This window comes from Micromonospora sp. CMU55-4 (assembly GCF_011602315.1).
In the GTDB taxonomy this organism is placed as follows: Bacteria; Actinomycetota; Actinomycetes; order Mycobacteriales; family Micromonosporaceae; genus Micromonospora; species Micromonospora chalcea.
Genome location: NZ_JAAOLH010000007.1, coordinates 226,575 through 281,875, shown reverse-complemented (window position 1 = coordinate 281,875; position 55,301 = coordinate 226,575). Strand labels below are relative to the sequence as shown.

General features: G+C 72.0%; 56 protein-coding genes, 2 tRNA genes and 1 pseudogene (2 of these 59 cut by a window edge). 34 read left to right on the top strand and 25 right to left on the bottom strand.

All coding sequences use genetic code 11. From position 1 onward, the window contains the following. From HA073_RS15365 to HA073_RS15335, 7 genes are all read left to right on the top strand, one after another. Positions 1-370, top strand: partial view of a TatD family hydrolase gene (locus tag HA073_RS15365; protein WP_166456713.1) — the final stretch only. It extends 482 nt beyond the left edge of the window; 370 of the gene's 852 nt are visible here — the last part of the coding sequence; its start codon lies off the left edge, out of view; it ends in the stop codon at positions 368-370. Then, a complete protein-coding gene (gene eboE / locus HA073_RS15360; RefSeq protein ID WP_166456712.1) occupies positions 370-1,557 on the top strand; it encodes a metabolite traffic protein EboE in 1,188 nt (395 codons plus the stop codon). The genes HA073_RS15365 and eboE overlap by 1 nt, the downstream gene beginning before the upstream one ends. A 58-nt stretch (positions 1,558-1,615) precedes the next feature. Beyond that, positions 1,616-3,010 carry an alkaline phosphatase family protein gene (locus HA073_RS15355; protein WP_166456711.1) on the top strand — a complete coding sequence of 465 codons (1,395 nt, stop codon included), beginning with the start codon at positions 1,616-1,618 and terminating at the stop codon, positions 3,008-3,010. Beyond that, entirely contained in the window at positions 3,007-4,074 is a 1,068-nt protein-coding gene (locus HA073_RS15350; RefSeq protein ID WP_166456710.1) for a polyprenyl synthetase family protein, read from the top strand. Before HA073_RS15355 ends, HA073_RS15350 begins: the two co-directional genes overlap by 4 nt. 222 nt (positions 4,075-4,296) lie before the next feature. Next, complete coding sequence (locus HA073_RS15345; RefSeq protein ID WP_043329107.1) at positions 4,297-7,131, top strand: RICIN domain-containing protein; 2,835 nt, start codon at positions 4,297-4,299, stop codon at positions 7,129-7,131. Between the two features lie 20 nt (positions 7,132-7,151). Next, positions 7,152-9,248, top strand: a complete 2,097-nt coding sequence (locus HA073_RS15340; protein WP_166456709.1) for a ThuA domain-containing protein — start codon at positions 7,152-7,154, stop codon at positions 9,246-9,248. 174 nt (positions 9,249-9,422) lie between these two features. Then, a complete protein-coding gene (locus HA073_RS15335; RefSeq protein WP_166456708.1) occupies positions 9,423-10,430 on the top strand; it encodes a sugar phosphate isomerase/epimerase in 1,008 nt (335 codons plus the stop codon). Between the two features lie 120 nt (positions 10,431-10,550). Here HA073_RS15335 and HA073_RS15330 read toward each other — a convergent pair whose 3' ends face one another. Both HA073_RS15330 and HA073_RS15325 read right to left on the bottom strand, forming a co-directional pair. Then, on the bottom strand, positions 10,551-11,735 hold the full coding sequence (locus tag HA073_RS15330) for an ROK family transcriptional regulator (RefSeq protein ID WP_166456707.1): 1,185 nt from the start codon (positions 11,733-11,735) through the stop codon (positions 10,551-10,553). Positions 11,736-11,831: 96 nt separating this feature from the next. Next, the gene (locus HA073_RS15325; RefSeq protein ID WP_030503967.1) at positions 11,832-12,227 is read right to left on the bottom strand and encodes a hypothetical protein; all 396 of its coding nucleotides are present in this window, start codon (positions 12,225-12,227) and stop codon (positions 11,832-11,834) included. Positions 12,228-12,495: 268 nt separating this feature from the next. Between HA073_RS15325 and HA073_RS15320 the strand changes: the two genes are divergently transcribed. The 4 genes from HA073_RS15320 (at position 12,496) to HA073_RS15305 (ending at position 16,308) form a co-directional block, all read left to right on the top strand. Next, a tRNA-Asn gene (locus HA073_RS15320) sits at positions 12,496-12,568 on the top strand. Between the two features lie 174 nt (positions 12,569-12,742). Continuing rightward, complete coding sequence (locus HA073_RS15315) at positions 12,743-14,878, top strand: MMPL family transporter (RefSeq protein ID WP_064448175.1); 2,136 nt, start codon at positions 12,743-12,745, stop codon at positions 14,876-14,878. Beyond that, entirely contained in the window at positions 14,871-16,106 is a 1,236-nt protein-coding gene (locus HA073_RS15310; RefSeq protein WP_166456706.1) for an FAD-dependent oxidoreductase, read from the top strand. Before HA073_RS15315 ends, HA073_RS15310 begins: the two co-directional genes overlap by 8 nt. 125 nt (positions 16,107-16,231) lie before the next feature. Continuing rightward, positions 16,232-16,308, top strand: a tRNA-Ile gene (locus tag HA073_RS15305). A 302-nt stretch (positions 16,309-16,610) separates the two neighbouring features. Here HA073_RS15305 and HA073_RS15300 read toward each other — a convergent pair. Continuing rightward, the gene (locus tag HA073_RS15300) at positions 16,611-17,150 is read right to left on the bottom strand and encodes an ATP-binding protein (RefSeq protein WP_069088881.1); all 540 of its coding nucleotides are present in this window, start codon (positions 17,148-17,150) and stop codon (positions 16,611-16,613) included. Between the two features lie 593 nt (positions 17,151-17,743). Between HA073_RS15300 and HA073_RS15295 the strand changes: the two genes are divergently transcribed. Then, on the top strand, positions 17,744-18,085 hold the full coding sequence (locus HA073_RS15295) for a hypothetical protein (protein ID WP_309228030.1): 342 nt from the start codon (positions 17,744-17,746) through the stop codon (positions 18,083-18,085). A gap of 225 nt (positions 18,086-18,310) precedes the next feature. On the opposite strand, the gene HA073_RS15290 is transcribed toward HA073_RS15295, so the two are convergent. Further along, complete coding sequence (locus tag HA073_RS15290) at positions 18,311-19,018, bottom strand: DUF899 family protein (protein WP_166456705.1); 708 nt, start codon at positions 19,016-19,018, stop codon at positions 18,311-18,313. Between the two features lie 137 nt (positions 19,019-19,155). Between HA073_RS15290 and HA073_RS15285 the strand changes: the two genes are divergently transcribed. The 4 genes from HA073_RS15285 (at position 19,156) to HA073_RS15270 (ending at position 23,594) form a co-directional block, all read left to right on the top strand. Continuing rightward, positions 19,156-20,076: an RNA polymerase subunit sigma-70 gene (locus tag HA073_RS15285; RefSeq protein ID WP_166456704.1), complete on the top strand. Its 921-nt coding sequence runs from the start codon at positions 19,156-19,158 to the stop codon at positions 20,074-20,076. A 1,081-nt stretch (positions 20,077-21,157) separates the two neighbouring features. Then, a complete protein-coding gene (locus HA073_RS15280; RefSeq protein WP_069088884.1) occupies positions 21,158-21,499 on the top strand; it encodes a CU044_2847 family protein in 342 nt (113 codons plus the stop codon). Further along, on the top strand, positions 21,496-22,560 hold the full coding sequence (locus tag HA073_RS15275; RefSeq protein ID WP_166456703.1) for a serine protease: 1,065 nt from the start codon (positions 21,496-21,498) through the stop codon (positions 22,558-22,560). The genes HA073_RS15280 and HA073_RS15275 overlap by 4 nt, the downstream gene beginning before the upstream one ends. Beyond that, complete coding sequence (locus tag HA073_RS15270; protein WP_147265137.1) at positions 22,560-23,594, top strand: hypothetical protein; 1,035 nt, start codon at positions 22,560-22,562, stop codon at positions 23,592-23,594. Before HA073_RS15275 ends, HA073_RS15270 begins: the two co-directional genes overlap by 1 nt. A 51-nt stretch (positions 23,595-23,645) precedes the next feature. Here HA073_RS15270 and HA073_RS15265 read toward each other — a convergent pair whose 3' ends face one another. Together HA073_RS15265 and HA073_RS15255 are read right to left on the bottom strand one after the other, a co-directional pair. Then, positions 23,646-23,966 carry an AAC(3) family N-acetyltransferase gene (locus tag HA073_RS15265; RefSeq protein ID WP_309228027.1) on the bottom strand — a complete coding sequence of 107 codons (321 nt, stop codon included), beginning with the start codon at positions 23,964-23,966 and terminating at the stop codon, positions 23,646-23,648. Between the two features lie 178 nt (positions 23,967-24,144). Continuing rightward, on the bottom strand, positions 24,145-24,582 hold the full coding sequence (locus tag HA073_RS15255) for a hypothetical protein (protein ID WP_113972643.1): 438 nt from the start codon (positions 24,580-24,582) through the stop codon (positions 24,145-24,147). A 100-nt stretch (positions 24,583-24,682) separates the two neighbouring features. On the opposite strand from HA073_RS15255, the gene HA073_RS15250 reads away from it, so the two are divergent. After that, complete coding sequence (locus tag HA073_RS15250; RefSeq protein ID WP_043329118.1) at positions 24,683-25,267, top strand: GNAT family N-acetyltransferase; 585 nt, start codon at positions 24,683-24,685, stop codon at positions 25,265-25,267. Positions 25,268-25,272: 5 nt separating this feature from the next. Here HA073_RS15250 and HA073_RS15245 read toward each other — a convergent pair whose 3' ends face one another. Further along, positions 25,273-26,460, bottom strand: a complete 1,188-nt coding sequence (locus HA073_RS15245; protein WP_166456702.1) for an aromatic acid exporter family protein — start codon at positions 26,458-26,460, stop codon at positions 25,273-25,275. 50 nt (positions 26,461-26,510) lie between these two features. Then, a complete protein-coding gene (locus tag HA073_RS15240; RefSeq protein ID WP_069088888.1) occupies positions 26,511-26,978 on the bottom strand; it encodes an SRPBCC family protein in 468 nt (155 codons plus the stop codon). A gap of 159 nt (positions 26,979-27,137) precedes the next feature. On the opposite strand from HA073_RS15240, the gene HA073_RS15235 reads away from it, so the two are divergent. Next, positions 27,138-27,908, top strand: coding sequence for a GNAT family N-acetyltransferase (locus HA073_RS15235; RefSeq protein WP_166456701.1), 771 nt, complete (start codon positions 27,138-27,140; stop codon positions 27,906-27,908). Positions 27,909-27,923: 15 nt separating this feature from the next. Here the strand turns inward: HA073_RS15235 and HA073_RS15230 are convergent, their stop codons facing one another. After that, complete coding sequence (locus HA073_RS15230) at positions 27,924-28,616, bottom strand: hypothetical protein (protein WP_373888015.1); 693 nt, start codon at positions 28,614-28,616, stop codon at positions 27,924-27,926. A 47-nt stretch (positions 28,617-28,663) separates the two neighbouring features. Here HA073_RS15230 and HA073_RS15225 point away from each other — a divergent pair, with 47 nt between their 5' ends. Further along, positions 28,664-31,804, top strand: a complete 3,141-nt coding sequence (locus tag HA073_RS15225) for a BTAD domain-containing putative transcriptional regulator (RefSeq protein WP_166456700.1) — start codon at positions 28,664-28,666, stop codon at positions 31,802-31,804. 7 nt (positions 31,805-31,811) lie between these two features. Here HA073_RS15225 and HA073_RS15220 read toward each other — a convergent pair whose 3' ends face one another. Together HA073_RS15220 and HA073_RS15215 are read right to left on the bottom strand one after the other, a co-directional pair. Then, on the bottom strand, positions 31,812-32,636 hold the full coding sequence (locus HA073_RS15220) for an ABC transporter permease (protein ID WP_064448199.1): 825 nt from the start codon (positions 32,634-32,636) through the stop codon (positions 31,812-31,814). Next, positions 32,633-33,589 carry a daunorubicin resistance protein DrrA family ABC transporter ATP-binding protein gene (locus HA073_RS15215; RefSeq protein WP_043331034.1) on the bottom strand — a complete coding sequence of 319 codons (957 nt, stop codon included), beginning with the start codon at positions 33,587-33,589 and terminating at the stop codon, positions 32,633-32,635. The genes HA073_RS15220 and HA073_RS15215 overlap by 4 nt, the downstream gene beginning before the upstream one ends. Positions 33,590-33,715: 126 nt before the next feature. Between HA073_RS15215 and HA073_RS15210 the strand changes: the two genes are divergently transcribed. Then, a complete protein-coding gene (locus HA073_RS15210) occupies positions 33,716-34,099 on the top strand; it encodes a hypothetical protein (protein ID WP_043329122.1) in 384 nt (127 codons plus the stop codon). Positions 34,100-34,108: 9 nt separating this feature from the next. Here the strand turns inward: HA073_RS15210 and HA073_RS15205 are convergent, their stop codons facing one another. Further along, positions 34,109-34,630 carry an SRPBCC family protein gene (locus HA073_RS15205; protein WP_166456699.1) on the bottom strand — a complete coding sequence of 174 codons (522 nt, stop codon included), beginning with the start codon at positions 34,628-34,630 and terminating at the stop codon, positions 34,109-34,111. 3 nt (positions 34,631-34,633) lie between these two features. Continuing rightward, the gene (locus HA073_RS15200; RefSeq protein ID WP_104115004.1) at positions 34,634-34,942 is read right to left on the bottom strand and encodes a helix-turn-helix transcriptional regulator; all 309 of its coding nucleotides are present in this window, start codon (positions 34,940-34,942) and stop codon (positions 34,634-34,636) included. Between the two features lie 87 nt (positions 34,943-35,029). Between HA073_RS15200 and HA073_RS15195 the strand changes: the two genes are divergently transcribed. Further along, positions 35,030-35,959, top strand: coding sequence for an LLM class F420-dependent oxidoreductase (locus HA073_RS15195; RefSeq protein WP_166456698.1), 930 nt, complete (start codon positions 35,030-35,032; stop codon positions 35,957-35,959). Positions 35,960-36,262: 303 nt separating this feature from the next. On the opposite strand, the gene HA073_RS15190 is transcribed toward HA073_RS15195, so the two are convergent. Then, a complete protein-coding gene (locus tag HA073_RS15190; RefSeq protein ID WP_166456697.1) occupies positions 36,263-36,685 on the bottom strand; it encodes a hypothetical protein in 423 nt (140 codons plus the stop codon). A 67-nt stretch (positions 36,686-36,752) separates the two neighbouring features. Here HA073_RS15190 and HA073_RS15185 point away from each other — a divergent pair, with 67 nt between their 5' ends. Continuing rightward, positions 36,753-37,979, top strand: a complete 1,227-nt coding sequence (locus HA073_RS15185; protein WP_166456696.1) for an FAD-binding protein — start codon at positions 36,753-36,755, stop codon at positions 37,977-37,979. Position 37,980: 1 nt separating this feature from the next. Here the strand turns inward: HA073_RS15185 and HA073_RS15180 are convergent, their stop codons facing one another. Next, positions 37,981-39,120 carry a site-2 protease family protein gene (locus HA073_RS15180; RefSeq protein WP_064448204.1) on the bottom strand — a complete coding sequence of 380 codons (1,140 nt, stop codon included), beginning with the start codon at positions 39,118-39,120 and terminating at the stop codon, positions 37,981-37,983. Between the two features lie 94 nt (positions 39,121-39,214). Here HA073_RS15180 and HA073_RS15175 point away from each other — a divergent pair, with 94 nt between their 5' ends. Both HA073_RS15175 and HA073_RS15170 read left to right on the top strand, forming a co-directional pair. Further along, a complete protein-coding gene (locus HA073_RS15175; RefSeq protein ID WP_187694394.1) occupies positions 39,215-39,484 on the top strand; it encodes a type II toxin-antitoxin system prevent-host-death family antitoxin in 270 nt (89 codons plus the stop codon). A gap of 123 nt (positions 39,485-39,607) precedes the next feature. After that, complete coding sequence (locus tag HA073_RS15170; protein WP_309228026.1) at positions 39,608-41,713, top strand: prolyl oligopeptidase family serine peptidase; 2,106 nt, start codon at positions 39,608-39,610, stop codon at positions 41,711-41,713. Between the two features lie 121 nt (positions 41,714-41,834). On the opposite strand, the gene HA073_RS15165 is transcribed toward HA073_RS15170, so the two are convergent. From HA073_RS15165 to HA073_RS15150, 5 genes and pseudogenes are all read right to left on the bottom strand, one after another. After that, complete coding sequence (locus HA073_RS15165) at positions 41,835-42,257, bottom strand: hypothetical protein (RefSeq protein WP_166456693.1); 423 nt, start codon at positions 42,255-42,257, stop codon at positions 41,835-41,837. Positions 42,258-42,345: 88 nt separating this feature from the next. Continuing rightward, positions 42,346-42,528 carry a DUF397 domain-containing protein gene (locus tag HA073_RS15160; RefSeq protein ID WP_166456738.1) on the bottom strand — a complete coding sequence of 61 codons (183 nt, stop codon included), beginning with the start codon at positions 42,526-42,528 and terminating at the stop codon, positions 42,346-42,348. A gap of 37 nt (positions 42,529-42,565) precedes the next feature. After that, positions 42,566-42,838 (bottom strand): annotated as a pseudogene (locus HA073_RS31255) (Scr1 family TA system antitoxin-like transcriptional regulator); the annotation flags it as partial. Positions 42,839-42,877: 39 nt separating this feature from the next. Beyond that, positions 42,878-43,078, bottom strand: coding sequence for a DUF397 domain-containing protein (locus HA073_RS15155; protein ID WP_166456692.1), 201 nt, complete (start codon positions 43,076-43,078; stop codon positions 42,878-42,880). Then, the gene (locus tag HA073_RS15150; RefSeq protein ID WP_187694396.1) at positions 43,071-43,949 is read right to left on the bottom strand and encodes a helix-turn-helix transcriptional regulator; all 879 of its coding nucleotides are present in this window, start codon (positions 43,947-43,949) and stop codon (positions 43,071-43,073) included. Before HA073_RS15150 ends, HA073_RS15155 begins: the two co-directional genes overlap by 8 nt. Before the next feature lie 365 nt (positions 43,950-44,314). On the opposite strand from HA073_RS15150, the gene HA073_RS15145 reads away from it, so the two are divergent. From HA073_RS15145 to HA073_RS15130, 4 genes are all read left to right on the top strand, one after another. Next, the gene (locus HA073_RS15145; RefSeq protein WP_043329134.1) at positions 44,315-44,629 is read left to right on the top strand and encodes a DivIVA domain-containing protein; all 315 of its coding nucleotides are present in this window, start codon (positions 44,315-44,317) and stop codon (positions 44,627-44,629) included. After that, positions 44,626-44,880, top strand: coding sequence for a hypothetical protein (locus tag HA073_RS15140; RefSeq protein WP_069088895.1), 255 nt, complete (start codon positions 44,626-44,628; stop codon positions 44,878-44,880). The genes HA073_RS15145 and HA073_RS15140 overlap by 4 nt, the downstream gene beginning before the upstream one ends. 65 nt (positions 44,881-44,945) lie before the next feature. Further along, positions 44,946-45,230 (top strand): hypothetical protein, encoded by a 285-nt coding sequence (locus HA073_RS15135; protein ID WP_121685563.1) that lies wholly within the window; start codon positions 44,946-44,948, stop codon positions 45,228-45,230. After that, the gene (locus HA073_RS15130; RefSeq protein WP_043329139.1) at positions 45,227-45,637 is read left to right on the top strand and encodes a type II toxin-antitoxin system VapC family toxin; all 411 of its coding nucleotides are present in this window, start codon (positions 45,227-45,229) and stop codon (positions 45,635-45,637) included. The genes HA073_RS15135 and HA073_RS15130 overlap by 4 nt, the downstream gene beginning before the upstream one ends. A gap of 13 nt (positions 45,638-45,650) precedes the next feature. Here HA073_RS15130 and HA073_RS15125 read toward each other — a convergent pair whose 3' ends face one another. From HA073_RS15125 to HA073_RS15115, 3 genes are all read right to left on the bottom strand, one after another. Next, complete coding sequence (locus tag HA073_RS15125; protein ID WP_064448209.1) at positions 45,651-46,070, bottom strand: PIN domain nuclease; 420 nt, start codon at positions 46,068-46,070, stop codon at positions 45,651-45,653. Continuing rightward, on the bottom strand, positions 46,067-46,276 hold the full coding sequence (locus HA073_RS15120) for a type II toxin-antitoxin system VapB family antitoxin (protein ID WP_043329142.1): 210 nt from the start codon (positions 46,274-46,276) through the stop codon (positions 46,067-46,069). Before HA073_RS15120 ends, HA073_RS15125 begins: the two co-directional genes overlap by 4 nt. 72 nt (positions 46,277-46,348) lie before the next feature. Beyond that, complete coding sequence (locus HA073_RS15115) at positions 46,349-47,200, bottom strand: alpha/beta hydrolase (RefSeq protein WP_166456690.1); 852 nt, start codon at positions 47,198-47,200, stop codon at positions 46,349-46,351. A 137-nt stretch (positions 47,201-47,337) separates the two neighbouring features. Between HA073_RS15115 and HA073_RS15110 the strand changes: the two genes are divergently transcribed. The 5 genes from HA073_RS15110 to HA073_RS15090 all read left to right on the top strand — a co-directional run bounded on the left by HA073_RS15110 (position 47,338) and on the right by HA073_RS15090 (position 51,685). Next, entirely contained in the window at positions 47,338-48,081 is a 744-nt protein-coding gene (locus tag HA073_RS15110) for an SDR family NAD(P)-dependent oxidoreductase (protein WP_166456689.1), read from the top strand. A 109-nt stretch (positions 48,082-48,190) separates the two neighbouring features. Next, entirely contained in the window at positions 48,191-49,075 is an 885-nt protein-coding gene (locus tag HA073_RS15105; protein WP_069088901.1) for an ABC transporter ATP-binding protein, read from the top strand. Positions 49,076-49,091: 16 nt separating this feature from the next. Next, entirely contained in the window at positions 49,092-49,889 is a 798-nt protein-coding gene (locus tag HA073_RS15100) for an ABC transporter permease (protein WP_205797327.1), read from the top strand. Positions 49,890-49,910: 21 nt separating this feature from the next. Then, positions 49,911-51,068, top strand: coding sequence for a sensor histidine kinase (locus tag HA073_RS31145; RefSeq protein ID WP_147265136.1), 1,158 nt, complete (start codon positions 49,911-49,913; stop codon positions 51,066-51,068). Next, entirely contained in the window at positions 51,065-51,685 is a 621-nt protein-coding gene (locus HA073_RS15090) for a response regulator (RefSeq protein WP_064448212.1), read from the top strand. The genes HA073_RS31145 and HA073_RS15090 overlap by 4 nt, the downstream gene beginning before the upstream one ends. Before the next feature lie 6 nt (positions 51,686-51,691). Here HA073_RS15090 and HA073_RS15085 read toward each other — a convergent pair whose 3' ends face one another. Together HA073_RS15085 and HA073_RS15080 are read right to left on the bottom strand one after the other, a co-directional pair. After that, positions 51,692-52,582 (bottom strand): L,D-transpeptidase family protein, encoded by an 891-nt coding sequence (locus HA073_RS15085; RefSeq protein ID WP_043329151.1) that lies wholly within the window; start codon positions 52,580-52,582, stop codon positions 51,692-51,694. Positions 52,583-52,655: 73 nt separating this feature from the next. Then, entirely contained in the window at positions 52,656-54,101 is a 1,446-nt protein-coding gene (locus HA073_RS15080; protein ID WP_166456688.1) for an alpha-amylase family protein, read from the bottom strand. Between the two features lie 239 nt (positions 54,102-54,340). On the opposite strand from HA073_RS15080, the gene HA073_RS15075 reads away from it, so the two are divergent. Beyond that, positions 54,341-55,301, top strand: partial view of a hypothetical protein gene (locus tag HA073_RS15075; RefSeq protein WP_309228025.1) — the 5' portion only. It continues 794 nt past the right edge of the window; only the first 961 of its 1,755 coding nucleotides appear in the window; its start codon is at positions 54,341-54,343; its stop codon lies beyond the right edge, outside the window.

Genomic DNA, 55,301 nt, shown 5'->3' with positions numbered 1-55,301 from the left:
ACGGGTGCTCGTCGACCACCTCAACGAGGTGACTGTGGGGCTGGTCCGGGACACCGGCTGCTGGCTGGGCTTCTCCATCTACCCGGAGACGAAGATGTCGCCGCCGCGCATGGTCGAGCTGCTGAAGCGGTACGGGACCGAGCGGATGCTGGTCAACTCGGCCGCCGACTGGGGGCGGTCGGACCCGCTGCTGACCCGGGCCACCGGGGAGGCGATGCAGCTGGCCGGGTTCAGCGCCGACGACGTGGACCGGGTGCTGTGGCGCAACCCGGTCGAGTTCTACGGCCAGTCCGGCCGGCTCGACCTGACCGCCCTGGAGGCGAACGACCCCACCTTCGCCGGCAACTCGATCCTGCGCGGAGGCGAGTGATGCGGTTGCGCCACGCCGACGGCACGACCGTCCATCTCGGCTACTGCACGAACGTCCACCCGGCCGAGGACCTGCCCGGCATCGTCGCCCAGCTCGACACGTACGCGGTAGCGGTGCGCCGGGCGCTCGGCGCCGACCTGCTCGGGCTCGGGCTCTGGCTGGCCGCGCCGGTGGCCGCCGCGCTCGCCGCCGACCCGGCGGCCCGCCGCCGGCTGCGTCACGAGCTGACCGTGCGGGGCCTGGAGGTGGTCACGCTCAACGGCTTCCCGTACGCCGCGTTCCAGGCCCCGGTGGTCAAGGGCGCGGTGTACCACCCGGACTGGACCACGCCGCAGCGCTCGGCGTACACGCTGGACCTGGCCCGGGTGCTGGCCGACCTGCTGCCCGACGACGCGGTCCACGGGTCGGTCTCGACGCTGCCGCTGGCCTGGCGTACGCCGTGGGACACCGCGCGCGCCGCGACCGCCCGGCGCCGGCTCGACGCGCTGGCCGACGGGCTGGCGGCGGTGCAGCGGGAGACCGGCCGGGTGATCCGGGTCGGCTTCGAGCCGGAACCCGGCTGCCTGGTGGAGTCGACGGGACAAGCACGCGAGGTATTCTCAGCCATGGATACCGACCGGCTCGGGATCTGCCTGGACCTCGCACACCTGGCGTGCGCCTGGGAGCAGCCGGCGGATGCCCTGGCCGGGCTGCGTGCCGCCGGTCTCCCCGTGGTGAAGGTCCAGGTGTCCGCCGCCGTCGAGGCGCCCGATCCGGCCGGGGCGGGCGCGGCGTTGCGCCGCTTCGTCGAGCCGAGGTTCCTGCACCAGACCCGCGCGGCCGGTTGCGCCGGCGCCGCCGATCCGGCCGATCCGGCGTACGCGGCCGACGACCTCGACGCCGCGCTCGACGCGGGGCTGCCCGGTGCCTGGCGGGTGCACTACCACGTGCCGCTGCACGCCCCGCCCGAACCGCCGCTGCGCTCCACGGTGCCGGTGCTGCGGGAGGCGCTCGCCGCGCTGTTCGCCGGTCCGGCCGCCGGCTGCGACCACCTCGACGTCGAGACGTACACCTGGGGGGTGCTGCCGGAGGCGCGGCGGCCGCGCGGCGACGCGGAGCTGGCCGCCGGCATCGCCGCCGAGCTGGCCTTCGCCCGCGACGAGCTGACCGCGCTCGGGCTGGCGCCGACGGCGGTGATGTCCTCGTGAGCGCGAGGAGTGAGCCGGTCCTGCGAGCCCCGCAGTCGCGAACGAAGGCCGGCACCGCATGAGCCGGCGGCTGGTGGTGCTCGACGTGGTCGGGCTGACCCCGCGGCTGCTGGCGCACATGCCCCGGCTGCGCGCGGTGGCCGACGCCGGGTTCGCCGCCGAGCTGGGCACCGTGCTGCCGGCGGTGACCTGCTCGGCGCAGTCCACGTTCCTCACCGGCGAGCTGCCCGCCGGGCACGGCGTGGTGGGCAACGGCTGGTACTTCCGCGACCTGGGCGAGGTGCTGCTCTGGCGGCAGCACAACGCGCTGGTCGGCGGCGAGAAGGTGTGGCAGGCGGCCCGCCGCGTCGAGCCGGGCTACCGGGTCGCGAACGTCTGCTGGTGGTACGCGATGGGCGCGGACGTGGACTGGACGGTCACGCCGCGCCCGGTCTACCACGCCGACGGGCGCAAGGAGCCGGACTGCTGGACCGACCCGCCGCGGCTGCGGGACACGCTCACCGACGCGCTCGGCACGTTCCCGCTGTTCAGCTACTGGGGGCCGGGCGCGGGGCTGCCGTCCTCGGCGTGGATCAGCCGGGCGGCGCAGCGCATCCTCGCCGACCACGCCCCCGACCTGACCCTTGTCTACCTGCCGCATCTGGACTACGACCTGCAACGCTTCGGTCCGTCCGGGCCGGAGGCCGCCGCCGCGGCGGCGGAGCTGGACACCGTGCTCGGCCCGCTGCTGGACGCGGCCCGTGATCGGGAGGCTACTGTGGTGGCGTTGTCCGAGTACGGCATCACCGACGTGTCCCGCCCGGTGGACGTGAACCGGCTGCTGCGCGCCGAAGGATTGCTGCGGGTCTACACCCAGGCCGGGATGGAATACCTCGACCCGTGGACGTCACGGGCGTTCGCGGTGGCCGACCACCAGGTGGCACACGTCTACGTCCGGGATCCGGCGGACGTGCCGGCGGTGGCGAAGCTCTGCGCGGCGCTGCCCGGCGTGGCCGAGGTGCTGGACGCCGCCGGGCAGGCCGGGTACGGCCTGGACCATCCCCGCTCGGGCGAGTTGGTGCTGGTGGCCGAGCCGGACGCCTGGTTCACCTACTACTACTGGCTGGACGACGCGCGGGCACCCGACTTCGCGCGGCTGGTGGAGATCCACCGTAAGCCGGGCTACGACCCGGCCGAGCTGTTCTTCGATCCGGCCGCTCCGGGCGCGGCGAAACGTCGTGCGGCGGTGGCGCTGGCGCGCAAGAAGCTCGGCCTGCGCTATCTGATGAACGTGGTCGGGCTGGACGCCGGGGCGCGGGCGGTGCGTGGTTCGCACGGGCGCCTGCCGGCCGATCCGGCGGACGGCCCGGTGCTGCTCTGCTCCGACCCGGCCGCGATCCGGCCCCGGGTGGAGGCGACCGATGTGAAGGCGTTGTTGCTGGAACTCGCCGGATTGGCCTGGGAGGCACCATGACCGTGACCGTCGCACCGACCGACCCGGCCCTGCTTCGGGGCCGTTTCGACGCCGAGCTCGCCGCGTTCCTGGACGCGAGAGGGCCGGGTCGGCCGGACGACGGTACGGGGACTGTTCACTCCGCTTTGCGCCGGTTCGTGCTGGCCGGTGGGAAGCGGCTGCGACCGCTGTTCTGCTACTGGGGCTGGCGGGGCTTCGGCGGCCCGGACGAGCGGCCGATCGTGGTGGCCGCGGCGTCGCTGGAGCTGTTCCACGCGTTCGCGCTGATCCACGACGACATCGTGGACCGCAGTGACCGCCGCCGGGGAGCGCCCACGCTGCACCGCTTCTTCGCCGACCTGCACGAGCGGTCCGGCTGGCGCGGCGACCCGGCGGCGTACGGCCGGCAGGCGGCGGTGCTCTGCGGGGACCTCTGCGCCACCTGGTCGGCGCAGATGTTCCACGGCTGCGGGTTGCCGCCCGAGCGGCTGCGCGGCGGGCAGGTCCTGCTGGCCCGGATGCGCTCGGAGGTGATCGCGGGGGAGTACCTGGACGTGGTCGCGGCGGCCGGGGACGGTTCGGTGGCGAGCGCGCTCGCCGTGGTGCGGCTGAAGACGGCCCGTTACACGGTGACCCGTCCGGTGCAGATCGGCGCCGCGCTGGCCGGCGCGACGCCGGCGGAGGTGGCGGCGCTGGCCGGGTTCGGCGATCCGCTCGGGGACGCGTTCCAGCTCCGCGACGACGTCCTCGGCGTCTTCGGCGATCCGGCGGTGACCGGAAAGTCCAATCTGGACGACCTGCGCGAGGGCAAGCCGACGGTGCTGCTGGCGCTGGCCCGGGCGTCCGCCTCCCCGGCCGGGGTGGCCCGGCTGCGCGAGCTGGTCGGCGATCCGGCGCTGGATCAGGCGGGCGCCGCCGAGGTGCGGGGCATCGTCGAGGAGTCCGGCGCCCGGGAGGCGGTGGAGCGGATGATCCGTACCCGGGCCGACGCGGCAGTGGTCGCGCTGGACGCGGCGGGGCTCGCGGAGCCGGCCCGGCGGGTGCTCGCCGCGCTCGCGGAGCGGGCTGTCGACCGCCGCGAGTGACACCTACTTTTGTCGCGTGGCGGCGAAAGTGTAAGCCTATCGATCAGAAGCTATGGACAGGCTGATCGAAAGGTTTTAATGTCGTGCACAGTACCTAGCTGACCCGACGAGGCGATCCGCCCCCGTACCGCCCGCCTCGCCGAGGCGCAGCATCCCCCGCTCGGCATCCGGCGCGACGCGCGCCCGGTCCTGGCTGCGCGCGTCAGGAAGGGACAGCACAGCATGTCCAGCCACCACCACCCCCGTGCCCGACGACCGTTCGCCGCTGCCGCAGCGCTGCTGCTCGCGGCCACCGCCGGCACCGTCACAGCGGCCGCGGCGCCCGTCCCGGCGTCCGCCCACCCGATCACGGCGAGCGACTTCCAGCAGGTCGAACTCGCCCGCGGCGTCGCCGAGACCGGCGAACCGATGTCCCTGGCGGTGCTGCCCGACCGGTCGGTCCTGCACACCGCCCGCAACGGCACGCTGCGCCGCACCGACGCGGCCGGCGCCACCACAGTCATCGGCACGCTGCCGGTCTACACCCACGACGAGGAGGGGCTGCAGGGCGTCGGTGTCGACCCCGGCTTCGCCTCCAACCGGCACATCTACCTCTACTACGCGCCGCCGCTGTCCACCCCCGCCGGCGACGCGCCCGCCACCGGCACCGACTTCTCCGCCTGGCAGGGCGTCAACCGGCTGTCCCGGTTCACGCTCAACGCCGACTTCACGCTCAACCAGGCCAGCAAGGTCGACGTGCTCGACGTACCGGCCGACCGGGGGCTGTGCTGCCACGTCGGCGGTGACATCGACTTCGACGCCGCCGGCAACCTCTACCTGTCCACCGGCGACGACACCAACCCGTTCGACTCGGCCGGATACGCGCCGATCGACGAGCGCACCAACCGCAACCCCGGGTACGACGCGCAGCGCAGCGCCGGCAACACCAACGACCTGCGGGGCAAGATCCTGCGGATCAAGGTGAACGCCAACGGCACGTACTCGATCCCGGCCGGCAACCTCTTCGCGCCCGGCACCGCGCGGACCCGCCCGGAGATCTACGCGATGGGCTTCCGCAACCCGTTCCGGATCAGCGTCGACAAGGCCACCGGCATCGTCTACGTGGGCGACTACGGGCCGGACGCCGGCACCACCACCGCCCGCGGCCCGTCCGGGCAGGTCGAGTTCAACCGGGTCACCGGGCCCGGCAATTACGGCTGGCCGTACTGCACCGGCACCAACACGGCCGCCGAGACGTACGCCGAATGGGACTTCGCCACCGGCACCGCCGGACCGAAGTACAACTGCACGGGCGGGCCGACGAACAACTCGTTCCGCAACACCGGCCTGACCACGCTGCCGGCGGCGAAGCCGTCCTGGATCCGCTACGCCGGTGACGCGGGCAGCCCGCCCGAGTTCGGCGGCGGCTCCGAGTCGCCGATGGGCGGCCCGGTCTACCGGTACGACGCGGCGAACCCGTCCACCACCAAGTTCCCGCAGTCGTTCGACGGGCAGTTCTTCGCCACCGAGTTCGGCCGGGGCTGGATCAAGCCGATCCACGTCAACGCGGACGGCTCACCCGGCACCATCGACAGCTTCCCGTGGACCGGCAAGCAGGTGATGGACTCCGCGTTCGGCCCGGACGGGGCGTACTACGTGCTCGACTACGGCACCGGCTACTTCAACGGCGACGCCAACTCGGCGCTGTACCGCTTCGACTACCTGGGCGGCGCCAACCGCGCCCCGGTGGCCCGCGCCGCCGCCGACCGGACCTCCGGCGCCGCGCCGCTCGCGGTGGCCTTCTCCTCGGCCGGCTCGTCCGACCCGGAGGGCGGCGCGCTCACGTACGCCTGGACGTTCGGCGACGGCGGCACCTCCACCGCGGCGAACCCCTCGCACACCTACACCGCCAACGGCAGGTACACCGCCACGCTCACGGTGCGCGACCCGCAGGGCGCCACCGGCACCGCCAGCGTGACGATCACCGTCGGCAACACCGCGCCGACAGTGGTCATCGAGACACCCGGCAACGGCAAGCTGTTCTCCTTCGGCGACACCGTGCCGTTCCGGATCACCGTCACCGACCCGGAGGACGCCACCATCGACTGCACGAAGGTCAAGATGACCTACGTGCTCGGCCACGACCAGCACGGCCACCAGATCACCTCGGCGACCGGCTGCACCGGCTCGATCGCCGTACCCGTCGACGGTGAGCACGACGACGCGGCGAACATCTTCGCGGTCTTCGACGCCGAGTACACCGACTCCGGCGGCCTCACCACGCACACCCAGCACACGCTCCAGCCCCGGCACCGGCAGGCCGAGCACTTCAAGACCTCGTCCGGGATCAACACGTTCGACAAGGCCACCGCGGAGGGCGGCAAGACCGTCGGCGACATCCACAACGGGGACTGGATCGCGTTCCAGCCGTACCTGCTCGCCGACGCCACCGGGTTCACCGCCCGGGTGTCGTCCGCCGGGGCCGGCGGCACGCTCCAGGTACGGGCCGGCTCGGCCACCGGCGCCGTGCTCGGCTCGGCCACCGTCCCGGTCACCGGCGCCTGGGACACGTTCACCACAGTCACCGGCACGATCGCCAATCCGCCGGCCGGCACCACCACGCTCTATCTGACGTTCGCCGGTGGCACCGGGGCGCTCTACGACCTGGACGCGTTCACGCTCACCACGTCGGCCGTGCGCACCGGCCCGGTGAAGGGCCTGGCCGGCAAGTGCCTGGACGTGCGCAACGCCGCCACCGCCGACGGCACCCAGATCCAGCTCTACACCTGCAACGGCACGACGGCGCAGTCGTGGACCGTGACGCCGAACGCCACGGTGAAGGCGCTCGGCAAGTGCCTGGACGTGTCCGGCGGGGCCAGCGCGGACGGCACGAAGATCCAGCTCTACGCGTGCAACGGCACCGGCGCGCAGAACTGGTCGGCGCAGGCCGACGGGACGCTGCGCAACCCGCAGTCGGGCAAGTGCCTGGACGTGTCCGGCAACAACTCGGCCGACGGCACGGCGGTGCACCTGTGGACCTGCACGGGTGCGGCCAACCAGAAGTGGACGCTGCCGTGAGGTGGGAAGGAAGAACGCCGATGAGACTCCTCCGTATCGCGCTGGTCGCGGTGACCGCCGTGGCCGCCACCAGCGCCGGCACCCCGGCGAGCGCCGCCGACGCCCCCTACGACGTGCTCGTCTTCTCCAAGACCGCCGGCTTCCGCCACGACTCCATCGCGGTCGGCACGCAGGCCGTGCGGGAGCTTGGCGCGGCGAACAACTTCACCGTCACCGCGACCGAGGACGCCGCCCAGTTCACCACCGCCAACCTGGCCCGTTTCGAGGCGGTGATCTTCCTCAACACCACCGGGGACGTCCTGAACGCCACCCAGCAGTCGGCGTTCGAGGCGTACATCGGCGCCGGGGGCGGGTACGTCGGCGTGCACTCAGCCGCCGACACCGAGTACGACTGGCCGTTCTACGGCAACCTCGTCGGCGCGTGGTTCGCGTCCCACCCGGCCATCCAGCCGGCCACCGTCAAGGTGGAGGACCGGGCGCACGCGGCCACCGCGCACCTGCCGCAGCAGTGGAACCGCACCGACGAGTGGTACGACTACCGCTCCACCGCCCGCTCCACCGCGCACGTGCTGGCCAGTCTCGACGAGTCCTCGTACTCGGGAGGCTCGATGGGCGGCGACCACCCGCACGCCTGGTGCAAGACGTACAGCGGTGGCCGGTCCTTCTACACCGGCGGCGGCCACACCCAGGCCTCCTACGCCGACGCGGCGTTCCGCAACCACCTGCTCGGCGGCATCCGCTACGCGGCCGGGCGCACGAAGGCCGACTGCCGGCCGGAGGCCGGCTACACCGCGCTCTACAACGGCGGCACCACCGGCTGGTCGCAGGCCGGGCCGGGCAGCTTCACCAACACCGACGCCACGCTCACCTCGGTCGGCGGCATGGGCCTGTACTGGTACAGCGCGAAGCAGTTCACCAACTACTCGCTCAAGCTGGACTGGCGGCTGGCCGGTGACGACAACTCGGGCGTGTTCGTCGGCTTCCCGCCGTCGAGCGACCCGAACTCGGCGGTGGACAACGGCTACGAGATCCAGATCGACCCCACCGACGCCGCCGACCGGACCACCGGCGCGATCTACGGCTTCAAGTCCGCCGACCTGGCGGCCCGGGACGCGGCGCTGAACCCGGCGGGGGAGTGGAACACCTACGAGATCCTGGTCGAAGGGGAACGGCTGCAGGTGTTCCTCAACGGGGTACGCATCAACGACTTCACAAACACCGATCCGGTGCGGTCGCTCGCCGGGCACGTCGGCATCCAGAACCACGGCACCGGCGACGACGTGTCGTTCCGCAACATCCGGATCAAGGAGCTGGGCGGGACGCCGCCGCCGACCGGCAACACCACGGTCCAGGCCGAGGCGTTCGGTTCGGCCAGCGGCGTCAGCGCGTACCCCAAGGCCGGCGCCAACGGCGGCCAGACCCTGGGGTACGTGGATCCGGGCGACTGGGCCGCGTACCCGGGGCTGGACCTGACCGGTGTGACGTCGCTGCGCGCCCGGGTGGTCTCCGGCGGGCCCGGCGGCACGCTCCAGGTGCGGACCGGCTCGCCGACCGGACCGCTGCTCGGCCAGGTGGCGGTGCCGAACACCGGCAGCTGGACCACGTTCGCCGACGTGTCCACCGCGCTCACCGGCGTGCCCTCCGGTACGCAGACCGTGCACCTGACGTTCGCCGGCAGCGGCACCGGCCTGTTCGACGTGGACGACTTCACGCTGGTCCGCGGCACCGCAAGCGGTGGCACCGGCCCGATCAAGGGGCTGGCCGGCAAGTGCCTGGACGTGCGGAACGCCTCGTCGGCCGACGGCACCCAGATCCAGCTCTACACCTGCAACGGCTCGACGGCGCAGACGTGGACGGTGACGCCGAACGGGCCGGTGAAGGCGCTGGGCAAGTGCCTGGACGTCTCCGGCGGCGGCAACGCGAACGGCACGAAGATCCAGTTGTGGTCGTGCAACGGCACCGGCGCGCAGACCTGGTCGGCGCAGGCGGACGGGACGCTGCGCAACCCGTCGTCGGGCAAGTGCCTGGACGTGTCCGGCAACAACTCGGCCGACGGCACGGCGGTGCACCTGTGGACGTGCACGGGCGCGGCGAACCAGCGCTGGACCCTGCCCTGAGGTAGGCCATAGAGTGGAGGCGGCGACCGCGAGGTGGCCGGTGACCCGGCGGGAGGCGCAACCCGCCCGGGAGGCAGACGCTCCGGCGTCCACCGGTGCCCTCAGGCCGCCGCCTCCGGTCGTCCTCGCCCCGGTCCGCGACGGAATCCCCCATCACCACAGGGGAGAAGGACAATGGCGCGACCCATCACGCTCTTCACCGGCCAGTGGGCCGACCTTCCGTTCGACGAGGTCTGCCGGCTCGCCGCCGAGTGGGGCTACGACGGACTGGAGATCGCCTGCTGGGGCGACCACTTCGAGGTGGACAAGGCGCTCGCCGACGACTCGTACGTCGAGCGCAAGCGGGCCACCCTGGCCAAGCACAACCTTCAGGTGTTCGCCATCTCCAACCACCTGGTCGGGCAGGCCGTCTGCGACCACCCGATCGACGAGCGGCACCAGGACATCCTGCCGGCCCGGATCTGGGGCGACGGCGAGCCGGAAGGGGTGCGGCAGCGGGCCGCCGAGGAGATCAAGGACACCGCGCGGGCGGCGGCGAAACTCGGCGTACGCACCGTCGTCGGCTTCACCGGCTCGTCCATCTGGCACACGGTGGCCATGTTCCCGCCGGTGCCACCGGCCATGATCGAGCGCGGCTACCAGGACTTCGCCGACAGGTGGAACCCGATCCTGGACGTGTTCGACGAGGTGGGCGTGCGGTTCGCGCACGAGGTGCACCCCAGCGAGATCGCGTACGACTACTGGACCACCAAGCGGACGCTGGAGGCGATCGGGCACCGGGAGGCGTTCGGGCTCAACTGGGACCCGTCGCATTTCGTCTGGCAGGAGCTGGACCCGGTGAACTTCATCTTCGACTTCGCCGAACGGATCTACCACGTCGACTGCAAGGACGCGAAGGTCCGTACCGGGGACGGCCGGCGCGGCCGGCTCTCCTCCCACCTGCCCTGGGCCGACCTGCGGCGCGGCTGGGACTTCGTCTCCACCGGCCACGGTGACGTGCCGTGGGAGGACTGCTTCCGGGCGCTGAACGCGATCGGCTACGACGGCCCGATCTCGGTCGAGTGGGAGGACGCCGGCATGGACCGCCTGGTCGGCGCGCCGGAGGCGCTCCAGTTCGTCCGCCGCCTGGCCTTCGACGCCCCGAGCGCCGCCTTCGACGCTGCCTTCAGCAGCCGCGACTGACCCTCCTCCTGCGCTCGCGATCTTGCACTTGCGGCCCACGTGATGCCGCTTATGCCCGTTTCGGGAGGGCCGCAAGTGCAAGATCGACGGGGTGAGGTGAGGTGAGGGCGGGGGTGGGGGTCAGCGGGCGGCGTAGGTCTGGGTGCTGACCAGGTGGGCCGCGCCGATCAGGGCGGCGGTGTCGCCGAGGTCGGACAGGACGATCGGCAGGCTGCCGGTGGCCAGCGGCGTGGAGCGCCGGTAGACCACGCCCCGGATCTCGGCGAGCAGGACCGGCCCGATCCCGGCCGGCGCGCCCCCGATGATGACGATGGCCGGGTTGACGAAGCTGACCAGCCCGACCAGCACCTGCCCGAGCCGGCGGGCGGCGTCGCGGACGATGGTCTGCGCCGCCGGGTCGCCCTCGGTGGCCGCCGCCGCCACGTCGGCCACCGCCAGCGTCCCGGCCGCGGCCAGCCGGTCCGCGAGCACCGTCGAGCGCCCGGCCCGCGCGGCCGTCACCGCCTCCCGCACCAGCGCGGCATCCCCGCAGTACGCCTCGACGCACCCGTTGTTGCCGCAGCCGCAGAGCGGCCCGTCCTCGCTGAGCTGGAGGTGGCCGATGTCGCCGGCCCCGCTGGCCGCGCCCCGGTAGAGCGAACCGGCGAGCACAAGCCCGCAGCCGACCGCGTCGCCCAGCTTGACGGCGAGGAAGTCGTCGAACGGGCGGCCGGTGCCGGCGTGCCGTTCACCGAGGGCCATCGCGTTGGCGTCGTTGTCGACCTGCACCGGGCAGCCCAGCTCGGCGGCGAGCGTGTCGCGTACCGGGAAGCGGTGCCAGCCGGGCAGGGCCGGCGGGGAGACCGGCGTGCCGTCGCGGACCTCGACCGGCGCGGGCAGCGCGACACCGACGCCGGTCAGCGACGTCAGCCCCGCCTCGACGCGCAGCTTGCCGAGCAGCTCGACCATGCGTCCGACCACCACGTCCGGGCCGAGCCGGACGTCCACCGGCTCGTCGTGCCGGGCCAGCGGGTTCAGCTCGCCGTCGGTGAGCGCGACCCGCAGCGTGCCGCCGCCGACGAGCACCGCGCCGAACCGGACCTGCGCGCCGATGCGCAGCAGCGACGACCGTCGCCCGCCCCGCGAGGCAGCCGGGCCGGCGCTCTCCACCAGGCCCAGCGCGGTCAACCGGTCCACCTCGGCGGCGAACCGGGCCCGCGGCAGGCCGAGGAGGTCGGTCAGCTCGACCCGGGACCGCGGGCCGTCGTCGCGCAGCAGGCGCAGCAGCCGCGCCTGATCCGCCGTTTCCGGTCCGACCATCGGCATGTGGTCACCTCCCCACGGAGAATGTGCCACATCGGCGCCCGAGCACACGGGAGCGGGCCGGTCACCCGGAGGTGACCGGCCCGCTGTCCGCTTGCGTCAGAGCGTGTTGCCGGTGGACGGCTTGGTGCTCGTGCCGGTCGTGGTCGAGCCGGACGCGCTGGTCGAACTGGTCGAGCCCGTGCCGTTGGCGCTGCGGCTGCCGACCGCGGCCGGCGTGCCCGCGAACGGCTTGTCGGCCTCGGTCATGCCCGGCTTGCCACCGTTGCCGGTGGCGAGCTTCTCACCCAGCTTGGTCTGCCCCAGCTTGTCCTTGCCCTCGGAGTAGAGCCGGGTCGCCTGGGCCTGCGCGACCCCGGCCGCCTCCTGGACGGTCGGGTGGTCGAGCACCTTGCGCCCCCGGACCACCAGCTCCTCGTACTTCTCCCGGCCGGCACGGGCGCCCAGGACGAATCCCGCAGCCAGCCCGCCAAGAAACATGATCTTTCCGCGCATGGCGGCTCCTTCCGTACCTGACGCTCTTGCCGATTTCCGCCGGCTCGGCGGAACGACCATCTTGCGCCTGCGTTCTCTGTCGACGGCTAACTACCCATCCTGCTCTCCGCTCATGCCTCCCTGCGCCGAGATGACGATTTGTCCGTAATCCTGGCGCGTCCGCCGGTCCGGTCCTCCTCCGGCAACCCCCTGGCGCACAACCCCCCGATGTCCTGTACTCTTGTCCCCGTCGCACGGAGCGGAGAGATCCGATCCGAGCGGTGCACGGTCCCCTGTAGCTCAATTGGCAGAGCAGCCGGCTGTTAACCGGCAGGTTATTGGTTCGAGTCCAATCGGGGGAGCTTCGCTCCACGTCACGCCCGTCGGCCCTGCCGGCGGGCGTTTCCCGTTCCGGCCCCTCGCGTGTCCCGGCTGCCCGGTTTCCGCCCGCGAGTCGTCACTCGCCCGGCAGGATGGTCGGCGTCGACCTAGACTCCCGCTGCGTCGATTGTTGCGTCGATTCGAGGACGGTGGAGATGGCCGCAGGACGCAGCCGCTGGACCGCGACGCTGATCGCGGTAGCCGTGGTGCTCGGCTGGCTGATCATCGGCGGCGTCGCCGGGCCGTACTCGGGCAAGCTCGGCGAGGTCTCCACCAACGACAACGCCTCCTTCCTGCCGGCCGACGCCGAGGCCACCCGCGCGCAGGACCTGGCCGCCGGATTCGTCGACCGGGAGACCACGCCGGCGCTCGTGGTCTACGAACGCGCCGGTGGCCTCACCCCGGCCGACCAGCAACGGATCCAGGCCGACGCGGCCCGCTTCGCCGACGTACCGGGCGTGGTCGGCCCGCTGCCGCCACCGGTCGTCAGCCAGGACCGGCAGGCCGCCCAGGTGATCGTGCCGATCGACAGCGGCGAGGGCGAACAGATCCGCGCGGTGGTGGAACGCCTGCGCGACATCGCCGGCCCGGACCGCGACGGGCTCACCGTCGACGTCGCCGGACCCGCCGGGCTGCTCGGCGACCTGATCGAGGTGTTCGGCGCGATCGATGGACCGCTGCTGCTCGTCACCCTCACCGTGGTCCTGGTCATCCTCCTCGTCGTCTACCGCAGCCCGGTGCTGTGGATCTTCCCGCTGCTGGCCGCCGGGATGTCGTACTCGCTGGCGGCCGTCTTCGTCTACCTGCTCGCCGACCACGACATCGTCAAGCTCAACGGGCAGGCACAGGGCATCCTCACCGTGCTCGTGTTCGGCGCCGGCACCGACTACGCGCTGCTGCTCATCGCCCGCTACCGGGAGGAACTGCACCGGCACGAGCGGCCCTGGGACGCGATGAAGACCGCCTGGAAGGGCGCCGCGCCGGCCATCGTCGCCTCCGGCGCCACAGTCATCGTCAGCCTGCTCTGCCTGCTGCTGTCCAGTCTCAACTCCAACCGGGCGCTCGGCCCGGTGAGCGCCGTCGGCATCGCCGCCACGCTGCTGGTGATGCTCACGTTCCTGCCCGCGCTGCTGGTCCTCGGCGGCAGGTGGGCGTTCTGGCCCCGGCGGCCCCGGCACGACGAGGCCGACCCGCGCGCCGAGCACGGCATCTGGGCGCGGATCGCCGGCTTCGTGGCGCGCCGCTCCCGTACCGTCTGGGTCGTCACCGCCGTGGCGCTCGCCGTGCTCGCGATCGGGGTGACCCAGCTCGGCGCCACCACGCTCGGCCAGTCCCAGCTGTTCACCCAGCGCACCGACTCGGTGGCCGGGCAGGAGGTCATCGACAGGCACTTCCCGGCCGGCACCGGCAGCCCCGCCACCATCTTCACCACCCAGGACACCGCGCGGCAGGTCGCCCAGGTGGCGCAGGGCGTACCGGGAGTGGCCTCGGTGCTGCCGCTCGGCCAGCGCGGCGAGAACGCGCCGCCCGACCCGAACGCGCCCCCCAAGGTGGTCGACGGGCGGGTGCAGCTCAACGTCACGCTCGCCGACGCGCCGGACAGCAACGGCGCCGAGCGGACCATCCGCGACCTGCGCGAGGCGGTGCACCGGGTGCCCGGCGCGGACGCCGTGGTCGGCGGCTTCACCGCGATCAACGTGGACACCGCCGACGCCTCCGTCCGCGACCGCAACGTGATCATCCCGGTGGTGCTGCTGGTCATCGCGGTCATCCTGGCCGTGCTGCTGCGCGCCCTGGTCGCCCCGGTGCTGCTGATCGCCACGGTGGTGCTGTCGTTCCTGGCCACGCTCGGCCTCTGCGCGCTGCTGTTCAAGTACGTGTTCGACTTCCCCGGCGTCGACCAGTCGTTCCCGCTGTTCGCGTTCGTCTTCCTGGTCGCGCTCGGCATCGACTACAACATCTTCCTGATGAGCCGGGTCCGGGAGGAATCGGTACGCCGCGGCACCCGCGCCGGTGTGCTCGTCGGCCTGGCCGTCACCGGCGGCGTGATCACCTCCGCCGGCATCGTGCTCGCCGCCACGTTCTCCGCGCTCGCCGTACTGCCGCTCGTTGTGCTCGTCGAGCTGGGCGTGGCCGTCGCCGTCGGCGTCCTGCTCGACACCATAGTGGTCCGCTCGCTGCTGGTGCCCGCGCTCGCGTACGACATCGGGCCGAAGGTCTGGTGGCCGGGCCGGTTGTCGCGGTCGCACCGCGAGGGCGACCGGGCCGGCGCGGGGGTGGACCGTGCCTGACACCGACGTGGTGGTCGTCGGCGGCGGCCTGGCCGGTCTCGCCGCCGCCCGGCGGCTGCACCGGGCCGGCGTGCCCTGGCGGCTGCTGGAGGCGAGCGACCGGCTCGGCGGGCGGGTCGCCACCGACCGCGTCGACGGGTTCCTGCTGGACCGCGGCTTCCAGGTGCTGAACACCGCGTACCCACGGCTGGCCGGCCTGGTCGACGTCGGCGCCCTCGAGATGGGCTGGTTCACGCCCGGCGTGCTGGTGCGCCGCGGCGACCGGCTGGAACGACTCGTCAACCCGCTGCGCGAGCCCGCCGGCGCGCCCGCCACGCTCACCGCCGGCATCGGGACACTGACCGACCGGCTGCGCTTCGGCGCGCTCGCCGCCGGCTACGCGACGCTGCCGGTCGGGCGGCTGCTCAACACACCCGAGACCAGCGCCGAGAAGGCGCTGCGCCGGGCCGGGCTCTCCGACGCGATCATCGAGGAACTGCTCCGGCCGTTCCTGTCCGGCGTGCTGCTCGACCGCGAGCTGGCCACCTCCAGCCACGTCCTCGCGGTCATCATGCGCTCCTTCGCCCGGGGCCGCATCGGCCTGCCCGCGGACGGCATGGCGGCGCTGCCCCGGGCGCTCGCCGCGCCGCTGCCCGCCGAGCTGATCGACCTGAACACCCCGGTCACCGAGGTCGCGCCCGGCCGCGTCCGCACCCCGTCCGGCGAGATCACCTGCCGCGCCGTCGTGGTCGCGGCCGACCCGCCGGCGGCGGCCACGCTGCTGCCCGGGCTGCCGAGGGTACGCATGCACGCCTACACCACCTATTACCACCGCACCGAGACGGCGCCACTGGACGAGCCGATCCTGCTGCTCGACGGCGACCGGCGGGAAACGATCGCCAACACGGTGGTGGTGAGCCGGGCCGCGCCCACGTACGCCCCGGATGGCCAGCACCTGGTCGCCACCTCGGTGGTCGGCCCGCAGACCCCACCCGAACCGGTGATCCGCCGCGAGCTGGACCGCCTCTACGGCCGCTCCACCGCCGACTGGACCCACCTCACCACCGTCACCGTGCCGGACGCGCTGCCCGCCGCCCCGCCGCCGCAGGGCCGCCTGCGCAAGCCGGTCGCGCTCGGCGACGGCCTGTACGTGGCCGGGGACCACCGGGACAGCCCGTCCATCCAGGGCGCGCTCGCCAGCGGCTGGCGCACGGTCGGCGCCGTCCTCGCCGATCTGCGGCGCGCGTAGAGCCGTTGGCCGGTGGGTTGCGCGTTGTTATCCTCGCGTAGCCCATCGTGCTGTCGCGGTAGTCTTTCCGCCCGGCCGGTGGTGGTCCGCGAAACGATCGGCGGGTTACGATCCGGCGCGGTGACGGGGCGGTAGCTCAGCCGGTTAGAGCAGGGGACTCATAATCCCTCGGTCGCGGGTTCGAACCCCGCCCGCCCCACCAAGCCGTTTCTCCAGCTCAGCCATGGTGCCGACGGCTCGGGTGCACTGCGTCGAGGTCATGGCCGCCTTCACATTGGCCCCTCCGCCACCGCGACACTGGCCGCCGTTGTGCCGCAGCTCGTGCGGCGTCCGGTTCGCAAGCTCGATCGACGCCGAAGCCCGGTCGAAGACCCGGCGACGGAAGTTGTTGTTACGCAACACCTCGCCCGTTGGGGATGTGAACACCAGCTCGTCACCGGGGCACATCAGTGGGCGTCGGGACGTGCGGTCTGCCGATGGGTGGTTGGTTCGGAATCCTTGGTGTCAGGGGACCGACGGAGGCCAGCGATGCCTGCGCCAGTCCTCCCACGTCGCGAATTCTGCCGGCGGGCAGTCGACGGGTTCACTGCCGTCGAGTTCCCCTTCGGTCGGGATGCTGATGAGGGCAGCCCACCTGTCGAGTTCCTCGTCGGACATGTGCCACGTCGTGTGCGGCTCTTCGGCTTGGCGTTGGTCGAGTCGTCTCCGTTGCTCGGCCGGTGGGAGTTCGAAGTAGCGCATCTCCACCGCCGCGCCGAGGTCGGCAGCTGCCTGCCGTAGCGCGGAGCGCTCATCTCGACCCCAGAGGCCGAAGTCGATGACGACGTTGATGCCGAGATTGAGGGCGCGCAGCCCAATCTCGATGAGCCGTCCTTCGATCACGTCCGAGGCCGACGGCGGGTTCGCGAGGCCGTACAGGGCCTTTACCCACTCGTCCTTCGTGAGGCGAAGAGCCTGCTCCTCGACTTCTATGCGCCGCGCTTCTGTGGTCTTCCCGGTGCCTGGCAGTCCTACCGTCAGGAACAGAGTCGGTCGTGTCGTCATCGTTTCCCCATCTGAACGGTCGCGCCATCATCGCTGACGCTCGCTCATGCCGCGACCAGCGCGTAGGTGTCGCCGATCAGTTGGCGGACGGGTGTCGCGCATCAGCCGACGGAAGACAAGAGTTCTACACCGCGAACTGCCGAATTGGCCTCTTTAGGATCAAGGCGGCCTGCTGGCGGCGCAAGCGCCGGCATCGGCCGGGCCGGCCGGCCACGCTGACGGGGCCTACCAAGGGCTTGAAGGGCTGTGAGGCGGGACGATCGGCGTAGGCGTCGCTCCCAGTTGAGGTTGGGGCGATCGGCTGCCGCGCAGCGGAACTGCTTGCCCCCGGCCTCTCGTAGGTCGCCGAATGCGGTTTGACGACGATGAGGGCCAGGGCGTGAACCGTCCCCGGGTGCCCGATCCTCTACGCCACCCGCCCGGCGTCAAGGGCGCTGCGCGTCGGTATGCCGATGGCCTACAGCCATCCTTGACCCCAACCGGGCACCGCAGTTTTTGGCACCTATCCGGGGGACGGGGGCAGACTGGCGGCTATCCGTCGAGGATCTGGACGGTCTGCGACGGCATCTTGATCCAGAGGGGCAGCCTTGGATGTGAACCGCGACGAATCAACGGTGACCGTCCCACTTGACCGGGCGATCGAGGTAGCTCGCTTCCTTGAGTGCCTCACCCGCTCGATTGACCGGATCGGTTCAAGGATGGCAGGCGGCCATGCAGACGCCGGGACCGTCGACCGCTTCATCGACGAGTGGCTGATCGGCCCTCAAGCGTCTCGGGCGCGAAGGGTCCTATGGGATGCCATCAGTCAGGTGATCGGTGAGGAGGCGGTGGAGGGAATCGCTGAAGCAGTGCCCAGATTCCCGGACGCCCCACCTGATGAGGTGGGACGGCTTCGACAGGAGCTGTCGGCGTGGCAGAAGGCGCTCGATGGGTAGCCGCCTCTTGCGGGACGAGAGGCTTGCGGGCAGTTCGCACCCAGTCCGCAAGAGGCCGACCGCCTCTGGGGGAGTGGTGAGAGATATCGAGAGGTGTTTCCGCTGGTGAGAGCCCATTCAGGCAGGTCGCTGGGTCGCCCATCTTGATCTCATGATTCCTCGGTGGCGGGGTCGAAACCCGCCCGCCCCACCAGCCGTTTTCCCAGCTCAACTACGATCAGGACGTCATCGCGGTGCAACGCCGGGGCGTGACCATTGCGCGGTGGGGCGGCCGTCGAGACGCCACGGGTGCCCGGCGACCCGCGGCCAGCCTTCAGGCGAGTTCTCCCAGTTCTCCTGCCGGCCGTACACCGTGAGGTCCAGGGCGTGGTAGGTGGTCATCAACGCCTCCACGCCCCGCCCGGTGGTCCAGTAGGTCTCGTAGACCTTGTCGCCGTCGCGCAGGTAGCACGCGATGAACCCGAAGTGACGACCGTCGGCCAGAGCCGGGTCGGAGTCCTTCGCCGAATACCAGGGGAACCGGTAGCCCATGAACTCCGCGAACGGGGCGCTTTCGTCGTAGGGACCCTCGCAGAACACGGCGTAGGTGACGTCCCGAGCGTGCAGGTAGTCCAGCGTCTGCATGTGACAGGTCGAGAAGGTACACCCCTCACACTGGTGCTCGTACGGTTTGCCGTCGTGCCACATGTGGAAGTACGCGATGAGCATCCGGCGGCCCTCGAACACCTCCACCAGTGGGGTGTCCCCGCCCGGGCCCCGCACCGTCACCGTCGGCATCAAGGTCATCGGTAGCTGACGACGAGCGGCTGCGATCGCGTCTCCTTCGCGGGTGTGGGCCTTCTCCCGTACCAGCAGTTCGTCGCGCTTGCGCAGCCAGGTCTCCCGGTCGACGACCGGGGGCGCGGCGGCGCTGGACGCGGGGGTTGCCGTCATGACTGTCTCCTTTGTGGAGTGGGGATCGGTCACAGGTACAGACGACCGAGCCGGCGATTGTCATCGGTGACCGATGACGGATGGGGGCCACGGTCGTCAGTACGGTTGTGAGCACCACTCAGCCCCGGGGAAATCACATGTCCGACTCGCCTGACGAGCAGGCGGTCTGGCTGCAGCGCGCCTTCGACGAGCACCGGCGTGAGCTACACGTCCACTGCTACCGCCTCGTCGGGAACGTCACCGACGCGGACGACCTGGTGCAGGAGACCTTCCTGCGTGCCTGGCGGGCTCGCCACCGCTTCGAGGGTCGGGCGTCGGCGCGCACCTGGTTGTACCGGATCGCCACGAACGTCTTCCTCGACAGCCGCAAGGCGGCCGGTCGACGGGCGGTGCCGTACGGTGATCCGCTGGAGTGGTCCACCGAGCTCGGTCCCTATCCCGACGCCCTGCTTGCCGACGATGCGCAGGCCGGTCTCGCCGCTCGGGAGACCGTCGAGCTGGCCGTGATCGCAGCGCTCATGTACCTGCCGCCGCGGCAGCGGGCGGCCTTCGTGCTGCGCGACGTCCACGGCTGGACGCCACAGGAGATCGCCGCCGCGCTCGACACCGCCGTAGCGGCCGTCAACAGCCTCCTCCAGCGGGCCCGCCACACCCTTCGGGGACGCGCTCCGTCGGACCCGAAGGACTGGCGCCGCCCGCAGCTCACCAGTGAGGACGAAGAGATCCTGCGCCGCTACGCCGACGCGAAGGACCCGGAGACGATACGGGAACTGCTCGCCGAGGACGTACGGATCACGATGCCGCCCGAGCCGCCGGTCGTCGGGATCGACGCGGCCGCGGAGTTCCTCGGCCGACCGCTCGACTGGCGTACGTTCCCCACCTCGGCCAACGGGCGCCCGGCACTGATCAACTATCTCCGCCGGCCCGGCAGCCGGCACTACGAGGCGTTGGTCGTCGACGTACTCCGGATCGAGAACGGGAAGATCGTAGAGAGCAACGCCTTCATCGGTGCCCGTCACGTCGCCGCCTTCGGCATGCCCACCACGCTCGAGCCCTAGACAAGTAAGCCTCAAGCTCAGGATTCCTACGAACTCGGCGGTTTGGTTCCGTCGCAGGGGACACCGACACCTAGTTGTACATGCGCCGTCTGCCCCCGCGACGTGATGGTGAGCGGTAGGCAGGCCGGCCGCGCAACCCAGGTGCCGCCGACGAAGGCCAGCCACTGAGGTCGGTCATCGACAGGTGCGCAGGCGCGCACGTGGGCGCTCACGGCCGGCACCACTGACGAGCCCCATCCGAGACGCGCCTTGTCCTCCCAGCCGGATGCCACCCGAAGATCGACCACTGCGCCGCCGCGTATGACCAGGCCCCATTTGGCGAACAGCCGGGCTGCCGGGTCCGGTTGCCCCGATTCCGCTACTTGAAGCACCGGCCGGGCAGGTACCGCGACGTCCTCTCCCACGAGCCGATAACCCGCCGGCGGTTCCGTGATCGTATCGACCGATTTGGTGCACGACTCCTGCCCGGCGCCCACGTCAGCTGACGGGGTCGCGCTGGGGTCGGTGCCCAGAGACGCAGTTGGCGTGGGTGGTCTGGCCCCACCCTGGCCGGTACCGCTTGAGGACGTACAGGCTGCCGGTGCCGCCATCAGGAAGATGCTGAGCGGCCACCACACCATGCGGCTGGTCCTTCTCACGCGCATCACCTCCTGAACGGCGAGGCCTTCGACGGTAAGGGCGCGACTCGTGAAGCGTCACCGTACCGGAAAACGGGATGCGTGCGATGCCGCCAATCTTGATCTCGTAATCCCACGGTCGCGGATGCGAACTCCGCCCCGCCAGGTCAACGACGTCCTACGCCACCACTCCGCCCATTCGGTTACCAGTCTCGCGCCGGCGCAGATTTGATCATCGGACCAAGTCCTCAGTGGAGCGCGATATTCGACCAGAAGTCGTGTTGCTGACATCCGAACCGGCCGAATGTCTGATCCTGGCATCAGCGCGCGAACGCCAGGATCGATTTCAAGCCGGTTGAACGATCCTCGCAAGTTGCGGGTGTGCTGCCGGTCGATCCTCGACGCATTGTCGCGTCGTCTGCATTGTCCCGCTGACCTCTTTTCCTTCCGTCCGAAGGAGTGCTGTGCCAGTTACCAGGCAATTCGCGGTGCATGGAGCGGATCCGGTCCTCATCGAGGTCGATGGCCAGGACCTGGATATTCGTGGCGAGAGCGCCGGCATCGGACCGGTGGGCCGCAGCGGTCGTACCGAACCGAGATCCTTCGAGGAGTCCCTTCGGAGCGTACGCGCGGCGGCTCTGGAGGCCATGCGTGTGTTCCGCGAGGACCTGGGGCCGAGCGAGGTCAAGCTCACCTTCGCGGTGAAGATGACGGCTGAGATGAACGCCGTCATCGCGAAGACCGCGTACGAAGGAAACCTCGGTGTCGAACTGGTCTGGCGACGGGAAGACTCCGCACCGAAATGATCACCTCCTCTGAACCCTGGCGGCTGCGGATCCGAGCCACGACGAATGATGGTGCTCCGTCGCAGGTGCTGGGAACCGCATTCGTCGTGGCGCCGGGCGTGGCCCTCACGTGCGCTCACGTGGTCGAGGGCCGGGTCCGGTGCTGGGCGGAGGCGCCGGGGGGCTGGGGCTCGGGCCAGGTCTGTTCCACCCGCTACGCGGTGCCGGGCTGGAGTCCGGGCCGGTACGACGGGACCGACGTGGCAGTCGTCGACGTGCCGGAGAGCTGGCCTACGGCGCCGCTCGGGCCCAGTGCGCCGCCGCGGCCGGAGACGCCGCTCGACGCGCTCGGCTTTCCGGAACAGTATTCGGCGGCGGACGACCGCGGTCAGCGGACCCGGGTCCAGGTCATCGGGCCTGATGAGACCGGGAAGCTCATCCAGGTGAACGGTCTGCCCGGATTCGACGGCCAGATCCAGCGCGGATACAGCGGCGGCCCCGTTGTCGACGTCACGTCGGGCCGCGTCGTCGGCATGGTTTCGACCGCCGACATGGACAAGAGGCTGCGGATCTCGTGGATCATCCCGCTCGCCACGCTGGCTGAGGCCTGGCCGCCGTTGGCGGACCTGCTCCCGGAGCAGATCCGCGTCGACCCGGAATTCGTCGAGGCGGTCGCTGCTCTCAACAATGGGGCGTACGCGCGGGCCCTGGAGCGCTTCAACACGCTCGTGAACATGTATCCACGCGAAGTCGATGTCTACTACTACCGGGTGCTGGCCGCTCTCGGCGGCCGACGCCCCGGCGGGTACCGGTACGAGGTGATCCGGGCGATGGAGAATCTGCTGCAGATCGGCATTCAGATCGAGCCCGGCTATACGAGCAACCATTTGCGAGCCCTCTGGGCGCTGATCATCGAGGACTACTACGAAATCCGTGGCATTCCGACCGACCGCTCCAGGCTGCGCGGCCTTCAGGCGGCGCTGTCGGGCGTCGGCAGTGATCGCGCCCGCGAGATCATCAACCACGTTCCTGCTGTCGAGTGCCCGACCTGGCAGGGGCTCAGCCGAAACCAGGGGATCTGATGCATCCTGAACAACGCGCAGAGCGAGCCGGCAAGTATTTCGCGCCCGAACCGTCCACGCCGGTAGCCCAGTACGTCAAGCTGGCATTCGGTGGCGGACTCCTGCTGATGGCCCTGGTGATGTTCGCCGTCGGTGACGCGGCGATCTGTCTCGGATTCCTCTGTGGGGTCGGCGGCGCGGTGCTCGTCGTCCTGGGGCTCATCGGGCTCCTGAACTATGCGGAGGCGCGCCGGCGCGCCTATCCCCGGGCGACCGATCAGGAGATGGACGCCTGGCTGTACGGGGCCGAGGAAGCCATCGCGCAGATGGGCTACCGGCGGCTGAACATCCACCCCACCGAGCTTTCCCAGGGCAGGCAGCCCTATCTCGTCTTCTACGGAATCCCCGAGCTGTTCTCGGTTCTCCCGTTCCACTGGAACAGGGGACGGGACGGCAAACTCCGCTACTCCGCGTACAAGATCATGATCGTCTACATGTCGAACTGGCGCCTGCCGGTGTACGAGTGCGTGCTCGACATCGCCACCGGGTTCACGATCCGCGACTCCACAAAGGAGTACGCGCTCGGCAACGTGGACGGGATGGAGACGTCCGCGGACCGGGTGAGCGTCTTCAACGAGCAGTGGAAACCCGGCTCCGACGGCAACAGCGGCGGGGTCTTCTCGGGAGCCATCGGCAACGGGCCGAACATGGGTGCACAGTTCGGGCACTACACGCAGCGCCAGATCATCAAACTGCTCGTCTCCGGCCGGGTGGCTGTCGACCTCTGGCTGGGGATCGCGCCCAACGAGGCGATGGGTATCCAGGGTGTGACGGAGCCGTCCTCCGTGGACAGGATGATCTCCCAACTCCGCGAGCACTTGCGGGAACACAGCGGCTCCGCGTATCCCGACGCGCCCGCGGCGTTGAGTGGACCCGCTGTGCCGTCGGGTGCGGACCCGACCGCTCTGTTGATGCCGCCGCCGTCCGAAGGTCACACGACCGAGCCGATCCGCCAGCGTCCTCCTGGCGAGGAGAACGAACAACGCCCCGCGTGAGTCGAGCGCCCCGTCCGTCGTGTGAGTCCGGGCGGCGGACGGGGACGGCGATCAGCCCGTGCGGTTGGTGGCCATCCACGCGGTCGCGAAGTCGACCAGGGCGCGTTGGCGCATCAGCCTGGCCGTCGCGCTGCCGACCCGGCCGGTCGTCGCGCCGCCGGTGGCCTCGAAGTCGGCGCCCAGCCGGTTGAAGTCGTCCTCGTCGGTGACGACGTCGGTCCACGTGGTCCACCGGCTCGTTCCGTCCGGCAGCCGTACCGCCGAGCCCGTCACCGCCCGCGGCGGCGACGCCTGCCGCCATTCCGCCAGGTGCAGCGAGGTGTTGGAGCTGTGTTCGCAGCCGAGCAGCAGCACCGGTGCGGCCTGGTCCACGCGGCGCAGTGTAGGCGGAGCTCTGAGCAGGATTCTCGCCGATTCCGGGATAGCGGCGGCGTCCCCGCGCGTCTGTCACTGGTGAACGAGGAGACGAGGGTGGTGCGGTGGACGAGGACGAGCGGGCGGTGCTGGCCGAGTTCGTGGCGAGCCGTGCGCCGGCGCTGATTCGGGTCGCCTACCTGCTCACCGGCGGGGGATGCCGGTTCACGTAGTCGCGGGCGCGGGGGAGCGGGTCACCGAAGTACTGGTGCGGCATGCGGTGATGCTGGGCCCGGCAGAACGTGGCGAGGTCGCCCGTGATCCCGATCCGGTCCAGTGGACGCCGTTCGAACTCCCGGTTGGCGGCGAGCAGGTCCGCCTCCCGGTTCCATCCGGCGTGGTCGAACGCCCAGTCCGCCCAGGTCGCGTACACGTGGAAGACCTGGCGCTCGCCCGCGAACCGCAACCCCGCGAGACCGATCGGCCGGTCCGGGTAGGTGTCCCGGCACACCCAGGCCAGGATGTGGCAGGCCCCGGCCGCGAAGAACGCCTGGTCGGCGCGCTCCCAGGCGAGTCGTTGGTCGGCCCGTTCCCGCGGCGTACGCCGGAAGACGCCCGCTGCCGTCACTGCCACCAGCGCACCCTAGCCGAGCGGCCACGTGACGCGTGGACCCTCACACGTGCCGATCTGAACCCGATTGACATGTGGGGTGGTCGGCGGGGGAGAGTCGGGCATGCGTTTTCAGGTGTCCACACCGCCCGCCGTTCCCGCCGGTACGTTGGCCGCCGGCCCGCAACCGACGTTGCCCGCCGAGGGCGGCCTGGTCCTGCGCCCCTGGGCGGACGGGGACGCGCCGACCGTCCTGGCCGCGTACCAGGATCCGGAGATCCGCCGCTGGCACACCCGCCGGCCCGCGTCGCCGGAGCAGGTCCTCCAGTGGTTCGCCCACTCCCGTCGATCGTGGCAGGAGGAGACGGGCGCGAGCTGGGCGGTGACCCGGGGCGACGAGGTGGTGGGGCGCATGACGTTGGGCGGCGTCAACCTCGACGACGGCGAGGCCGCGTGCGCGTACTGGGTGGTTCCGGCCGCCCGCGGCACCGGCGTGGCCTCCGGCGCGCTGCGGGCGCTGAGCGCGTGGGCGCTCGCGGACGGCCGGCTGCACCGGCTCTGGCTGGACCACTCGACCGGCAACGTCGCGTCGTGCCGGGTGGCGGTCAAGGCCGGGTTCCGGCTGGAGGGCACCAAGCGCAGCGCGGCCGTGCACGACGACGGACGGCACGACATGCATCTGCACGCCCGCGTCCGCGGGGACGACTGACCGGGTCACGACTGCGCGGCGGCCACCTCCCGGATGCGCCGCAGCGCCTCCGCCCGGTCCATCCCGGTCGCCTGGAGGATGTCGCTCGCGGCGGTCCGGACCTGCCCCACGATCACTGTGCCGGACAGCCCGGTCCCGGCCAGCTCCGCGCGCGTCGCGGCCGCCACCGCGCTCAGCGCGTGCCGGCGGGCGTCCTCCGGACCCTGGTCCGCGAGAACCTCCTCCTGTACGGCGTGCACCGCCGCGCCGAGCGCCTCCACGGCGTCCGGCAGGCTCTCCGGGATCGGCTCCCCGTCCTCGATCAGCACCACGGCCCGCCGCGCCAGCACCCGGGTGTTCCAGACCGCCTGGTCCACGTCCGGCGCGCCGAGCTGGTAATGCTGAACGGATCGCCGCCTCGGCCACCGGGCCGGGGCGAGGTCGACGGTTTCCTTCGCGCCGCCGAAGACGTCCCAGAATCGGCCCAGGTCCGTGCCGATCGCCTGCGACCGGCTCAGCGCCCGGTCGGCCAGCTCGTGGTCGCGCCGCCGCAGCGCGGTGGCGGTCGCCGCGAGCTGGTCGGCGAGCTGCCGCAACGTCGGCGCGGCCACCCGCCGCATGATCCGCAGCGGGTTGATCGGCACCAGCAGCAGTGTCACCACCAGGCCCACGCCGCCGCCGATCAGCGCGTCCACGAAGCGGGGGAACTCCAGCGTGTGCCGGGACGAGGAGAGCGCGCCGAGCAGCACCGCCGTACCGCTGGCGTTGCCCACGATCCCGCCCCGCGTACTCAATGCCAGCGCGACCAGGACGGACGCCGCGACGATCACGCCGGTCTGCCACACCCCGGCGCCGACGGCGCCGATCAGCAGGTCCGACACGATGATGCCGAGCGTCACCCCGGCGAGCAGCTCGACGGTGTTGGAGAGGCGCCGTCCGAACGACGAGGTGATCACCGCGACCGCGGCCGCCGGGGCGAAGATCGGGCTCGGCATGCTGGTGACCCAGCGCGCGACGGCCCAGGCCAGCGCCGCCGCCAGACCGGCCTGCACGGCGAGTACGGACTTGACCCGCAGCTGCTGCATCCGGTCCCGCCCGGCGGCCCGGCCGCGCTCGTTCACGCGCTCCCACGCCTCGTCGAACCGTTCCGCGTCCAGGCCGGCGCGCCGCGACGACCCCCGCCGGCCGCCACGCCTCTCCCGCTGCCCGGTCACCGCGGGCGGCTACCCGCAAAAACCGCCGCCAATCCCGGCGTCCGCCGAGGTCAGCCGCCCGGTTCGAGGTACGCGGCCAGGTGCGCCAGCGAGGACGCGATGCCCTCCTGGTGCGCCGCCTGGTCGATGCCCGGTGGTACGCCGGTGGCCGTGACCGTCACCTCGGTGCCGTCGCCGGCCGCCGCGAGGTGCCAGGTCATGGTCATGGTGCCCGCGTACGCGGGGTCGTCGGCCTGGAACACGGCGGTCTGCACGACCCGGCGCGCCGGTACGAGTTCGGCGAACCCGACGTCGACCACGTCGGTGGCGTCCGACGTCTTGCCCGGGCTGCCCGCCGGATCGAGATAGGTGAGCACCATCCGGAACCCGCCCCCGGGCCGAGGATCCCACCGCTCGATCCGCCCGCGCATCCCGTCCGGCGGCAACCACGCCTCCAGGGCCGCCCGGTCCACGAGCGCCCCGTACACCGCTGCCGGCGCGGCCCCGATCGTCCTGCTACCCCGATCGACCCTGCTCACCCCCCAACCCTAGGCCCGCGCCCTGGCCGCCCGCGGGCGCACTAGTCGATCTTGGAGTTGTGGCGGTTGACGAATGCCACCGAGTAGGGCGATTCAGGCGCCACAACTCCAAGATCGGCGGGGAAGCGGGGGCGGGGCGCGCCGGGTACGCTGCCGCGAATGCCGGTACGACCGCACCCCGACGCCCCTGACGACTCGCTGCTGTTCGATGCCGACGACGTGCCGCTGGCCCGGATGCGGCTGCGGGACGACGACGGCACGCGGGTCGCGGCCGGCGTGAGGCCGCTGGCCGGGGCGCCGTTCACCCGGCTCGTCGCGCAGGTGCGGCGTGACCTCGCCGGGCATCGGCTGGAGACGCCGGACGAGGCGCTGGCGGCGGCGCTGGTGGCCGACGGGCTGAAGCTGAGCCGGGCCGCCACTGACATGCGGCACGACCTGACCGACGTGCCCGAGCCGGTGGCGCTGCCGGACGGCTGGTCGCTCGGCGCCCCCGGCTGGGACGACGACCTCGCCGCAGGGCTGGACGCGGCGTACGGCCCGGACCACCCGGACGGCCGCTGGCAGCCCAGCGACACCGAACAGGTGCGGGCGATGTTCGACACCGGTGAGCCGGTGCCGCCCCTGGTGCCCGCCTCGGCCCGGCTGATCGACCCGGACGGCCGCAGCGCCGGGCACGTGCTGTGCGCCGGGCCGGTGCCGTGGACCGACGACGACTGCGTCTGGATCCTCAACCTCGGTGTCGCGCCCCGGGCGCAGCGGCGCGGGTTCGGGCGGGCGCTGCTCGTCCACGCGCTGCGCGGCGCGCGGGAGGCGGGGCTGCCGTCCGTCGGCCTGTCGGTGGTCGACGGCAACCCGGCCCGCAGGATGTACGACGCGGCCGGTTTCCGCGTCCTCACCCGGGTGCTCACCGTCCGGATCCCCGACGCGTAGCCCGCCGGGGAACCTTCAGGCGCCGGTGAGCAGAGGGTGGTGCTCGGACCAGAGCCAGCGCAGGTAGTCGCGTAGCCGTTCCGGGGTGGCGATCCACCCCTGGCCGGGATAGCGGAGCAGCCGGCTGACCTCGCCGGCCACCAGGTCGTACCCGGCCGCGCCGGTCTCCGGCACCGGGGCGTCCGGTGCGACAGCCACTGGTAGCGGCACCATCGGGATCCGCAGGCCGGCGTCGTCGCAGGCCCGCAGCACTGTGAGATAGACCCGGACCAGGTGGTACGGCGAGACGACGAGCGCGACGCTGCCGATGCCCAGCGCCCGTACCTGCTCCACGACCCAGGTGGCCTGCCGGCCGGTGCCGGTGACCGGCTCGGCCTGGAGCACGACCCCGTCGACCCGGCGCAGACCGAGTCCGCGCAGCCGGTCCAGTGTGAGCGGGCGGTACGTCCGCTCGGCCGAGTCGGTGTTCGCCACCAGCAGGTGCCGCAGCGCCGGGCCGGTCTCCCAGGCGCGGATCGCGTCGGTGAGACGCCAGTCCTCGCCCTGGCCGGTGGCCACCACCAGCGCGTCCACCCGCTCGGCGGCGCGGTGGGGGAGCGTGAGGACCATCGTGACCGCCTCCAGCACCGCCAGGAGCCGGTCGGCGGGGACGTCCGCGAACGCCTCCGGCCCCACGAGCCGTGGCAGCGGGCGGGACACACTCGTCACGCCCGCGATCTTGCCACCATCGGTTCGCCGGCGGGTGAGAGAGTGACATGGTGCGGGTGGGGATCCTCGGGCCGCTTGAGGTCCGCGACGGCGACCGGCCGCTCGACGTCGCCGGGGCGCGGCTGCGGGCGCTGCTGATCCGCCTCGCGCTGGACCCGGGCCGGCCGGTGAGCGTACCGGCGCTGGCCGAGGCGCTCTGGGGCGATGAGCCGCCCACCGACACCGCCAACGCGGTGCAGACGCTCGTGTCGCGGCTGCGCCGGGCGGTGCCCGGGCTCGGGGTACGCAGCAGCCCGGCGGGCTACCGGCTCGACCTGGACCCGGACGACGTGGACGCGGGGCGGTTCGAGCGACTGGCCCGGCAGGGGCGGGCGGCGCTGCGCGACGGGGACGCGACGACGGCGCGGACTACGTTGCGCGACGCGCTCGCGCTGTGGCGCGGGCCGGCGCTGGCCGAGGTCACCGACGCGCCGTACGCGGCGGCAGCGGTGGCGCGGCTGGCGGAACTGCGGCTCACCGCGCAGGAGGACCGGATCGAGGCGGAGCTGCGCGCCGGGCGGCCGGAACTGCTGGTCGCCGAGCTGGAGGAGCTGACCGCCGCGCATCCGCTGCGGGAGCGGCTGGCCGAACTGCACCTGCGTACGCTCGCCGCCGCCGGGCGGCCCGCCGAGGCGCTCGCCGCGTACGAGCGGATCCGGCAGCGGCTCGCCGACGAGCTGGGCGTCGACCCGTCACCGCAGTTGCGGGCCGCGCACCTGGAACTGCTGCGCGGCGAGGCGGCCCCGCGGCAGCCGACGGCCGTGACGCGGGGCAACCTGCGGGCCGCGCTCACCACGTTCGTCGGGCGCGACGAGGACCTGCGCCGGCTCACCGGGCTGCTCGCCGGCAACCGGCTGGTCACCCTGCTCGGGCCGGGCGGAGCGGGCAAGACGCGGCTGGCGAGCGTGGCGGCGGGCCGGCTCGCCGACGGCGTACCCGGCGGGGCGTGGCTGGTCGAGCTGGCGCCGATCACGGACCCGGCGGACGTGCCACGGGCCGTGCTCGACACGCTCGGGCGGCGGGACCGGAAGCTGGAACCGGTACGCCACCCGGCCCGCGACACGCTCGGCCGCCTGGTGGACACGATCGCCACCGACGAGACGCTGATCGTGCTGGACAACTGCGAACACGTCGTCGAGGCCGCCGCCCGGCTCGCCGAGGACCTGCTCGGCCACTGTCCGGGGCTGCGCGTGCTGGCCACCTCCCGGGAGCCGCTTGGCATCGTCGGCGAGGTGCTGGAACCCGTACCCCCGTTGCGGCTGCCACCGGCGGACGCGACGCCGGGCGACGCGCTCGCGTACCCGTCGGTGCAGTTGCTGCGCGACCGGGCCGCCGCCGTGCGGCCCGGGTTCGCGGTGACCGGCGAGAACGTGGCGGCAGTGGTGGAGATCTGCCGGCGGCTTGACGGCCTGCCGCTGGCCATCGAACTCGCGGCGGCGCGCCTGCGGACGCTGTCGCCGCGGCAGGTCGCGGCCGGTCTGGACGACCGGTTCCGGCTGCTGACCGGCGGCAGCCGCACCGCGCTGCCCCGGCACCGCACGCTGCGGGCGGTGGTGGACTGGAGCTGGGGGCTGCTCACCGACGACGAGCGGCAGCTCGCCGAACGGCTCGCGGTCTTCCCGGCGTCGGTCACCGCCGACTCGGCGGCCGGCGTCGCCGGCCCGGCCGCCGCCGCGCTGCTCGACGCGCTCGTGGACAAGTCGCTGCTCCAGGTGGTCGGCGACGGGCGGTTCCGGATGCTGGAGACCATCCGGGAGTACGGGCTGGAACGGCTCGCCGCCGCCGGGGCGTCGGCCGGGGCGCGCGCCGCGCACGCGGCGTACTTCCGGGAGCTGGTCCGGACCGCGGAGCCGCACCTGCGCACGGCCGGTCAACTGCCGTGGCTGCGGCTGCTGGAGGCGGAACGGGAGAACATAGTCGGCGCGCTGCACTACGCCTGCGACGCCGGTGACGCCGACACCGCGCTGCGCATCGGCGCGGGGCTTGCGTTGCCGCTGGTGATCTGGGGCGACGGCGGCATCGGCGGTGACGTGCTGGCCCGCGCGCTGGCGCTGCCCGGCCCGGCCCTGGCGGAGGAGCGGGCGGTTGTGCTCGCCATCCGCATCGGTTCGGAGCTGGCAGGCGGCGAGCGGGGGCCGACGCCGGAGCAGATCGCCGAGCTGACCACGACCCTGCGGGCGGTGGAGGGGACCAAGCATCCGATCGTGGGGTTGCTCGCGCCGATGCTGTCGATCTTCGACGACGACACGGCGGCCGGGATCGCGGCGATCGACCGTGCGCGCGGGCATCCCGACCCGTGGACCGACGGCACGCTGCTGGGGGTACGCGGCAAGTTCAAGGAGAACGACGGCGACGCCGAGGGCATGCTGCGTGACCTGACCGACGCCGCCGCGGAGCTGCGCGCGGTCGGCGAGCGGATGAGCCTGTCGCACGTGCTCAGCGAGTACGCCGACGCGCTCACCAAACGCGGCGACTTCGAGGCGGCGACCGCGGCGCTGGAGGAGTCGGTGCGGCTGGCCCGGGAACTCAACCCGGCCTCCGAGCCCGGCTTCCAGCTGATCTGGCTCGCCGCCATCCGGGCCCGCTCCGGCGACGTGGCCGGCGCCAAGGCCGAACTGCGCCGGTTCGTGACCGACCGGGACGGCCGGGACGGCGCGTTCGGGCTGATGATGCTCGGCAGCATCGCCCGCTCCGAGGGGTCGCTGGACGAGGCGCAGGAGTGCCTCGCCGAGGCGACGCGCCGCCAGGACGAGACGCCGTTGGCCGCCCCGCAGTTCCGTGCCCTGCTGCTGACCGAGACGGGCCATCTGGCGCTGGCCCGCGGTGACCTTCCGGGTGCGCGTCGCTGTCTCGACGATGCGACCACGCGCAGCCTCGCCGCCCGGGACATGCCGGTGGTCGCGATCGTCACTGTCGGCTGGGTGGCGTTGGCGGTGGCCGAGGGCCGGTACGAGCGGGCCGCCGAACTGCTCGGCGTCTCCGACTCGCTGCGCGGGCGGCCGGACCGCTCCAATCCCGACGCGCAGCGGCTCGCCGAGCGGCTGCGCGCCGAGCTGGGCGAGGACGGATACGCCGCCGCGTACGCCCGGGGTCACGGCCGCAGCCGGGCCGACGCCCTCGCGTTCGTGGGCGGCGACCCGGCTGGATGAGGCGCCCTCAGGCGCGGCGGCGGTAGGCGCGGACGGCGAGCGGCGCGAACACCGCGATGATCGCCACGGTCCAGAGCAGCGACCGGGTCACCGGCCCGGCCACCGGGCCGCCGATCATCAGACCCCGGGCCGCCTCCATCACGTCGGCCACCGGGTTGACCCCGACCCACCACTGCAACCAGCCGGGCAGCGTGTCCGTCGGCACCATCATGTTGGTGCCGAAGGTCAGCGGGAACAGCAGCAGGAACGCCGTGCCCTGCACCGCGCCCGGGCTGCGCATCAGCACCCCGAGCAGCACGCCGATCCAGCTGACCGCGAACGCGAACGCGATGGTCAGCAGGCAGGCGGCGAGCGCGGACAGCGGATCGGTGCCGATCCGGAAGCCGAGTGCGTAGCCGAACCCCAGCAGCACCGCGATGGAGACCACGAACCGGACCAGGTCGCCGACCACCGAGCCGACGAGCGGCGCGGACCGGGCGATCGGCAGGCTGCGGAACCTGTCGAAGACGCCCTTCTCGACGTCGGTGTTGAGGCTGACGCCGGTGGCGATGGACGCGAACAGCACGGTCTGCACCATGATCGCGGGCAGGAGGAACTGCAGGTACTCGTGCTGCGAGCCGGCGACCGCGCCGCCGAGCAGGTAGACGAAGATCAGCACGAAGACGACCGGCTGGAGCGTGACGTCGAGCAGTTGTTCCGGGGTCCGGATCGTCTTGACCAGGCTGCGGCCGGCCAGCGCGAGACTGTGCCGGACCAGCCCGAACGGACGGGCGGAGGCGCGGGGCGTGCCGGTCCGGGGCGGCGGCGTCGCCGTACGGGTCGTCGTGGTCATGCCGCCACCTCCGCCTGCTCCTCGGCGCCGTGGCCGGTCAACGTGAAGAACACCTCGTCGAGGCTGGGCAGCCGCAACGCCAGCTCGACCACTCCGATGCCGGCGTCGTCGAGCCGGCGGACCACAGCGGTGAACGGGGTGTCGTCGTCCACCGGCACGGTCAGCACGCCCGGCCGGGGCAGCTCGGGATCGGTCCCGGTGGCGGCGCGCAGGATCTCGGCGACCGCGCCGATCCGGCCCGGATCGGTCGGCCGGACCACGATCGTCTGGCTGCCGGCGATCCGCTTCAGCTCGCCCGGCGTACCGTGCGCGATCACCCGGCCGTGGTCGATCACCGAGATCTCGTCGGCGAGCGCGTCGGCCTCGTCCAGGTACTGCGTGGTCAGCAGCACCGTCGACCCGTCGTCGACGAGCGAGCGGACCACGCCCCACATCTCCTCCCGCTTCGCCGGGTCCAGCCCGGTCGTCGGCTCGTCCAGGTAGATCACCTCCGGCCGGCCGACCAGGCTCGCGGCCAGGTCCAGGCGGCGGCGCATACCCCCGGAGTACGTCTTGGCCGGGCGTCCGGCCGCGTCGGTCAGGCCGAACCAGGCGAGCAGCTCCGCCGCCCGCGCCCGCGCCTCGTGGCGGCTCAGGTCGAGCAGCCGGCCGATCAGCACCAGGTTCTGGGTGCCGGTCAGGTCCTCGTCCACCGAGGCGTACTGGCCGGTCAGCCCGATCAGCCGCCGTACCCGGGCGGCGTCGGTGACCACGTCGTAGCCGCCGACAGTCGCGCGCCCCCCGTCCGGGCGCAACAGCGTGGCGAGGATCCGTACCGCAGTGGTCTTGCCGGCGCCGTTGGGTCCCAGCACCCCCAGCACGGTCCCCCGGCGTGCGGCGAGGTCGATCCCGGCCAGCGCGGTGGTCGTACCGAACCGCTTGACCAGGCCCTCCGCTTCGAATGCGTAACTCATGACGCCGACGATGGCCAGGGCCGCTGGCACCGGGCGCACACGCCGCGCACACCGTCGTGTGCGCGGCGGCGAAATCGAGTACGCGTGCTCATTCGCCAGCCCCGCCGGCCGGGCAGGATCGAAGGCGTGACGACGAGACGTACGCTGCTCGGCGGTCTGTTCCTGGCGCTGGCCACGGCCGGCGCCTGGGTGGCCTGGCTGAGCTGGGAGTCCGGCTGGACCGTGGACCCGCAGACCGGCGACATGAGCGGGCCGTACGCGGTCTGGCAGGTCGCCGCCGCGGTGCTGACCCTGGGCGCGCTGGCCGCCGTCGCCGGCTGGTGGCTGAACATCTGGCTGGTGGCGACCGTGATGACAGTGGCGTTCACCGTTCCGTGGGCGGTGCACGCCGCCTCGACCGACGACACCGGCCTGTGGGCGGTCGGGGCGGCGCTGGTGGCGATCGGCACCACCATCGGAACGACGCTTGTCGGCGGCGCCGCCGGGTGGCTGCGCCGCCGGACCGGGTGACCGCAGTCGTCAGTCGCGGTTCAGGCGTTCGGCGTACGCGTCGCGCAGGTCCGCCCAGCCGAAGTCCTTCGCCTCCGCGCCCCGGATCGGGCCGACCGGGTCGCCGTCGAGCAGATGCGCGGCGACGTCGAGGCAGATGTGCCAGCCGGCGGCAGTCATCGGGGCGAGGTCGGGACCGCCGACCCGGTGCCGCAGCGTGAGCGTGGTGCCGTCGCCGTTGGCGGTCAGCTCCCAGCGCAGCAGGTCGTCGCCCCAGGTGTACTCCAGCAGGTGCGGCCGGTCGGCGCGCAGCACCCGGGCCGGCGCCGGGTAGCTCTGGTCGCCGTCGACGGCGCTGAGTACGGCGTCGCCGGGGCGGCCCAGGTCACGGTCGGCCAGGAACGGCGCCCACTCGGCGAGCCGATCCGGGTCGGTGAGCGCGGCCCACACGGTTTCCGGCGGGTGCCGCAGGTCGCGGACGAAGACCAGTTCGTTTTCGGGTGTCAGCCTCACCCGGGCGAGTGGGCCGGGGCGGAACGAGTCGCGGTCCATCTGTCACTCCTGACTGTCGAGATGGCGTTCCAGGGCGTCGAGATGCGTGGTCCACATCGACCGGTAGGGCTCGAGCCAGTCGTCGACTGCTCGTAGCGGCGCGGTGTCGACCCGGTAGATCCGCCGCTGCGCGGCAGTACGGCAGGTGACCAGTCCGGCGTCGCGGAGCACGCGCAGGTGCTTGGAGACGGCCGGCTGGCTCATGCCCAGCGCGTCCACCAGCTCGCCGACGCTGCTCTCGGTCCGGCGCAGCCGGTCCAGGATGCGGCGCCGGGAGGGCTCGGCCAGCACGGCGAAGGCGTCGACTGTCACGCCTTCAATATGCCTCATCGGTTATATGCCTGGCAAGGAATGACAGGTCGCGCTGCCCCGCCCCGGCCGGCTCCATATGCTCGGGGCATGGAACTGCGGATCTTCACCGAACCCCAGCAGGGCGCCACGTACGACCAGCTCCTCGCCGTGGCCCGGCGTGCGGAGGAGACCGGCTTCGCCGCGTTCTTCCGCTCCGACCACTACCTGAAGATGGGCTCGGTGAGCGGTGACCCCGGCCCGACCGACGCCTGGACCACGCTCGCCGGGCTGGCCCGCGACACCACCCGGATCCGGCTCGGCACGCTGATGACCGCCGCCACGTTCCGGCTCCCCGGCCCGCTGGCGATCACGGTGGCGCAGGTCGACCAGATGAGCGGCGGCCGGGTCGAGCTGGGCATCGGCACCGGCTGGTACGCCGAGGAACACACCGCGTACGGCATCCCGTTCCCGCCGCTGGGGGAGCGGTTCGACCGGCTGGAGGAGCAGCTCGCGGTGATCACCGGGCTCTGGTCCACCCCGGCGGGCTCCACGTTCGACTTCCCCGGCACGTACTACCCGGTCAGCGACTCGCCGGCGCTGCCCAAGCCGGTGCAGCGCCCCCGCCCGCCGATCCTGCTCGGCGGCATGGGACCGAAGCGCACGCCCCGCCTGGCCGCTCGGTACGCCGACGAGTTCAACCTGCCGTTCGTCTCGGTCGAGGACACCGTCACGCAGTTCCAGCGGGTACGCGACGCCTGCGCCGAGATCGACCGCGATCCGTCCACGATGGCCTGGTCCAACGCGCTCGTGCTGTGCTGCGGCCGCAACGAGGCCGAGGTGAAGCGGCGCGCCGAGGCGATCGGGCGCGACCCGGACGAGTTGCGCGCCAACGGCGCCGCCGGCACGCCCGCCGAGGTGGTCGAGACGCTCGGCCGGTACGCCGAGGCGGGCAGCTCCCGGGCCTACCTCCAGGTGCTGGACCTGACCGACCTGGACCACCTGGAGCTGGTAGCCGCCGAGGTGATGCCCCACATCTGACCCGGCCCTGTCCGCCGCCCGTCCCGCCTCCCGCCTCCCGCCTCCCGTCGAGATCTTGGTACGGAACGGCCCCTATAGGGGCCCTTCCGTACCAAGATCTCCAGCGGTCCCACCTTGCGGAACAACAATCTCGCGTTACGGGAGGCACTCCCGCGCCGCCCCCCACAAACCCCGCGATCTTGCGGTTGCGGCCCTTCCGGTGCCGGATTTACGGCTCTTGTCGGGGCGGCAACCGCATGATCAACGGCGGTGTGGACGCCAGAACTCCAAGATCGTCGCCGAGTCGCGTGGGCGGCGGGCGGGTCAGCTTGTTGTGGCGCGGCGGACCGTGTCGAGGCGGCCGTCGCGGTCGCTGTCCAGGTACGTCACGTCGGGTACGCCGTCGCCGTCCAGGTCGATCTGCACCACGTCGGCCACACCGTCGCCGTCCAGATCCGTGACCACCTCGACGGAACCGTCCAGGTGCCGGGTCACGATCGACCGGCCCGCCCCCTGGCGCGGCGGCGGCCCCGGGTGGGGCACCGGCGCGGGCTCGGGCTCCGGCGTGGGCCCCGGAACCGGGGCGGTCGCGGCGGGCGTCACCCCCACACCGGCGGGTCCCACACCGGCGGGTCCCACACCGGCGGGCGGCATCTCCGCAGCGTCGGGGTCCACGCCGGTCGGGTCGATCTCCTCCTCCGACGGGTACACGTCGCCGCGGAGGCTCGGGTCGCGGTAGCTGCTCATCCCGCCAGGATTCCCGCCGAGTGGCCGGGGCAACCCTGTCGGCGCATGATGGCGGATGATGGCGCGCATGACGGACACGAACTGGGCCGGAAACGTCAGCTGGTCGGCGCGTACCCGATCGCGGCCGACCTCGACCGACGAACTGCGGCGGCTGGTCGCGGAGGCCGACCTGGTCCGGGCCGTCGGCACCGGCCACTCGTTCAACCGGCTCGGCGACACCACCGGCACCCAGATCGCGCTGGACGGCCTGCCGCCCGCCGTCGCGCTCGACCCCGACCGCGGCGCCGTCACCGTCGCGGCGGGCGTCCGCTACGGCGACCTGGCCACCGCGCTCCAGGCCCAGGGGTACGCGTTGGCGAACCTCGCGTCGCTGCCGCACATCTCGGTGGCCGGCTCGGTCGCCACCGCCACCCACGGCTCCGGCGCGCGGAACCGCAACCTGGCCGTCGCCGTCGCCGCGCTGGAACTCGTCACCGCCGACGGCGACCTGATCACCGTCGACCGGGCCGATCCGCGCTTCGCCGGGATGGTGGTCAACCTGGGCGCGCTGGGCGTGGTCACCCGGCTCACGCTCGACGTGGTGCCCACGTACGAGATCCGGCAGCACGTCCGTCTGGGCCTGCCCCGCGCCGCGCTGGACGAGGCGCTCGACGCCGCGTACAGCGTCAGCGTCTTCACCTCGTGGCGCTCGGAGCGCTTCGACCAGGTGTGGGTGAAGCAGTACGCCGACGAGGCCCCGCCGCCCGCCGACTGGCTGGACACGGTGGCCGCCGACTCGCCCCGGCACCCGGTGCCCGGCATGTCGCCGGAGCACTGCACCGCTCAGCTCGGCGAGCCGGGGCCGTGGCACGAGCGGCTGCCGCACTTCCGGCTCGGCTTCACCCCCAGTAGCGGCGACGAGCTGCAGTCGGAGTGGCACGTGGCCCGGGCCGACGCGACGGCGGCGCTCGCCGCGCTCGACCCGGTCGCCGACCGCATCGCCGCCGTGCTCCAGATCTGCGAGCTGCGTACGGTCGCCGCCGACGAGCTGTGGCTGAGCCCGAACTTCCGGCGCGACTCGCTGGCGCTGCACTTCACCTGGATCGGCGATCCGGTCGCTGTCGCGCCGGTGCTGGCCGAGGTGGAGGAACGGCTCGCCCCGTTCGCGCCGCGCCCGCACTGGGGCAAGCTGTTCGAGCGCGACCCCGCCGCCGCGTACCCCCGGCACGCCGACTTCGCCGCGCTGCTGCGCGAGTTCGACCCGAAGGGGAAGTTCCGCACCGCCGAGATGGACCGCTACTTCCCCCGGGACTGACTCAACGCCCGGCCGGCATCTGCTGGCGCAGGCTGCCGCGCTGCACCGCGCGGCTGATGTCGCTGGGCGAGACGATGCCGACAAGCTGGTTGTCGACCACCACGAGAGCGCGGCCGTCGGTGCACTCGTTGAGCCGGGGCAGCAGGTCGGTGAGCTGCTCGTCCGGGCGGGCGAGCACCAGCTCGTCGGCCCGGCAGGACACCTCGGCCAGCGTGGTCGACGCACGGCGGTCGGCCGCGATGCCGCGTACCCGATCGAGCGTGACCAGACCGACCGGCCTGCCGTCGACGGTCAGTGGGAGCGCGGAGTGCCGGTACGCGAAAAGGTAGTGGTCGACGAAGTCGGCCACTGTGAGGTCGCCGGACGCGGTCTGCGGCTGCGGCGTCATCACGTCGCCGACCCGGATGCCGCGCAGCGCGTCGCCCATCCGGGCGGCGCGTTCCTCCTGGCCGGCGGCGCCGAGCAGGAACCAGCCGATCAGCGCCAGCCACAACCCGCCGAACCCGGCGCCGGTGAAGAACCGCCACAGCCCCAGCCCGATCAGCACGACGCCGAGCACCCAGCCCGCGCGGGCCGCCACCACCGACGCCTTGGTTCGGTCGCCGGTGAACTTCCACACCGCCGCGCGCAGCAGCCGCCCGCCGTCCAGCGGGGCGGCCGGCAGCACGTTGAAGATCGCCAGCAGTACGTTGATGCCCGCCAGCCAGGCCAGCGCGCCGAGCAGCAGCCCGTGCCCGCCCGCGGCGGCCACCGCCACCGCGATCGCCGCGAAGAACACGCCGATGATCAGGCTGACCAGCGGCCCGACCCCGGCGATCCGCAGCTCGGCGCCCGGGTCCTTCGCCTCGCCCTTCAGCTCGGCGACACCGCCGAACAGCCAGAGCGTGATGCCCTCGACCTCGATGCCGTTGCGCTTGGCGACCACCGCGTGCGCCACCTCGTGGGCGAGCAGGCCGAGGAAGAAGACCACGGCGGCGGCCAGGCCGGCCGCGACGTAGGCGACGGGGGAGTGACCGGGGTACGAGGCGGGGAACAGGCTCGCCGACAGCGCCCACGCGATCAGCACGAAGATGACCAGGACACTCCAGTTGACGCCGACCGGTACGCCGGCGATCCGACCCAGACGGAAACTCGCCCTCATGTTTCCGTCATACCCGGCGCACCCACCCGCACACCAGGGTCGGCAGGCGGCACTTTTGCACTTGTACGAGTCGTACGAGTCGTACGATCGGGACATGAGCGAGCCCGCCGCCGAACTGCCGATCTCCGATGCCCGAGACAGCCTCGCGGATGTCGTGTCGCGTGCCCACTACGCCGGGCGGATCACCTACGTGACCCGCCGGGGGCAGCGCTTGGCGGCCATCGTCCCCGCCGAGCTTGCCGAGGCGATCGAGCGAGCCGAGGATGCCGCAGATGTCTCGGCGGCCCGCGATGCCCTGGCCCGTATCGACGCCGGCGACACCCCCGTCCCGCTGGCCGACCTGCGCGACGAGCGCGGCCTGTGACTCCGCACGAGCTGGTCTTCGCCGTCCAAGTCGACCGGGCCGGCCTCTCTCATGGCTACCTGTTGAGTCGCCATGCTGACATCTGGGACTGGATCAGGGCCGCTCATCGGGATAGTGGCGAGGGTGGCGACGCAGGTTGATGAGGGCGACGACCCGTACCTCTGGTTGGAGGAGCTTGAAGGCGCGGACGCCGTGCGGTGGGTGCGGGAGCGGAACCTGGAGACCGCCGCCGCGCTGACCGACGGTGAGGCGTTCGCCGGCCTGCGGACGGAGATCCGGCAGGTGCTGGACGCAGACGACCGCATCCCGTATCCGGGATGGCGTGCGGACGGCTTCTACTACAACTTCTGGACCGACACCGTGCACCCGCGCGGGGTGTGGCGGCGGACCACCCTCGACCAGTATCGCCAGCCGGCGCCGGAGTGGGACGTGCTGCTCGACCTGGACGCCCTCGCCGCCAAGGAGGGCGAGAACTGGGTCTGGCAGCAGGTGACGGTGCTGCGCCCCGGTTACCGGCGTTGCCTGATCAGCCTGTCCCGCGGTGGCGCGGACGCGGTCGTCGTACGGGAGTTCGACCTGGTGCGCCGCGACTTTGTCGAGGACGGTTTCGCGCTCCCCGAGGCAAAGACCGACGTCTGTTGGATCGACGCCGACCACATCTTCGTCGGCACCGACTTCGGACCCGGATCACTGACCTCGTCGGGATATCCACGAGTCGTCAAGCGCTGGCGGCGAGGCACCCCGCTCTCCGCGGCTGCCCTCGTACACGAGGGGCGCGCGGACGACGTCAGCGTCCACGCCTGGCACGATCCGAGTCCCGGCTTCGCGCGTGACTTCGTAGCCCGAAGCCTGGACTTCTATCGGGTACGGAAGCACCTGCTGACCGAGGCCGACGAGCTGGTGCCGATCGACGTGCCGGAGGACGCCGACTCGGACGTGCACCGGGAGTGGCTGCTGATCCGACTGCGCTCGGCGTGGACGGTCGGCGGGGTCACGCATCCGGCGGGCACGCTGCTGGTCACCCCGTTCGACGCGTTCCTGGCTGGCGGGCGGGATTTGGCGGTGCTCTTCCGGCCGGACGACCGCGCCGCGCTGAGCGGCTGGGCCTGGACGCGACGCCACCTGATCCTGGAGACCCTCCTCGACGTGCGGAGCCGGCTTGAGGTGCTGACGCCCGACGGGTCGGGCTGGCGGCGTGAGCCGCTCGCCGAACCGCCGGTGGGTCGGCACAGCCGGATCGTAGAGACCGACCCGGACCACAGCGATGCCTATCTGCTCGACTCCGAAGGGTTCCTGCAACCGGCGACGCTGCGACTCGGGCAGGTCGGCGGCCCGGTGGAAACGCTCAAGCGAGAGCCGGCCTTCTTCAATCCTGAGGGCCTGGCGGTGCGCCAGTTCTTCGCCACCTCGGTTGACGGGACGCTGGTGCCGTACTTCGTGGTGGGAAAGGCGGACGCGACCGGCGGGCCGGCGCTGCTCACCGGCTACGGCGGCTACGAGATCCCGATGACCCCGAACTACAGCGGAGTCATCGGCCGGGGGTGGCTGGCCCGCGGCGGCACGTACGCGGTGGCGAACATCCGGGGCGGCGGCGAGTACGGCCCACGGTGGCACCGCGCGGCGCTGCGGGAGAACCGGCTGCGGGCGTACGAGGACTTCGCGGCGGTCGCGGCCGACCTGGTGACGCGCGGGATCACCACGCCGCGAAGGCTGGGCATCGAGGGCGGTAGCAACGGCGGGCTGCTGATGGGAGTGATGCTCACCCGCTACCCGGCGCTGTTCGGCGCGGTTGTCGCGCACGTGCCCCTGCTGGACATGCGGCGCTACCACCGGCTGCTGGCCGGCGCCTCGTGGATGGCCGAGTACGGCGACCCGGACCGGGAGGAGGACTGGGCCTACCTGCGGGAGTACTCGCCGTACCACAACGTCCGGGCCGGCGAGGCGTACCCGCCGGTCCTGTTCGTGACCTCGACCCGAGACGACCGGGTGCATCCCGCGCACGCCCGCAAGATGGCGGCCCGGCTGCGGGAGTACGGGCACGACGTGACCTACCATGAGAACGTCGAGGGCGGGCACGGTGCGGCGGCGAACAACGAGCAGCGCGCCTTCGTCTGGACACTCACGCTGGAGTTCCTGTGGCGGAAGCTGGCGGGACCGGACCGGCCCCTGCCGCGCCAGGTCCCGCCGGGCGACGCTGCCGAGCGGGCCGGCCGTGGAATCCACCGGTGACCGAGCGGAAGACGCAGCGCACGACCCTATTGAGCGCCTCGGGTCCAGCTACCGACCAAAGGTTCAGCGCGCCGTTGCCGGGCTGTGTCGAAGCCAGGGTCTACGTGCCGTCTGCACGGCTTCACGTATGGCCGCGTCGGCTCTTGACCCCCCACCGCTTGCAGGTCTCTCGCTGCTCCTCCCAGAATCGGACGCTCGCCGTCACGGCTTCCGGTTTGGCGCGGTCCGCGAGCGGGTCGGCAAGACCGTTGATACGGAAATAGCCCGCTCCGGGGAATCCCGCTCGGCGGGCGGCGACGTGCACGACGAGCGCGTCCAAGGGAGGCAGTTGCCGTGCCTCGCAGCGCTTGTGAAACGCCTCCATGAACTCCGTGACCCGCTGAGGGTCGCCGCCCATGTGGAGCTCCTGCGGCGCGGGAAGGCCCGCTGCATTGAACACCCGAGAGTACGAGAGGGTCTGCCCTCGGTCCTCCGCGCCGTTCCTGATCACGAAGTCGATCGCCACGTCGACATCCTCGACGCTGGTTTCGTGCGAATGGCTCATGGAGGGGACGGTAAGCGGGTCGTTGACCGGAAGCCGCACGCAGTGTCAGTACGCCGACAATGCCGCTCCTGTGCGGCGAGACAGCCGATCAGTGGCTCAGGGTCTCGTTCTTGACGGCCCGGATGAAAGCGGTCCAACTGCTCGGCTGGAACGCGAGGGCCGGACCGGCGGGGTCCTTGCTGTCGCGTAGCCCGACCACGCCGGGCAGGTTGTCGGCGACCTCGACGCAGTCGCCGGAACCGTTGCTACGGGTGCTCTTGCGCCAGGTCATCGTCGCCTGGTTGGCCTCTTCCACCCGCGCCGTCCTCTCATAGCTCGTCGATCGCCCCCAGGATGAGGTCGCGCGACTCCCGGGCGCCGGCCGCCGTGGCGACCAGGTGCTCGAAGACGCGGCTGTACTCCCTCACCTGTTGACCTTCGAGATAGAGGCTACCCGCGCGGTCTCGACGCAGACGACCCCCGGATCGGCCGGCTCGGGGATGGTCAGCACGGCTTAAGGCGCTGCCCATCGACCCGTACTCGCCCGCGCCAGAGGTCAGGATCTAGATGGTGCGGCCGGGCCGGTCGGCATCGTCCGGCAACACCTCGTCGTACGCCTGCCAACCAGCCGCGACGGCCGGTCAGTGGCCCAGCATCTCGTTCTTGACGGCCCGGATGAAGGCGGCCCAACTGCTCGGCGGGAAAGCGAGGGTCGGACCGTCGGGGTCCTTGCTGTCGCGCAGCCCGACCACTCCGGGCAGGCCGTCGGCGACCTCGACACAGTTGCCGCCGTTGTTGCTGCGACTCGACTTGCGCCAGGCGGCACCGGTCAGGTCAGGCACGTGAGTACTCCTCTGCGACTTGCTGGATCAGACTCTTTGATCGGGACTCGGTAAGGGCGCGGCTCGTCATGTCGGCCCAGATGGTGTCGTAGGCGGCGATTTCGTGCGGCTTGTCGAGGTAGATGGCGCCGGTCGCTGCCTCCAGGTACGCCACCGGTGGTTCCACCTCTTTGCCGTTGCTGTCCTTCGGGAAGTCCAAGATCGAGAAGGCTCCCGCCATGGCCCCGGCATGTAGCCCGGCGGAAAATTCCACAACTTGGACGGTCACGTTGGGTAGCTCTGCTGCCTTCAGGATCTGGTGGAGCTGTTCGGCCATGATCGTGGCGCTGCCGACTCGTCGACGCAACACGGCCTCGTTGATTATCACGCTGAGTTGCGGCGCGGAGAACCGGGTGAGGAGCGCTTGCCGCTCGACGCGCAGTTGGACCGCCCGCTGCCGCTCGCTGCTGTCCTTCGCGTCGATCGAGCCGCCAGGCGTTCGGAAGACCTCCTCGGCGTAGGCGCGTGTTTGAAGCAGGCCGGGAACCAATTCGGCCTCGTACTGCCGGATGTTGGATGCGGCAGCTTCAAGTCCGATGTAGAGCTGGAACCAGCGCGGTAGGCCCGAGCCGACGTAGTCGTGCCACCAGTTCTTGTTCTCTCTGGTGGCTGCCGTCAGGGCAAGCAGCAGGTCACGGTCGTCGGTTGATGCGCCATAGAGGTCGAGCATCTGTTGTACGTCTGCCTGCCGGAAGCGGACGTGCTCGGCACCGTTCTCGATCCGATGCAGCGTCGCCCGTGCTCGGTCCAGACGTTCCGCAGCCTGCTCCATCGTCAGTCCTGCGGACTTGCGCAGTGACTCGAACTTGCGGCCGATCTGCCGCCGCAACATCGTCGAGCCGGTGACTCCTTGTGACACGCGCTGCCTCCGACTGCGGTTGTTCCTCAACAAGCGGACGTCCAATTGAAGCGCCGTGTTGTCTCACAATCAATAGACACGTCACAGCGAGTATTTCTCGTTAGCTAGGTTGCTATGGTCAAGCTGCTATTGCGATGTTGCAATTGCATTGGTCTGGTGCTTCACTTCCTCTGCGGCCACTGTGGAGTTATCGCTGCTCAGTGGCCATGTGAGCCCTGCTGACGTACTGCTGGTCGAAGGCGGCGGTGGCAGGTCCGGGGTGGGTCCGCCGGTGCGGGGCGGGCCGGTGGGCCCGCCCTTCCACGGTTCGATCTCGACGGTGAGGGGCAGGTCCTGTCATGCGCGTCTTCCTCCGGCGTGTCCGGCGTCGCCGGCGGTCGGTCCTCGGATCGACCTGCTACCGCTCGTCCACCTATCAGCCCTTGCGTCCGTGGCAGGTCCGTGAGCGGAGCTTCCGGACGACCCAGCTGGGCCGGCGTGGGCTCGATCCGCAGGAGGTGCGGGAGTTCCTCGACCGCGTCGCCGGTGACCTGGCCGTCGTCTACGACGCGCTGGCGCAGAGCCGCCGGGAGACAGACCGGATCAAGAACGCGCTGCGTCGCTGGCAGTCGGAGCAGGCCCGGGCCCGCAACGAACGGGGGTACGACAGGTGACCGAGCGATGGGTGATCCACCTGCCGGTCGTCGTCAACGACCTGCTCTCCGCTCAGCGGCTGGCCCGGGTGGTGGCGCACTGGTCGCACGTCCTGCCGCAGACCGAGCCCGGTGGCACCACGGTCTCGGCGGAGGACGACCAGAACGTCCGCCACTGGGTGTTCTGCGACCGGTTGCTGCCCGGTGGGCAGCGGTGTCTGCTCCGGCCCGGACACGACGGTGAGTGCTCCCGGCGGTTCCGGCCGCGATGAGCACCCGCTCGACCGGCACCGCGTGCCGCACCGAAAGCGGAGTATGCACGAGCTATGGTGAGAGTATGACGCGGCGCATCACGATCAGCCTGCCCGACGACGTGGCCGAGTACGTCGAGCGGTCGCAGGGCACGACGTCCGGCTTCATCGCCGACGTGCTCCGGCGGAAGATGCGAGCGGACGGTCTGCGTGCCCGATGGGCTGAGCACGGCTATGTGGTGACCGACGAGGACGTCGAGCGGGCTCGCCGGAGGCTGGCACAACAGCCGCCGATCACCGACGAGCAACACGATCGGAACATGGAGTGGCTACGCCAGTTCGGGGACGGTGACGGGGCGGCTGCCGCGTGAACGGGCTCGTCCTGGACACGTCCGCACTGCTCGCGTACGCCGCTGGGGACAGCGTCGAGCCGGGTGCGCTGCTGACCCTCGCGCAGGAGGATCCCGAGCAGGAGGTGTGGATCCCGGCGCTCTGCCTGGGGCAGGCGCAGCTTCAGGTAGCGGGTACTCCGGCCGCCGATCTGCTCGACCTGCTCCTCGACACGGACCGGGACATCCGGATCGCGGTATACGACGGTCCGACCAGCCGGCGGGTGGCCCGGATCGCGGCGAGCCGCAAGGTGCCGCTCGACGTGGCCCACGCGATCGCCACCGCCGTGCTCTACCGGTGCTACCTGGTCACACGGGACGTCGGGACGGTAGCGGCGGCGGCCCCGCCCGACCTCGAGGTCCTCGACATCTCCGACTCCTGGGAATGAGGACCGTAGTCGGTCAGTCGGCCTTTCCGGCCGGGACGACCCACGTCGTCGGCTGGCCGGTGATCGCGGTGATCAGGTCGAAGTCGCCGTCGTAGTGCAGAACGGTCACGCCATGCCGTTCGGCGGTGGCGGCGATCAGCAGATCGGCCATCGAAAGCGCGCGGTGGTTGCCCTTGTGCAGCGCCTGCACCTGGACGTCGATCGCACGATCCCAGATGTCGTCCGGCATGGCGAGCCAGTCGAAGCCGCGAAGCAGCCATCGAGCGCGCTGCGCGTCCTTGGCCGAGCGGGCGCTGTGCACCACCTCGATCTCGACCGCCCCGCAGACCGCCAGCAGACCGCGCTCGGACAACTCGTCCAGGACGGGTGCCACGGCGGGCTTCGGCCACCTGGCGAGCGCCGACTTGTCGAGAAGGTAGCGCTCCCGCGTCATGCCGCTTCGGGCTTCGACGCCTGCTGCGGGTCGGTGAGGTCCGGCAGGCCGCCGCTCTTGAGCCAGTCGGCGAACTCCCGGCGCTTCTCCCGGTTGACCACTTCCTGCAGCGCGGCGTTGACGGTGGCCTTCTTGGTGCCGGTACCGAGGATCTCGGCGGCCTCGGCCAGGAGGTCGTCGTCGACGTCAAGGATGGTCCGGGACACGTGCGCCTCCTCGTCCGAGCACTCGAACGAGGTGATGATATCAATTTTCGCTGATCTTGATATCTCCGTGGGTCAACGCCGTCGCGGGGCCTCGGCGACCACTGTCGGCGAGTACTCGTTCGCCGCCTCGACCGCCCACTCCAGCGCGTAGTCCGCCTCCTCCTCCCAGCCCGGTTCGCCGCCGACGAAGTGCGACCGGCCGGGGAACTCCCGGTAGCCGGTGAGCGCCGTCGAACTCCGGTAGAGGTTGGCGATCGAGCTGGCCAAGGTCGCGGGCACCACGTGGTCCTCGCCGCCCGCGGTGATCAGCAGCGGGGCGCGGTCGCTGCGCTTCTTGTCGATCTCGGTGGCGGAGTGCGGGTCCAGGTTGGCGAACGCGGCCTCGAACAGCACGTGCCCGGCGCCCGGTACGGCGTACCGCTCCCAGGCGGCGTCGGACTCCTGCTGGCTGATGGTGTTGCCGAAGGCGTACCGGAAGTCCTCCGGCGTGAACGGCACGGCGCGGTGCCGGTTGGCCGGGTTGTGCAGGATCGAATATCCGGACCGCAGCGTGCTGGGCGGCAGCTTGAGCACACCCCGTACCGGCGCGGGGTGCACGGCGACCACCGCGGCGCCGAGGCGGCGGTCCGCCAGCAACTGGGCGATCAGGCCGCCGAACGAGTGGCCCATGATGATCGGCGGGCGCGGCAGGCCCTTGACGATCGCCGCGTAGTGGTCGGTGATGTCGGCGATGCGCTGCGCGGCGATCGGGGCCGGGTCGGCCCGCAGCTCCTCCACCTCGCGGTCCATCCCGGGCCAGGCGGGCGTGAGCACCTGGAAGCCGCGCGCGGCGTACCGCTGCGCCCAGTGCTCCCAGCTCCGCGAGGTCATCCAGAGCCCGTGGATGAGCACGATCGTGTCGACCCGTCCCGTCGGTGCGCTCATGTCCGCCTCCCCGTTTCGCCGCTGGACGGCCCGCGCGTACCCGGACTGGGCGCCGGCAATCCTGCCTGACCGGCCGGACAGGAATTGACGGCTGACCCGGATGATCAGCGTCCTGAGTCGACTGTCAGGATGACGACATGACGGTCAGACTTGCCGACAGGGTTGCCCTGGTGACGGGCGGGAGCCGGGGTATCGGCGCCGCCGTCGTGCGCCGGCTGGCCGAGGACGGCATCCACGTCGCGTTCACCTACCGCACCGCGCAGGACAGCGCGAAGTCCGTGGTGGCCGAGATCGAGGCGTACGGGCGGACCGGCCTGGCGATCAACGCGGACAGCGCCGACGCGACGGCCGTGATCGGCGCAGTGGACCGGACCGTCGCCGAGTTGGGGCGGCTGGACATCCTGGTCAACAACGCCGGCGTGTTCGCGGGTGGGCCGATCGAGTCGGTCAGCCTCGACGCCCTGGACCGGGCGATCGCGGTGAACGTGCGCGGGGTCTACCTCGCCACCCAGGCGGCGGTACGCCACATGGGCGCGGGCGGGCGGATCGTCAACATCGGCAGCAGCTTCGCCAGCCGCGTCCCGGCACCGGGGGTGAGCGCGTACGCGATGACCAAGAGCGCCGTGAACGGGCTGACCCGGGCGCTCGCCCGCGAACTCGGTCCGCGTGGGATCACCGTCAACCTGATCCTGCCCGGCTCGACCGACACCGACATGAACCCGGCGGACAGCGCGGGCGCGGACGGGCAGCGGTCGCACATCGCCCTCGGCCGGTACGCGACCCCGGACGACGTGGCGGCGACTGTCAGTCACCTGGTGGGCCCCGGCGGACGGCACGTCACCGGCGCGTCGATCGCGATCGACGGCGGCGCGACGGCCTGATCGGCCCCAGAGCGTCCGGCGTCGGCGGCGTGACCGCCTGACAAATGTCACGGCCGGAAGGTGACTGCCGCTCCGGGGAACCGGACACCGCACGCCGGAGCATCGGGACATGACCGATTCCGCACCGGCCGTGGACCTGGCCGGACTCACCAAGACCTTCGGCCCGGTGACCGCCGTCGACGGGCTCGACCTGCGGATCGCCCCCGGTGAGGTGGTGGCGTTCCTCGGCCCCAACGGCGCCGGCAAGACCACCACCGTCGACATGCTGCTCGGGCTGGCCCGCCCGGACGCCGGCACGGTCCGCCTCTTCGGCGGCGAGCCGGCCGACGCCGTCCGGCACGGCCGGGTCGCCGCCGTGATGCAGACCGGCGGCCTGCTCAAGGACCTCACCGTCGCCGAGACGGTACGGATGACCGCGCACTTCTACGGCCACACCCGGCCGGTGGCGGAGGTGCTGGAGCGCGCCGGCATCGCCGGGATCGCCGACCGGGCGGTCGGCAAGTGCTCGGGCGGGCAGCAGCAGCGCCTGCGGTTCGCGCTCGCGCTGCTGCCCGACCCGGACCTGATGGTGCTGGACGAGCCGACCACCGGCATGGACGTCGAGGGCCGGCGCGACTTCTGGCAGGCGATCCGGGCCGACGCCCGCTCCGGCCGGACCGTCCTGTTCGCCACCCACTACCTGGACGAAGCCGACGCGTACGCGGACCGGATCGTGCTGATCCGCCAGGGCCGCGTGGTCGCCGACGGCACCACCGCCGAGATCAAGAACCTGGCCGCCGGGCGGGTGGTGCGGGCGACGCTGCCCGGCGCCGACCAGGCCGCACTCGCCGCGCTGCCGGGCGTCCGCTCGGTCGAGGTACGCGGCGACGCGGTCCTCGTGCACACCGGGGACTCCGATGTGGTCGCCCGGCACCTGCTGACCCGCACGGACGCCCGGGACCTGGAGATCACCTCACGCAACCTCGAGGACGCGTTCCTCACCCTGACCGCCTGAACCGGGGAGCCTCGCCATGACCGCCACGACCTCGTCCACCACCGCCCGCGCCGTCGACCGCCGGCCGCCCATGCTCGGCGGGTTCTGCGCGCCGGTGCTCGCCATCGAGATCCGCCGGGTGCTGCGCAACCGCCGTACGCTGCTGTTCATCCTGGTCATGCCGGCCGTGTTCTTCCTGCTGTTCGGGCTGCCCACGCGCGGGGAGAAGCTGGACAACGGGCTGCCGGTCACCGGCTGGATCATGATCAGCCTGGCCGTGTACGCGGCCATGGTCGCCACCACCAGCGCCGGCGCGGCCGTCGCCACCGAACGCGCGCTGGGCTGGAGCCGGCAACTGCGGCTCACTCCGCTGCGCCCCGCCGCGTACGTGGCGACCAAGGTCGCCACCGCGATGGTGCTCGGCCTGCTCGGCGTACTCGTGGAGTTCGCCGTCGGCGCGGCCTCCGGGGTCCGGCTGCCGGCCCACGTCTGGGTCGAGTCCGGCCTGACCGCCTGGGTCGGCGCGCTCGTGTTCGCCGCGTTCGGGCTCTTCGTCGGCTACCTCGCCCCGGCCGAGAACGTCATGCAGTTCGTGGGCCCGGCGCTGGCGATCCTGGCCATGCTGGGCGGCCTGTTCGTCCCGCTGGAGCTGCTGCCCGACGTGATGCGGCAGATCGCCAAGTTCACCCCGGTGTACGGGGTCGGTCAGCTCGCCCGCGCGCCGCTGACCGGCACCGGGGTGGACTGGGCGGCGGTGGCGAACGTGACCGCCTGGACCGTGTTCTTCGGTCTCGGCGCGGCCCGGCTGTTCCGCCGGGACACCACCCGTGTCTGAGCGGGGTCTAGCGTGGTCGGCGTGACGTCGCCGCCCGGTCCGGCCCGGCCGGTGAACCGCCACTGGCGGTTCACCGGCTGGCTGCTGGCGGCGGTCTGGCTGTTCTTCCTCAACATCCCGCTCGGCACCGCACTGCACCAGCCGCAACTGTGGCGGCGGCTGGTCGGGATCGGCGCGCTCGTCGCGTTCGCCGTGGCGTACGTGCTGATCTTCGAATGGGCCCGGGGCCGACGGCAGCGCCATCGACCGGTGCCGCCCGGCCGGGCCCGGCTGCTGATCGCCGTGCTGCTCGCGCTCGGGCTGGCCGGGATCCCCGGCACCGGCGGCGACTGGCTGACCACACTGGTCTTCGTCGGGGCAGCCGCGGTGTTCCTGCTGCCGTCGGCAGAGGCGCTGGTCGTGGTGGTGCTGGCCGCGGCGGCGCCGCCGGTGACCGCGCGTCTGGTGCCCGGCTGGGAGCACGAGAGCACGCTCGTCTTCGCGGTGCTGCTCGCCTCGTTCGCGATGTTCGGGGTGAGCCGGCTGGCCCAGCGCAACGGCGAACTCCAGGCCGCGCAGCAGGAGATCCGCCGACTGGCGGTGGCGGAGGAACGCGCCCGCGCCGCCCGGGACCTGCACGACATCCTCGGGCACTCGCTCACCGTGGTGGCGGTCAAGGCCGAGCTGGCCGGCCGGCTGCTGGAGCTGGACCCGGCCCGCGCCGCCACCGAGGTCGCCGACATCGAGCGGCTGGCCCGGGAGGCGCTGGCGGACGTGCGGAGCACCGTCGGGGCGTACCGCGGGGTGGATCTGGCCTCCGAACTGGCCGGCGCGCGGTCGGCGCTGACCGCCGCGGGCGTCGTCGCGGAGCTGCCGGAGTCGGTGCCGCCGCTGCCGGCGGACCGCGACGAGCTGTTCGGCTGGGCGATCCGCGAGGGGGTGACGAACGTGGTGCGGCACAGCGGCGCCCGCCACTGCGTCATCCGGGTGGAACCGTCGGCGGTGGAGGTACGCGACGACGGCCGGGGCCCGGCGGACCAGCGGGGCACGGCCGGGCACGGGCTGGCCGGGCTGCGGGAGCGGGCCCGGCGGCTGGACGCGACGGTGACGGTGACGGTGGCGCGGCCGGACGACGGGCGTGGCTTCCTGCTCCGGGTGACGGTGCCCGCAGCGGATCCGGACGGAGGGACGCGCCCGTGACCGAGCCGATCAGGCTGCTGCTCGCCGACGACCAGGCGCTGGTCCGGGGCGCGCTCGCAGCGCTGCTGTCGCTGGAGCCGGACCTGACGGTGGTGGCCGAGGTGAGCCGCGGCGACGAGGTGGTGCCGGAGGCGCTGCGCGCCGGCCCGGACGTGGCGCTGCTCGACGTGGAGATGCCGGGCCTGGACGGGGTGGCCGCGACCGCCGCGCTGCGGGCCGCGCTGCCGTCCTGCCGGGTGCTCGTGGTGACCACGTTCGGGCGGCCCGGCTACCTGCGCCGGGCGATGGAGGCGGGCGCGAACGGCTTCGTGGTCAAGGACACCCCGGCCCGGCAGCTCGCCGACGCGGTCCGCCGGGTGCACGCCGGGCTGCGGGTGGTCGACCCGGCGCTCGCCGCCGAGACGCTCGCCACCGGGCCGAGCCCGCTCACCGAGCGGGAGACCGAGGTGCTGCGTACGGCGCGCGGCGGCGGCACGGTGGCCGAGCTGGCGGCGACGTTGCACCTGTCCGAGGGGACCGTACGCAATCATCTTTCCGCAGCCATCGGCAAGACCGGCGCCCGCAACCGGGCCGACGCGGTGCGGGTGGCCGAGGCCAACGGCTGGCTGCTGGGCTGAGCCCGGTCAGGGCAGGCGGTCCACCACGACGAAGGCGGTGCCCGGCTCGACCTCGGTCAGCAGCAGGCGCTGGGCGCTGCGGGTCAGCCGGATGCAGCCGTTCGTGACGTTCTTGCCGAGCGTGTCGTCGTTGTACCAGCTGTGCAGTCCGATGTGGGCGCCGCGCAGCCCGGTCGGCACCGCACCCGGGTCGTCGGGGATCGCGCCGAGGGCGAAGATGTCGACGCCGCCGTAGACGGCCTCCGGAGGCGGGGTGCGGCCCAGCACGAACGTGCGGCCCAGCGGGGTGAGCTGCCCGGACATGCCGAGGCTGACCGGCCAGGTGCGCATCGCGCGCCCGTCCCGGCTCCAGGTGAGGCGGTGGGTGCGCCGTTCCACCACGATCTGGTCGCGCAGCGCCACCGTGGTCCAGCCGCCCGAGGGCAGCCAGGCGATGGTGCGGTTGGCCGACGGGAGCAGCACGGCGGTCCAGCCGGAGCGGCGTTCGACGATCGGCACGGTGAGCCGTACGCCGTTGATGGTCGGCGCGAGGAAGGCCAGCGGACGGCCGCCCGGCGCGTCGTACGCGGCCACGTTGCGGTTCGGGCGCAGCCCTTCGCCGAGCTGGCGGGTGTCGGCCGGATCCGGGTCGGGCGGGAAGCCGCGCGGCGCCGGGTCGTAGGTGATCACCGGCAGGTCGTCCGGCGGGCGCGCGGCGGGCGGCACCGACTCGTACGGCGACGGGCTCGGCGCGGCGGTCGTGCTCGTGGGCGCGGCGACGACCGGCGTTGACGGGCGCGCGGGCGTGACGGTGAGCGCGCGGCCGACCAGCAGCGCGGTGACGAGCAGCAGCGGTACGGCGAGCGCGGCGATCAGCCAACCGGGAGGTCGGCGCGCGGCAAACCGGTCGAACAGCACGAAACTGACTGTAACCGACCGGAAGCCCCCGTACCCGGTACTACGGGTACGGGGGCTTCGCGGCCCGGGTGGCTCAGCTGAGCTTCGCGCCGATGTGGATGGCGATCGCGTCGTGCGCGGGGACGTTCGCGGCGAACCAGCCGGACGAGTCCACCGTGATCACCGGACCGCTGCACGAGCCGTTGCTGAACGTGCCGTGGACGACGTCGCAGTAGCGGCCGGCCGGCAGCCCGGTGTAGTACGAGCGGCCGTTCACCGCGCTGCCCTCGTCGTTGATCGTCAGGTAGCCCTTGCCGGTACGGCTGAACGCGATGTGCTGGTAGCCGTTGTCGTACCAGTTGGAGACCCCGGCGCCCTCGGTGGCGTTGCGGAAGCCGACCATGTTGGCGATGACCGGCCAGCGGTGCTCGCACTCCCAGCCCGAGTAGCAGGTGACGTTGGTGATCCGGTTGCTGCCGTCGGCGGGCGGGCCCTGGTCCCGGCCGCTGTAGGTGAAGCTCGACATCACCGCCGGGGTGCCGTACGGCCAGGCCAGCATGAACGCGTTGGCCAGCGCGTACGTGCCGCGGTCGCGGTAGGTGAGCACGCCGCCCTCGCGCTGGGTGTCGTGGTTGTCGGTGAAGACCACCGCCTTCGCGCTCGACAGGTAGCCCCAGGACTCACCGAAGTTCTTCAGGTACGCCAGCCGCTCGTTGTTGAACATCCGGGCCAGGTCCTTGCCGTACCGGAACTCGTGCACGTCACCGTTGCCGGTGTACTCGGTCGGCTGGATCGGCTCGCCCGCGCCGTAGATGACCTCCTGCACCAGGTACGCGCTGCGGTTCAGCTTGGCCTTGATCGCGGCGATGTCGGCGGCCGGCATGTGCTTGCTGCCGTCCAGGCGGAAACCGTCGACGCCGAGGGAGAGCAGGTCGTTGAGGTACGCGGCGAGCCGGCCGCGCACGTACTCCGACTCGGTCTTGAGGTCGGCGAGGTTGACCAGCTCGCAGTTCTGCACCTCGTACCGGTCGTTGTAGTTGGCGATGTCGTTGTTGCCGTTGCGCCCGCAGTAGTGGAAGTCCTGCGCCGAGTAGATGCCGGGATAGTTGTAGTGGCCGTACGACGAGCCGGCCCACCCGGTGCCGCCGTTCTCCTGCCCGGACATGTGGTTGACCACGGCGTCGACGATCACCTTCACGCCCGCCGCGTGGCACGTGTTCACCATGGACTGGAACTGCGCGCGCGTGCCCTTGCGGGACTCGATCCGGTAGCTGACCGGCTGGTACGACACCCACCACTGGTTGCTGTTGACGTGCTCCTGGGGCGGGGACACCTGCACGTAGCCGTAGCCCTTCGGGCCCAGTGTGCTGGTGCACTCGGCGGCCACCGACGTCCAGTTCCACTCGAAGAGCTGGACGATGACCTTCTTGGCGCCCGGGGTGGCGGCGGTGGCCGGGGGAGCCGCCGCCGTGATCGGGACGAGCAGGCTGGCGGCCAGGCCCAGGGCGAGCGCCGCGGCGCGGAATCGGCGTCGATGCATCAGGACTCCTGCGGGGGTGCGGGGGATGCGGGGGAGTGGAGCCTGTCTCAGTGCTGGCTTCTTGCAGCCCGCGCTGAAATTTTGCGGCAAGGTTACGAGAATGTTGCAAGGACTGTCAACGTATGGGCATTCGTCGTTGCATCAGGCGCTACACGCGCGTCCGGACCGGACGGTTCGAAAAACCGGCCGAGAAATTCGCCACCGGAGGTGATCCGTCCGCGCCGTCGCTCCGTACCTGAGTGGGGAGCAGGGTCGGCCGGTGGGGGCGCCGCCGCGAGACGATCGAGGAGCAGATGGCCCGGGCACAGCAGAACGAGAAGACGACGACCGTCCGGACCACCACCAGCAGCCGTGGTGCCCGGACCATGTCGAAGTCCGCGATCGCGGCGCTGACCGCTTCCGCACTCGGCCTCGCGTGGGCCGGAGTGGAGCTGGCCGGCGCCGGCGGGCTCATGTACTCGTACGGATTCTTCTTCACCGAGTTCTTCGCCGGGGTGGTCGCCCTGGTCGCGCTCAGCATCACCGTCATGCTGGGCCTGCTCGCCACCGACCGCCTCGTGCTGCTCATCCGGCACCGCGTGCTGCTCCAGTCCGCGCACCGCGCCACCGGCGTGCTCGGCGTGGCCGGACTGGTCTTCCACGTCATCACCAAGGTGGCCATCGGCCGGGCCGGCCCCACCGACGCGGTGGTGCCGTTCATCGGCGGCGCCGGCCTCTACGTCGGACTCGGCACCGTCGCCGCGCTGCTGATGGTGGGCGTGCTCTGGACCGGAATCGTCCGGGTCCGGTTCGCCGGCGTCGGCCCCAAGTGGTTCTGGCGGGCGCTGCACTCGATGGCCTACGTGTCCTGGCCGTTCGCGCTGGTGCACGGCCTCAACGCCGGCCGGCCCGCGGCGACCTGGGTGCTGCTCAGCTACCTCGCCTGCGTGCTGGCCGTGGTGCTGGCGCTGATGGTGCGGCTCTCCGTCCACCTGGGCAAGCGCAGCCGGGAACAGCACCAGGCCGCCGCGCTCAACAAGGCCATGGCCGGCAAGGCCGAGGAGCGGACCGGCGTGTTCGCCGTGCTCACCCGCAAGAAGGACACCGCCAAGGAGGACAGCGGCGCCGGCCGGGGCCGCTGGGCCGAGGCCACCGCCACCTGGACCGCGCCGGCCGGCACCGCCCGGCGGCGCGACCCCGAGCGGTTCGCCGTACCCGTGG

Coding starts and splice junctions, on each gene's coding strand:
- eboE (WP_166456712.1), top strand. CDS start 370: ATGCGGTTGCGCCACGCCGACGGCACGACCGTCCATCTCGGCTACTGC.
- HA073_RS15355 (WP_166456711.1), top strand. CDS start 1,616: ATGAGCCGGCGGCTGGTGGTGCTCGACGTGGTCGGGCTGACCCCGCGG.
- HA073_RS15350 (WP_166456710.1), top strand. CDS start 3,007: ATGACCGTGACCGTCGCACCGACCGACCCGGCCCTGCTTCGGGGCCGT.
- HA073_RS15345 (WP_043329107.1), top strand. CDS start 4,297: ATGTCCAGCCACCACCACCCCCGTGCCCGACGACCGTTCGCCGCTGCC.
- HA073_RS15340 (WP_166456709.1), top strand. CDS start 7,152: ATGAGACTCCTCCGTATCGCGCTGGTCGCGGTGACCGCCGTGGCCGCC.
- HA073_RS15335 (WP_166456708.1), top strand. CDS start 9,423: ATGGCGCGACCCATCACGCTCTTCACCGGCCAGTGGGCCGACCTTCCG.
- HA073_RS15330 (WP_166456707.1), bottom strand. CDS start 11,735: ATGCCGATGGTCGGACCGGAAACGGCGGATCAGGCGCGGCTGCTGCGC.
- HA073_RS15325 (WP_030503967.1), bottom strand. CDS start 12,227: ATGCGCGGAAAGATCATGTTTCTTGGCGGGCTGGCTGCGGGATTCGTC.
- HA073_RS15315 (WP_064448175.1), top strand. CDS start 12,743: ATGGCCGCAGGACGCAGCCGCTGGACCGCGACGCTGATCGCGGTAGCC.
- HA073_RS15300 (WP_069088881.1), bottom strand. CDS start 17,150: ATGACGACACGACCGACTCTGTTCCTGACGGTAGGACTGCCAGGCACC.
- HA073_RS15290 (WP_166456705.1), bottom strand. CDS start 19,018: ATGACGGCAACCCCCGCGTCCAGCGCCGCCGCGCCCCCGGTCGTCGAC.
- HA073_RS15285 (WP_166456704.1), top strand. CDS start 19,156: ATGTCCGACTCGCCTGACGAGCAGGCGGTCTGGCTGCAGCGCGCCTTC.
- HA073_RS15275 (WP_166456703.1), top strand. CDS start 21,496: ATGATCACCTCCTCTGAACCCTGGCGGCTGCGGATCCGAGCCACGACG.
- HA073_RS15270 (WP_147265137.1), top strand. CDS start 22,560: ATGCATCCTGAACAACGCGCAGAGCGAGCCGGCAAGTATTTCGCGCCC.
- HA073_RS15250 (WP_043329118.1), top strand. CDS start 24,683: ATGCGTTTTCAGGTGTCCACACCGCCCGCCGTTCCCGCCGGTACGTTG.
- HA073_RS15235 (WP_166456701.1), top strand. CDS start 27,138: ATGCCGGTACGACCGCACCCCGACGCCCCTGACGACTCGCTGCTGTTC.
- HA073_RS15225 (WP_166456700.1), top strand. CDS start 28,664: ATGGTGCGGGTGGGGATCCTCGGGCCGCTTGAGGTCCGCGACGGCGAC.
- HA073_RS15220 (WP_064448199.1), bottom strand. CDS start 32,636: ATGACCACGACGACCCGTACGGCGACGCCGCCGCCCCGGACCGGCACG.
- HA073_RS15215 (WP_043331034.1), bottom strand. CDS start 33,589: ATGAGTTACGCATTCGAAGCGGAGGGCCTGGTCAAGCGGTTCGGTACG.
- HA073_RS15205 (WP_166456699.1), bottom strand. CDS start 34,630: ATGGACCGCGACTCGTTCCGCCCCGGCCCACTCGCCCGGGTGAGGCTG.
- HA073_RS15195 (WP_166456698.1), top strand. CDS start 35,030: ATGGAACTGCGGATCTTCACCGAACCCCAGCAGGGCGCCACGTACGAC.
- HA073_RS15190 (WP_166456697.1), bottom strand. CDS start 36,685: ATGAGCAGCTACCGCGACCCGAGCCTCCGCGGCGACGTGTACCCGTCG.
- HA073_RS15185 (WP_166456696.1), top strand. CDS start 36,753: ATGACGGACACGAACTGGGCCGGAAACGTCAGCTGGTCGGCGCGTACC.
- HA073_RS15180 (WP_064448204.1), bottom strand. CDS start 39,120: ATGAGGGCGAGTTTCCGTCTGGGTCGGATCGCCGGCGTACCGGTCGGC.
- HA073_RS15175 (WP_187694394.1), top strand. CDS start 39,215: ATGAGCGAGCCCGCCGCCGAACTGCCGATCTCCGATGCCCGAGACAGC.
- HA073_RS15165 (WP_166456693.1), bottom strand. CDS start 42,257: ATGAGCCATTCGCACGAAACCAGCGTCGAGGATGTCGACGTGGCGATC.
- HA073_RS15160 (WP_166456738.1), bottom strand. CDS start 42,528: ATGACCTGGCGCAAGAGCACCCGTAGCAACGGTTCCGGCGACTGCGTC.
- HA073_RS15150 (WP_187694396.1), bottom strand. CDS start 43,949: ATGTTGCGGCGGCAGATCGGCCGCAAGTTCGAGTCACTGCGCAAGTCC.
- HA073_RS15145 (WP_043329134.1), top strand. CDS start 44,315: ATGCGCGTCTTCCTCCGGCGTGTCCGGCGTCGCCGGCGGTCGGTCCTC.
- HA073_RS15135 (WP_121685563.1), top strand. CDS start 44,946: ATGACGCGGCGCATCACGATCAGCCTGCCCGACGACGTGGCCGAGTAC.
- HA073_RS15125 (WP_064448209.1), bottom strand. CDS start 46,070: ATGACGCGGGAGCGCTACCTTCTCGACAAGTCGGCGCTCGCCAGGTGG.
- HA073_RS15115 (WP_166456690.1), bottom strand. CDS start 47,200: ATGAGCGCACCGACGGGACGGGTCGACACGATCGTGCTCATCCACGGG.
- HA073_RS15110 (WP_166456689.1), top strand. CDS start 47,338: ATGACGGTCAGACTTGCCGACAGGGTTGCCCTGGTGACGGGCGGGAGC.
- HA073_RS15105 (WP_069088901.1), top strand. CDS start 48,191: ATGACCGATTCCGCACCGGCCGTGGACCTGGCCGGACTCACCAAGACC.
- HA073_RS15100 (WP_205797327.1), top strand. CDS start 49,092: ATGACCGCCACGACCTCGTCCACCACCGCCCGCGCCGTCGACCGCCGG.
- HA073_RS15080 (WP_166456688.1), bottom strand. CDS start 54,101: ATGCATCGACGCCGATTCCGCGCCGCGGCGCTCGCCCTGGGCCTGGCC.